The organism is Flavobacterium pectinovorum, assembly GCF_022802975.1.
Lineage (GTDB): Bacteria > Bacteroidota > Bacteroidia > Flavobacteriales > Flavobacteriaceae > Flavobacterium > Flavobacterium pectinovorum_B.
Genome location: NZ_JAFEVZ010000007.1, coordinates 1 through 57671, shown reverse-complemented (window position 1 = coordinate 57671; position 57671 = coordinate 1). Strand labels below are relative to the sequence as shown.

Genomic DNA, 57671 nt, shown 5'->3' with positions numbered 1-57671 from the left:
TATATATTAATTAATTGAAAATCAATTAATTTTTTAAAAATTAACACGACAATAATTACTTTTTTTTAATATAAAGAATCAAAACTTCATAATTGACAAATAACAGGAGTTTACGGATTTTTAATTTTATCAATTAAGAGCCTGTTTAAAATTTATTATTAAAGGATTTTTGTGCGAAATGAGGTAGATTTTTATAGATTAGCAGCGTTATTGTATAAAAAATAACGAGGTTGCAGCTGAAAATTATCATAAGAAAGCCAACAAATAAATTTAAAACAGGTTTTAAGTTTATAAAACTATTTTTTTTAGTTTTCTCTTCTTTCATTTAAATCTTTTTCAATCTCAATTTCCATATTTTTATCTATGATATAAAAACACAATAAAACGGCACTTATTATGAATATAAAGCCAGGGTAAATACTTACTGATAGTTTAATTCCTTCTGCCGTTGTGAATACCTGATTAACTTCTTCAGCGACATAACCATATTTAGACAAAAAAGCAGCACCTAATGCACCGCCAATACTGATTCCTAATTTTATTCCAAAAATCATTGCTGAAAAAACAGTAGCAGTTGCTCTTCGATTGTTTTTCCATTCGCTGTAATCAGCTACATCAGCAATCATGGCCCATAATAGAGGAATTGTTACTCCGTAAATAAAACCATGAATCAATTGGGTCAGGAAAACCATCGTAATAGCTGTTCTGCTAAAAAAATTAAAAAACAATAAGCTTATAGCTGATAAAAAGATGAAAGCGATGTAGATGTTTCTTTTGCCAAAGGAATTTGCCAGCGATTTCGAAAACAGAATTCCCAAAATCATAAACAGAATTCCTCCTGCGTTAAAAAGACTAAATGCAGAAGTAGGAATATCCTTTGGCCACTGAAGATCTGTTAATCCTATTGCCGTTAAAGTAGTATTCAGCCAGCTGATAAATGAAGAAAAACCAATATCGTTCAAAAAAACAGTTTGCGCTGCCGGATCTAAATAATATTTGAAGTAAAAAATATACATGCCGCCTTTTAAGGATAAGGTTATAAATACCAAAATAGTAACCAGCAGCATAACAAGCCAGGGACCGTTTTTAGACAAATCTATGAAATCCTGTCTGACTGAAGATTCCTGATTTTTTGAAGGAATGATTCTTTCTTTGGTAGTAAAAAAAGTAATCAGCAAACAAATTACTCCTACAATAGCAAATGATAGCATTGTATTTTTAAAACCAACAGCTTTGTCACCATGTCCCAAAATTAAAACTAATGGCAATAAAAGGGATTGAACTATAAACTGTGCTATCATTACAGCTACAAAACGATAGGAGGAAAGACTGTTTCTTTCTTTCATGTCTCCTGTTAAGACACCGCTTAAAGCTACATAAGGCAAATTGTTTGCGGCATAAAGCAGTACCAAAAAAATGTAAGTTAGTAATGTGTAGGTTATCTTGCCTCTTAATCCAAAATCAGGAGTCAGGAAAGATAGAACGGTGGCAAATCCAAAAGGTAAAGCGGTCCATAATATCCAGGGTCTGAATTTCCCCCATCGGGTTTGAGTACGATCAGCAATAACTCCCATAAGAATATTAAAAAAAGCACCGATAAAACCACCAATAAAAATAATAATACTTGCTGTTCCTGCTGGAATTTTATAAACATCTGTGTAAAAGAAAGCTAAAAAGGTTAGCAAAGTCTGAAAAATCAGATTTGCTGCAAAATCGCCTAAACCATATCCTATTTTTTCTAGTACAGAAAGCTTTTGTGATACATTACTCATAAATATACTGGTTGTTTTTTCTTTCATTAGTCATCTTACTGATTTTAAAATTATTTAAGATCGATTTTTATCAGAAAATGAACATTTCTTTTTATTGGTTTAATAAAAAGCTAAAGTAAAAATAGTTTGAAAGCTGAAATAAGATTGTCACTTTTGAAGCGTTTAATAGCATTTTTGAAGCATAATTTTGTTGTGGTCAAGATTATATAAAATGCTGTTTTAGTTTTTAGTTAAAAAATATGCGCTATGATATTACTTCTATAATAAAACGCTTCACTGAAGAATATAACCTGCCTTATACTTCTTATCCGTTTTATCATGCGATGCACTCTCATTTTTGAATGCTTATGAATAAAGGGTAAAAGAAAATATTATGATGACCGGTGAGGTATAGAAAATGGTTTTGTTTATATTTACCTAAACACAGTCAATCTTATTATGAAAGTAAAATCACAGGTAATTTCATCTTCAATATTTTTAATTTCTTTTTTTTGGATAACTTTATCAAGTGCTCAAAATGAGGTATATACATCAGATACTATTCTTGCAGATACTACTTTTGTAAATCTAAAAGATTATAGTAAAGATTTTATTTATGATATGAAATACGCTACTGAAGATAATTTTTTAAAAGCAAAAGTGTATGATTGTGCCGAATGCTTTTTGCGTTTAAAAACGGTCAAAGCTTTGTTAGAAGCCAATAAAGATTTTATGAAGAAAGGTTATAGAATAAAATTGTACGACTGTTACAGGCCTTTATCTATTCAGAAAAAAATGTGGGAAATAGTATCAAATCCGGAGTATGTGGCAGACCCAAAAAAAGGCTCCATCCATAACAGAGGAGGAGCCGTTGATATTTCGATAGTCGATGCCAAAGGTAAAGAAGCTGATATGGGAACTCCTTTTGATTTTTTCGGAATTCAGGCCAGTCATAATTATACCAAACTTTCTAAAGAGGTAATTTCGAATAGAAAATTTCTTAAAAAAGTAATGGTTAAAAATGGTTTCAATTTTTTTGATTCAGAATGGTGGCATTATAATTTAAAAACCGGTTTAAAAGATAAGGTCTCCAATCAAAAATGGAATTGCGAATGATTATTCAACACACCTGATGTTCTCCATAAAATAAGTAGCAGGCTGGTATGTTTTTCCGTTCATTTCAGATACAATTTCACCTCGTATTATATGGTCTTCAACATCAGTTAAATATTTAATTCGCATAATGGTTACGGGAGATTTTTTTAGTTCTTCAAAATTATCTTTCATAAACATGAAAATTCCGGAATTGATTCGGTTATTGAATTCTTTTTCACGAAGAAGCGTTCCGCAATTTTCCTGATTGATATGCAGTAAAGTAACAACTTTACCATTTTGTAATTGTAAAAACACTTTTGAGTTTTTGTCAAAACAGTTTGCTTTTATAAAATCTTTGCTTTTTTGAATTAATTGTAAATTTAAAGTTGGCATACCATCTGTTTGTGCCAAAGAAAAAAAGATATAATTAGAGGTATTTCCAAAGTTTTTTTCACTGATTAAATATTCATTGGTAACTTTATACGTACCAATCGAGTCGGTTATATTAGTGGTATATTGACAATCCTTCTGAGCAAAAGAGGTAAAGGTTAATAGAAAAAAAGTGAATGTAATTAGTTGTTTCATTTTTAAGTTATTTTTCTGCAAATTAAAACTATTTTGTTATCATTTTTATCTGTTGTAAAAAAACAATATAAATTTCCTCCATTTTTTATTTTCCACTTTTTTCGAATGTTTTCCACAGTTTCCGGAAAATTTCGGGTGGTAACATTTGCCTGTTGATTTAAAAGCTCCGTTTTCATGTCAGTTTTACTATATGAAATTACTTTTTCAATTTCAAAACTTCTTCCCGGAAAATCAATCAGCTCGTCCGAAGTGTACAAATGTGAATTTTGGTGGAGTTTGTCTATTTTAAAAGTAGTACTAACTTCATCAAAACCGCCTGATTTCATAATTGCCGAATTGGGTTCGTAGAGGAATTTTAGAGGTAAATGATACGATGGATTTTCAGATTCACCCAAAACAAATTCGAAAGTTTCTGTTTTGTCTTTTAAAATATTGGCTGTCTTTATTGTTATTTTGCCAGAATAATGATTATGGATTTCAAAAAGTAATTCTTTTACCTCGTTTTCCAAAGCAATAATGTGTATGTTTTTCACGAATTTCAATTCAGATAATCCTGCAGAAATATCTAATAAAGGAGCAGTTTTAATTAAAATGGAATCGGTTTTTTCAAAGTAAAAATCTAATGATTCTGGAACGTTTGGCAAGCAGTCTTTTAGCATGAAAACTTTGCCTTTTGCATCATTCCTGCGGGAAGGATCGATGTAAATCCAATCCCATTTAGAGCCAGGTTCAGATTCGTTTAAGATATTGGCAGAATCATTGGCATAACAAAAACAATTTTTCACTTCTAATTGTTCAAAATTATGTTTTACGATTGCTGATAAATCTTCGTTGATTTCGCAATGTGAAACGACTTTAAAATTTTTAGAAAAATAATAATCATCAACGCCAAAACCTCCCGTTAGGTCAATTAAAGTATTTCCTGAAATTAAAGAAGCTTTATAAGCTGCTGTTTTTTCAGAAGAGGTTTGTTCTACAGAAATTTTACTCGGATAAATAATGTTTTCTGTAGAAAACCAGGTTGGTAATTTGTCTTTGGCTTTTGTTTTGGCTTCAATTTGATTTAGAATCAAAATCCAGTCAACCTCCGGAAATGGATTTTTCTGAAGTGCCAATTTTGTAATCGAAGCACCGCTATTTTGAGATATAAAGTCCTGAATTTTTTTGTTTAAAATAGTAGTGTTCAATGCTAAATTCTTTCGGTTAATACGGAGACAATTTTGTTGTCAGGAAAAAATTCTTTCAAAATTACTTTCAGCATCGTAAAAGCCGGAATTGCGATAATCATTCCAACAATTCCAAAAGTAATTCCACTAATTAAAGTAATCAGGAATATTTCCAGCGGGTGCGAATTTACACTTTTTGATGAAATTATTGGCTGACTGATATTGTTGTCAATTGCCTGTACCAGTAAAAATCCTATCACGACATATATTGTTGTGGGTAAAATCTCCGATTGAAAATCACTGCCAATCAGACTTATCATTGTTAAGATTCCTGCTAATATAGTCCCGATAATTGGACCGATATACGGAATGATATTTAAAATAGCACATAAAAAAGCAATCACAAAAGCATTTTTATTTCCAAAAATCATTAAAACGATTAAATATAAAATGAATACAACGGTTAATTGCAGTAATAATCCAATAAAATACCGGGTTAACAAATGATTTATTTTTGTGATCGAATTTAAAATTTTGTCTTCATTTGTATCAGGAAGAATCTTTTGGGCAGTTGTTTTAAAATCTTCCTGATCTTTCATAAAAAAGAATGTAATAAAGAAAACGGATACAAATCCCATTCCTAAATCAGCCATAAAGTTCATAATTGAGTTTAGAAATCCGGTAAAATAACTAAAGTCCAGTTTAGAAGTTATTTTCGAATCCTTGAGTACCTTATTCAAATCAACATGCTGAATATTAAAATAAGATTCTATACTGCGCTCCCATGCTACAAACTGAGTTTGCAGATTATCAGTGTCGAGTAATGATAAATTATTTGCCTGCGAGATTATTAACGGAACAAATAATAATATAAAACCTATAATTGCCAGTATAAAAAGAATAAGTGCTGTTGTTGCGGCAAGTGAATTACTGAATTTTAATTTGTTTTTTAAAAACTGAACTAACGGATTAGCAATCAAACACAGAATTAAAGAAATGACCAAATAAACGATTACAGTTTTTATTTCATAGATAAAATATAAAATAGCACCAATAACTAAAATTGTTGTTAAAGCCCTTAAAATTCCGTTTGAAATAGTTTTAGAAGTTACCATATTTAGATTTTAGATTATAAATATAGCAAAAAGGGTTTAATGTTTTAAAGCTATTTTAAAACTTAAAAAAAGACAAAAAGAATTCAGGATGTTATTTCGTATAAAGCAATACTTGCAGCCTGTACTACGTTCATGCTGCTGTTTTTTCCAAACATGTTAATATGAACAATTTGATTGGATATTTTTAAAAGTTCATTGGAGATTCCGTCAATTTCACTTCCTATCAACAGGGCAATTTTTTTATTGTCCGGAATGATAACTTCTCTTAGAGGTTTGCTGTTATCAGTAATTTCTAAAGCAATAGTTTCAAAGTTATTTTCAATTAAATAATCAATTAATTCAGCCGTTTCTTCAATAACCGTATATGGTACATGAAGATGAGTGCTTCTTGACGTTTTGTTTATTTTTCTGGGAGTTAATGGAATGTCTTTACCTGAAAATATAATTTTTTCGACGCCAAAAGCTTCACTAATCCTGAAAAGAGAGCCAATATTTTGCTGAAAGTAGATATGATCGCAAATCAGGGTTATCGGAAATGTTTTTCTTTCAAATTGATTTTCTTCGTGAGTAAGCTGCACAGTCTGGAAATTAGTTGGTAAAAATATAATTGATGATGTTAGCTCCCATTTTTAAAGCTTTTTGGCGTACTTCTGCCGGGTCATTATTTACTTCGGGATCTTCCCAGCCATCACCAAGATCACATTCGTAAGTATAAAGTAAGACAAGTTTATTTTCTACAAAAATTCCAAAAGCCTGTGGTCTTTTAGCATCGTGCTCGTGAATTTTTGGCAATCCGTTCGGAAAAGGAAAAGGTTTTTGAAAAATAGGATGATTAGCCGGAATTTCGACTAAATTGTTATTTGGGAATATTTTTTTAATTTCTTTTCGAATGTATTGATCCATTCCGTAATTATCATCAATATGAAGGAATCCGCCTCCGTTTAGATAGTTTCTAAGATTTGTTATATCAGCATCGCTAAAAACAACATTTCCATGTCCGGTCATGTGCACAAAAGGATACGAAAGCAAATCAGGATTTCCAGGTTCAACGGTTGATGGCTTTGTTTTTATTTGGGTCTGAATATTCGAATTACAAAACCGGATTAAATTGGGCAATGAAGTAGGATTTGCATACCAATCGCCGCCACCGCTGTATTTAAGTAAAGCAATTTCCTGTGAAAAGGAAGAGATGGAAACGAATAGAAATAAGAAAAATATTTTTTTCATACTATTTATATTTTTTGTCATTTCGACGAAGGAGAAATCACACTAGAAACTCCGCATTTATAATCTTCAATCTTTGTCGAATATTGGATGTGATTTCTCCTTCGTCGAAATGATAAAACTAACTTAATTATTGAATACTTTCATTAAAAAAAACAACACTATGACAGGCAACAACTGCAGCAGTTTCAGTTCGTAATCGGGTATTTCCTAAAGTAACCGGCTGAAAATTATTTTCCAGTGCCAATGTAATTTCTTTTTCAGAAAAATCACCTTCGGGACCAATCAATAAGGTTACATTTTCGTTTGGTTTCAAAACTTCTTTCAATGATTTTTTATCCGTTTCTTCGCAATGTGCGATTAATTGTAAACCGGTATTTTTTTGTTTGATGAATTCTTTAAATGAAATGGCATCGTTTAATTTTGGTAAAAACGTTTCATTAGATTGTTTCATTGCAGATAAAATAATCTTTTCAAAACGGTCTTTATTAACCACTTTTCTTTCAGATCGATCGCAAAAGACGGGTGTAATTTCCTGAATGCCAATTTCGGTTGCTTTTTCTAAAAACCATTCAAAACGATCATTCATTTTAGTTGGCGCAACGGCTAAATGCAAATGAAATTTTGGTTCCGGCGATTTTTTTATCGAAAGCACTTCAACAATGCATTTATTATCTGAAGCAAGCGTAATTTTGGTTTCAAACAATAATCCCAAGCCATTTGTAACGTGTAGGATATCTGAATCTTTTTTTCGTAAAACCTTTATGATATGACGGCTTTCTTCTTTGTCAAAAGAAAACGATTCTGTGGTTTCATCGATATTTGGATTGTAAAATAACTGCATAATTAAAATTGAATTCGTGCTTTTGAAACTACAGAAGCATCTTCAAAACGATTTGATAAATATTTTTGATAACCTACAATTCCTATCATTGCAGCATTGTCTGTTGTGTATTCAAATTTAGGGATAAAAGTTTTCCAGCCGTATCTGCCTTCGCTTTCTTTCAATCGGGTCCTGATTCCTGAATTTGCCGAAACTCCTCCGCCTATGGCAATTTGTGTAATTCCGGTTTCTTTTACGGCTAATTTTAATTTGTCCATTAAAATTTCGATAATCGTATATTGTATAGACGCACAAATATCATTTAGATTTTCTTCGATGAAATTTGGGTTTTTAAGTTTTTCCTTTTGGATAAAATATAAAATAGCGGTTTTTAATCCGGAGAAACTAAAATCTAATCCCGGTACTTTTGGTTTTGTAAATGCAAAAGCTTTTGGGTTTCCTTCTTTGGCATATTTATCAATTAAAGGCCCTCCCGGATAAGGAAGTCCGAGGATTTTAGCACTCTTGTCAAAAGCTTCTCCAACAGCATCGTCAGTGGTTTCGCCAATGATTTCCATGTTGAAAAAACCGTTTACTTTTACAATTTGTGTATGGCCGCCACTTATGGTTAAAGCTAAAAACGGAAATTCAGGCTTATCAAAACCTTCTTCATCTATAAAATGAGCCAAAATGTGGGCATGCATGTGATTTACTGCAATAAGCGGAATTTTTAAAGCCAATGACAATGATTTGCTAAAAGAACTTCCAACAAGTAATGAACCCATTAGCCCTGGACCCTGGGTAAATGCAATAGCTGTTAATTGCTTCTTTTGCACATTTGCTTTGCGCAATGCAGCATCAATAACCGGTACAATATTTTGTTGATGTGCTCTTGAAGCCAATTCTGGAACAACACCGCCATATTGGTTGTGAATTAACTGATTTGCTACAACATTTGAGAGTACTTTGTCGTTATGTAAAACCGCGGCGGCAGTATCATCGCAGGAACTTTCGATGGCAAGAATAAAAACCTCTGAATTTTGCATATAAAGGCACAAATTTTGAATTATATTTGACAAATCAAATTTTTAACTTTCTTTGATTGTAAAAGAGGAGCCAAAATTAAAGAATTTTTATCAAAAACAGTCGTTCTTTGACTGTTCAAAATAAATTTAAAAGTAAACTAAAATAAAAGCAGCTATCAAAAAAGTAAAGAAAATAGTATCCAGAACCCTAATGGGGTTAATTTTACTTGTTCTGGTATTTGCTATTACTTTGTCTTTACCTGTGGTGCAAACCAAAATAGCACATTATATCGCTGAGACACTTAATACCGATTTTAAAACCAATATAAGTATTGATAAGGTTGCCATAAATATTTTTGGAGGTGTCAAACTTAAAAAAGTACTGATTCTTGACCATCACAAGAAAACTTTAATTTATTCAGAAATTATTACAACTGATATTTTAAGTGTAACAAGATTGATTGATGGGGATTTGATTTTTGGAGATGTTCGTTTGACAGGTTTGATTTTTAATTTGAAAACATATAAAAATGAAGATGAGAATAATATCAATGTTTTTATACGATTATTTGAATCAGGGAAACCAACCAAATCAAAAAAACATTTCTTATTAACGGCAAAAAATGCCTATATATCTCAGGGTGCGTTTTCTGCAATTGACGAAAATAAAAAAACTCCAAAGATTATAGATTTTAAAAAACTGAATACCTACATCAGCGAATTTAAAATATATGGTTCTGAAATAAACACTAATATCCATAGATTTTCTTTTTTAGACCACAGAGGGTTATATGTGTCAAATTTGAGTGGTAAATTTAGTTATACCAAAAAACAGATAAAACTTGAAAATTTAGCGATAACAACCAAAAGATCTAATATTTACGGTAAAGCAATTTTAAAGTATGAAGTAAAAGATTTTTTAGAATTCACAGACAAAGTACGTTTTGATGTAGCATTAGATTCGGCTTCATTGGCTTCAAACGATATACGTTATTTTTATGACGGATTAGGTAAAAATCAGCATTTTAAAATTAAAACTAAAATAGAAGGCCCACTAAATAATCTTAATGTAAAAGGCCTGAGATTGAGTGATACAAATGGGTCAAGAATTATTGGAAACATTAATTTCAGAAATCTTTTAGGAAGTAAAACTCAAAAATTTTCTATGAGTGGCAAATTTGACAAACTGATCTCGAGTTATGATAATTTAGTGGTTTTATTGCCGAATGTTTTAGGAAAAAAACTTCCTAAAGAACTCCAGAGAATTGGCAAATTCAACATTGTGGGTACGACAAAAGTTTCGACTACTGACTTAGAATCCAAATTTAAAATAGCTACCGATTTAGGGAATGGTCAGGCCGAATTGAATATGAATAACATCGATTTTATTGATAAGGCTTCCTATTCAGGAAATATTGTTTTGGATAATTTTAATATCGGTGCCTTATTAAAGAGAAAAGATATAGGAAAAACAACTTTAAACTTAGATGTAGACGGAGTTGGTTTTTCTGAGAAATATCTAAACACCATTATAAAAGGTGATATTGCAAAACTGGATTATAACAAATACACTTATAATAATATTGTTGTAAATGGTAATTTTAAACTGCCTTATTACAAAGGACAGGTTGCTATTAATGACCCTAATTTAAATTTGACCTTTGACGGTTTGGTTGATTTAAGCAAACGTGAAAATAAGTATGACTTTCATATTAACGTAGAAAATTCAGATTTACGAAAATTGAAATTTGTAAAGGATTCAATTTCCAGTTTTACAGGTGATGCAGTTGTTCAGGTTACCGGAAACTCTATTCAAAATTTACAGGGGAATATTTATGTAAAAGATGCTGTTTACCAAAATCCCCAATCCACTTATGTTTTTGATGAAGTAACTGTAAATTCAAGTTTTGATTCGGATAAATTACGTACAATAACCGTTAATTCCACAGACGTTGTAAACGGTAAAATTGTAGGTAAATTTCAATTTGACCAGTTAGATAAATTGGTAATGAATTCTGTTGGAAGTCTTTATACGAATTACAAACCTCATAAAGTTAAAAAAGGGCAGTTTTTGCGTTTCAATTTCCATGTTTACAATAAAGTAGTTGAAATGTTGTATCCGGATATTAAAATTGATTCGAGTACAGTGCTGCGTGGTAAGATAGATTCTGATAAACAGGAGTTTAAGTTTAGGTTTAATTCGCAAAAAATAACGGCTTCAAAAAACACATTCGATAATATCCGAATTAATATTGATAATAAAAATCCGCTGTATAATGCTTTCATTGAATTGGATAGCATCAAAACCCCATATTACAAGATTCGTGATTTTAATTTGGTTAATGTGACATCAAAAGACACATTATTTGTTCGTTCTGAATTTAAAGGTGGAAATAAAGGAGAAGATTATTTTAATCTGAATTTATATCATACAATAGATAAGAATAAAAATAATATAGTTGGAATTCATAAATCTGAAATGAAATTTAAAGACTATTTATGGTATTTAAATGAAGATGAAGAAGATGATAATCAGGTAGTTTTTGATAAGAATTTTAAAAACTTTACGATTGATAACATCATCTTATCCCATGAAAACCAAAAGATTGATTTGAATGGAGTTATAAAAGGAACGGATTATAAAGATATAGTTCTGAATTTTGAAGATGTTGATATCAATAAGATTACACCTTTAAATGAAAAATTTGTTGTTAATGGTAATTTGAATGGTAACATAAATTTTAAACAGAATAAAAATGTCTATCAGCCAACAGCGTCGATCGAAATTGATCGTTTAAATTTAAATAAAATTGATTTAGGAACTTTAAAGTTTGATATTTCCGGTGATGAAACGTTTAAAAAGTTTACCATTAATTCATCTATTGAAAATAATTTTACCGAATCTTTCAAAGCAGAAGGAAGTTTCGCTATTCAGAATAAAGAAACACTTTTAGATTTAAAATTAAAACTCGCAGGTTTTAATCTGGCTACTTTGGGTACGGTAGGAGGGAGTGTTTTGTCAAACATTAGAGGAAGCGTTTCCGGAAATGCTGCTATAGCCGGAAATCTTAAAAATCCTGATATTAACGGAAGACTTTATGTTGAAAAAGCTGGAATGACTGTTACGTATCTTAATACGGATTATGAATTAAACAATCGGACTGTTGTAGATTTAACAAACGAAAAATTCTTGTTTAGAAACAATCAGTTGACAGATACTAAATTCGGAACAAAAGGTTTGTTGAACGGTAGTATCGAACATAAAAATTTTGGAGACTGGAAATTAGATTTAACAATAACTTCAAAACGATTACTGGCATTAGATACAAAAGATAGTGATGATGCAGCTTATTTTGGAACAGCTTTTATAAATGGAACCGCGAGTATAAAAGGTCCAACCGAAGCACTTTTTATTAAAGTAGATGCAAAATCAGAGAAAGGAACCGAGATAAAAATACCAATTAGTAATGTGCAGAGTGTTGGGGAGAATAGTTTTATTCATTTTGTGACACCTAAAGAAAAATATAATTTAGCCAATGGTATTGTTGAAAGAACAAAAAATTATAATGGTCTCGAATTAGAGTTTGATTTCGATATTACACCCGATGCGGAAGTTGAAGTGATTCTGGACAGGGATTCAGGTCATGGTATGAAAGGAAAAGGGCACGGATCGTTATTGTTTAAAATTAATACACTGGGTAAGTTTAATATGTGGGGGGATTTTCAGGCCTATGAAGGAACTTATAATTTTAAATACGGTGGATTAATAGATAAAAAATTTGCTGTTCGAAAAGGAGGATCTATTATTTGGGAAGGAAACCCAATGAAGGCACAATTAAATCTCGAAGCTGTGTACAGAACGATAGCAAATCCTGCTGTTTTGTTAGAGAATTCTTCATTTAATAAAAAGGTTCCGGTTGAAGTTGTTATTGGTTTAAGAGGAGATTTAACAAGTCCTGAACCCAATTTCGATATTCAGTTTCCTTCGGTAAGCAGTGTTTTAAAGTCTGAAATTCAATACAAACTGGATGATAAAGATATTCGTCAAACTCAGGCTTTGTATTTATTGTCTACAGGTTCTTTTATGAGTACAGATGGCTTTAGTCAGGGAGATTTATCGGGAACATTTGCTGAGACGGCTTCAAGTCTGTTAGGTGATATCATAAAATCGGATAATGATAAAATTAATGTTGGTTTTAATTATGTTTCTGCAGACAGACGTATAGGACAAGAGGCTGATGGGCAGGTTGTGGCAACAGTATCATCGCAAATTAATGAACGAATTACTATTAACGGAAAAGTTGGGGTACCGGTAGGAGGTATAAACGAATCGGCAATTGTAGGTGATATTGAAGTACAATATCGTATTAACGAAGACGGAACAGCAAATTTGCGTTTGTTTAATAAAGAAAATGATATCAGTTACGTAGGTCAGGGAATTGGTTATACGCAAGGCGTAGGTATTAGTTATGAAGTAGATTTTGATACTTTTAGTGAATTAGTTAATAAAATTTTCAAGAATCACAAATTAGAAAAAGCAATCAAAAATCCTAATGATTTGCAGGATTCTAATTTGAATCCGGATTACATAAATTTTACAAACGCTAAAAAAGAAGCTGAAAAAGAAAAAAAGAAGTCCGATAAAAAAGAAGAAGATAAAAAGCCTCAGCAAAAAAATAACAATGAAGGTGTGATACCTGATGATAATGATTTTTAAAAAGTATAATTTTATCTCGAAAATAATCCGAACTGACAAAAAAATATCATTAAATACTAATTACATCAAACAGGTTAATCATTTAGTATTTTAATTTATATTTAAAATTCAAAATTTTATAACACTTCATTTATGGATTGTTAATTTTACATTTTTAATTAAAAAAGGATACTTTTATTATTTTAAATGAATTTTTTGGTGTAGAAAAACTTATTAACCGAAAACGTTTGAATTTAATAGTTGCTACTAAATTATAATAATCATCTACTAAAAAGTGGTGAATGTTTGCTAATTTTACACTTTAATACTTAAATAATGCCAAAAACAATAAAAAAAGTAGGTGTTCTTACTTCAGGAGGAGATTCACCAGGAATGAATGCCGCAATACGATCAGTTGTTCGAACATGCGCTTATCATAACATAGAATGTTTGGGAATTTATAGAGGTTATCAGGGAATGATTGAAGGAGACTTCAAAGATATGGGACCTCGAAGTGTAAATAATATTGTAAACAAAGGAGGGACGATTTTAAAATCGGCACGTTCTGCTGAATTCAGAACACCCGAAGGTAGAAAAAAAGCTCATGAAAACCTTATCAAACATGGAGTAGATGCTCTTGTTGTTATTGGTGGTGATGGTAGTTTTACCGGAGGTTTAATTTTTAACGCAGAATTTGGGTTTCCTGTAATGGGAATTCCGGGAACAATTGATAACGATATTTTTGGAACTAGTTTTACCTTAGGATATGACACAGCTCTAAATACAGTTGTAGATTGTATCGATAAAATCAGAGATACTGCAAGTTCACATAACCGATTATTTTTTGTAGAGGTTATGGGTAGAGATGCAGGTCATATTGCTCTTAATGCCGGTATTGGGGCAGGAGCCGAAGAAATTCTTATTCCTGAAGAAGATTTAGGTCTTGAAAGACTTTTAGATTCTCTTCAAAAAAGTAAAGCTTCAGGAAAATCATCAAGTATAGTAGTAATTGCGGAAGGTGATAAAATTGGTAAAAACGTATTCGAATTAAAAGATTATGTTGAAGCTAATTTGCCAGAATACGATGTACGTGTTTCAGTTCTTGGACACATGCAGCGCGGTGGTTCTCCTTCATGTTTTGACCGTGTTTTAGCAAGCCGTTTAGGTGTAAAAGCAGTAGAGTCATTGATAGATGGTAAATCAAATTATATGGTTGGTTTGCAACAGGATAAGGTAACCCTGACTCCGTTAGAACAAGCAATTAAAGGCAAGTCAGAAATTGATAGAGAATTATTGAGGGTATCTGATATTATGTCAACATAAAAAAGAAACGAAGTTTAGTTAGAATGCTAAATTTTAAATATGTTAAATAAAAACAAAAACAAAATCGAGTAAAATGTCAAAAGTAAAATTAGGAATAAACGGATTTGGACGTATTGGAAGAATCGTTTTTAGAGAGTCATTCAATAGAGATAATGTAGAAGTAGTAGCTATCAACGATTTATTAGATGTAGATCACTTAGCTTATTTGTTGAAATATGATTCAGTTCACGGTCGTTTCGATGGAACTGTAGAAGTAAAAGAAGGAAAATTGTATGTAAACGGAAGAAACATCCGTATTACTGCAGAAAGAAATCCAGCCGACTTAAAATGGAACGAAGTTGATGTTGATGTAGTTGCTGAGTGTACTGGTATCTTCACAACTATCGAAACTGCAAATGAACACATTAAAGGTGGTGCTAAAAAAGTAATTATTTCTGCTCCGTCTGCAGATGCTCCAATGTTTGTAATGGGTGTGAACCACGAAACTGCAAAAGCTTCTGATTTAGTTGTTTCTAACGCTTCTTGTACTACAAACTGTTTAGCTCCTTTAGCTAAAGTTATTCACGATAATTTCGGAATTGTTGAGGCTTTAATGACTACTGTTCATGCTACAACTTCAACTCAAATGACTGCTGATGGCCCTTCTAGAAAAGACTGGAGAGGTGGACGTGCTGCAAGCATCAACATTATCCCATCTTCTACAGGAGCTGCTAAAGCGGTTGGAAAAGTTATTCCAGAATTGAATGGAAAACTAACTGGTATGGCTTTCCGTGTTCCTACTGCTGACGTTTCTACAGTAGATTTAACTGTAAAAGTGGCTAAAGAAACTTCTTATGAAGAAATTATGGCTGTATTGAAAAATGCTTCTGAAACTTCATTAAAAGGAATTTTAGGATATACTGAGGATGCAGTTGTTTCTCAGGATTTTATCTCTGACAAAAGAACTTCAATCATTGATGCTACGGCAGGAATTGGATTGAATTCAACTTTCTTCAAATTAGTATCCTGGTATGATAATGAGTACGGATACTCTAGTAAATTAATTGATTTATCTGTGCATATCGCAGGTTTAAAATAATTTTTTATTAAGTGAGAAAATCCCGTTATTTCCAAATAACGGGATTTCTTATTTTGTTACGTCCTTAATTAATGTAAAAAACACACTTTTAATTAGGGGGTAAACTAACTAAAAAAAACTAAACTAAAATGAAATTAATAGTTGATAGTGGATCTACTAAAGCTGATTGGATTGCAATTGATGATAGTGGTAAAGTATTGTTCACAACACAGACTTTAGGGTTAAATCCTGAAATTCTTGAAGGTCCTGAGATTATCGAAAGAGTAAATGATCGTTTTGATATTTCGCAAAATAGAAAAGAAGCTACACATTTGTTCTTTTACGGGGCGGGTTGTGGTACAGACAGAATGAAACAATCTTTATCTCAGGAATTTCAAAAGTATTTTGAGAATGCTATTGTAGAGGTTCATGAAGATACTTATGCAGCAGTATATGCCACTACTCCAAAAGGAGAAGAGGCAATTGTTAGTATTTTAGGAACAGGTTCTAATTGTAGTTATTTTGATGGAAAAGTTTTGCATCAAAAAGTGCAATCATTAGGTTATATTGCAATGGATGATTGCAGTGGAAATGTTTTTGGAAAAGAATTAATCAGAAAATATTATTTCAATAAAATGCCTAAAGAACTGGCTGTTGAATTTGAAAAGGAATATAATCTGGATGCTGACTACATCAAAAATAAATTGTATAAAGAACCAAATCCAAATGCCTATCTGGCAACTTTTGCGAAGTTTTTAATCCAGCATAAAGATTCTGATTTTTGCAGAAAAATTATCTTTAAAGGGATGAAATCTTTCGTTAAAAACTATATTAAACAATATGATAACTGTCAGGAGATTCCTGTTCATTTTGTAGGTTCTATAGCTTTTTATTTAAAAGATGAGTTACAGGAAATATTTGATAAGTATGAACTAAAATTAGGTAATGTTTTAAGACGTCCAATTGATGGTCTGATAGCTTATCATGTTGCTAATAAATAAAAAATTTAGAATGGAAATTGCAATTATTGCGCATGACGGAAAAAAAGCAGATTTAATTAATTTTTTAATTAAAAATACAACTGTTCTGCAAAATGAAAGTGTTAGTCTTATTGGTACTGGTACTACCGGTGGAAAAGCTGAGGCAGCAGGTTTTAAAACAAGACGAATGCTCTCAGGTCCTTTAGGTGGTGATGCTCAAATAGCAGGAAGAGTAGCAGAGGGTTTGACTCAAATGGTTTTCTTTTTTAAAGACCCTTTGTCGAGTCATCCGCACGAAGCAGATATTAATATGTTAATTAGAGTGTGTGATGTTCATAATGTGCCGCTGGCAACTAATGAGGCAACGGCACAATTACTATTAGATGCTATTGCACAGCAATTATAGAAATCTCAACATTTACATTTTTTGGCAAACAAGCCACCTGAACCGTTTCACGTGCTGGAGCGGTTTTTTCGTTAAAATAAGATCCGTAAACAGTATTTATTGCTGCGAAATTATTCATGTCCATGATGAAAATAGAAGCTTTTACAACATTTTCAAAAGTCATGTCAGCAGCTTCTAAAATTGAAGCAATATTTTGCATTACCTGATGTGTTTCATCATTGATGTTTGCTGTAACAAGTTCTCCTGTTGATGGATTTATAGCTATTTGTCCCGAAGCATAAAGTGTGTTTCCTGATAAAATAGCTTGGTTATATGGCCCGATAGGAGCTGGTGCTTTTTCTGTGAAGATTACTTTTTTCATATTCAAAGTATTTAAAATTTGTATTAAGGAGTGTGTCTATCTGTTTGGGCTGTTTCGTTTATCCCATTTGATGTCGCTAAGCATTCCTGATTTTATTCCGATAAAGAAATTCCAGTTAGCATATGTACCAAGAGGTGTCCAGTTAAAAGACATTCTCCAGCTTAATAAGTCTCTTTCAAAACGAAGTTGGGTAAAGGTAACCCCCTTTTGTACAAAATCGTAACCAGTGGAGATTCCGCCTTTCCATTTTGGAGTGATATCCATATTGGCAGAAACCATGATAGAATTTCCTGTAATTTTATTTTCTCTATTTGTATTTGAATAGGTTAATGAATAAGCCATTGTCATATCCCAGGGAAGTTTTGAATTAAAGAATTCGGTAATTACATTCTCAGATTCTTCTTCTGCAAATTGGCTTTTTCGTGTATCATTCATGTCGGTGTTGGTGCCGAATAAATCGTCACTACGGCCTCCGTTTCGCTCGCTTTGTTTGTTTTCACCCTTTTTGTCGTTTTTGTTTGAAAACGAATAATTAAGGGTCATATTGGCGCTTGTCATTCTAAATAGACTTCCTCCGTTATTAATATTGAAAACATTAATTTGCTGCCCAGAGTTATCAATTGCATAAGGATTTAAAGTCGCGGCAAAATTTACATTCATTTTATTCTCAAATAATTGAGTTCCACCACTGACACGAACAGGTTCAAGTGCGAATGTTGTTTTGCCGTCGGCATTAAAATTATAACTGGTGCTGAAATTTAAATTATTTAGCAGCATCATTTTTTTAGGTTCGGTTTTAGTACTGTCTTTGTCGGTTACTTTTGCTTCAAATGTATTGCTCAAATCAAAACCGATGATGTTTGAATTTGATTTACCGGGTTGTCCGTAAACACCATTTTCGAATCGGGTATAGTCTTTGTAGCTTGTGCCAATCGCATCTATTGCATAAGTGTCATAATATCGCTCAAAACTTGGGGTGTAAGAGTAAGATACAGAAGGTCGCATAACATGACGTATAGCTTGTATTTTTTTTGTGTCACCAAATTTAAAAGTTCCATAAATGGTAGTTCCTAAACTTGAACTAAAATTATAAGTTCTAAAAGCATCAAACCCATTAACTGTTTTGTCTACAACAGAATTTGAAGTGTTGTCATAAGATCTGTTAATTGTTTTGGTAACCCAGGTTTCCTGATAGTTTGTAGAGGCACTGGCACTAAAATATTTGAATATTTTAAAGTTGGTACTTATGGGGATACTGTGCTGCATTCCTATTTGTGCATTCTCAAACATTTGAGGTTTAAAAAATAAAGAATCAGTTGTAGTAAAACTATTTTTACCACTCAGGTTGTATTGTAAATTGATATTTTTGATTAATCCTTTTTTTACACCGTCTTTTCCAACAAAAGGATATATACGATCAATACTTCCCTGAAGAGAAGGAAGGGTCATGCTAATTTGTTCAGTTTGCGTGTTTTGAGAATGTGTTGCAGTTAATGCTATTCTGGCTTGCGGAATTGTATTAAAAGTTTTATTCCAGGAAATGGAAGAACTAAGCGTATTATTTAAACTGGAGCCAATATTAGCCTGATTAATGGATTGTTTAAAATATTTACTACTACCCATATTAACAGAGGCAGAAAAACTCGAATTAGGATTAGACTTAGAATCTTTTGAGTGTGACCACTGAATGTTGTAAATATTTTGTTTTGAATAATCGGGATAACCTCTTTCGCTGGATATTAAATTCTCAAATCGAAAATTAACATTACCTCTGTACTTATACCTTTTTGCATAAGAAGATTCAAAACGCATGGCATAACTTCCGTTAGTATAATAATCTCCTAAAACTGTAAGGTCGTAATTATCGCTTAAAGCAAAATAATATCCTCCGTTTTGTAATGAAAACCCTCGGGTGTTAGAGTCATTATAACTTGGTATAATGATACCCGAAATACTTTTTTCCTGACTCATTGGGAAATAGGCGTAAGGTAATGCAATAGGTGTAGGAACGTCGGCAATAACCATGTTAGTTAAACCCACAACTACTTTTTTTCCGGGAACAAATTTTACTTTACTGGTTCTGAAGTAATACTCTGGGTTGTCAACATCTGTAGAGGTAGTAAAACGTGCTCCTTTTAAATAGTAAACAGAGTCGTTTTCTTTCTTGGTAACTTCTGCTTTTATTTTAAATTCTCCCTGTTGAGTTCTTGAGTTGTAAATTAAAGCTTTTTTGGTTTTAAAATTAAAACGAATTGAATCCGGCTGTACCTCATTAGATCCCTGTTTAAAATTCGGATATTGTATTAAAACTCCGGAAGAATCTTTTATTCTTCCGGCATATACTTCGTCTTTATCGTAATTAAGGACAATGATTCCGGATTTTAGTTCTATATCCTTATAATACAATTCTGCTTCATCATAAAGCGTAAGCGTTTTGTTTTTTTGGTCAATTTTCTGATAACCTTTTGCTGTACGTTTTACTATTCCGTCAAGAAAAGCTTTCTTGGGTTTGATACTGTCAGTTTTGATTGTATCTGTTGCCGTTTTTGTAGTGTCTGTAGAAACCTTTTTGGCCTTATCAGTTTGTCTTGCAGCAGGTATTGGATTTTTTTTAGGTTTTGTTTCTTGTGAATATAAATTACCACATCCTATAGTTAGGAAAAATGATAATAAAACGATATTAAATAAGTTTGTGTGCAAAGGTTTAAATGCTATTTTTGTAAAAGTATGGCTTGTTTTTTGACATGTCAAACTTACATATAATTTTTTGGCAAAAATAATCAATTGTAAAAATTATAGCTTTGCATTTTATTAAAATTAACTTTTAGATTTATGAACATTTTTAACAAAACTAAACTAATATTTATTTTTTTTCTAACTATAACCTCTTTTTGTGCTTACTCTCAGTCTAATGTGTTCAAGGTAACTCTTGATGCAGGACATGGTGATCATGATTTTGGGGCCGTTTATAGTGGGCGTATTGAAAAAAATATTGCTTTAGCGATTGTTTTGAAAGTTGGAAAAATATTGGAACTTAATCCAAATGTACAGGTTATTTATACAAGAAAGACAGATGTATTTATTGATTTAAAAGAAAGGGCAAATATTGCAAACAGAGCTAATTCTAATATCTTCGTTTCAATACATTGTAATGCAAATAAAAATACGGCTGCAGACGGAACAGAAACTTATGTGATGGGATTGAGTAAGGTGGCTTCTAATCTTGAGGCAGCAAAAAAGGAAAACTCGGTTATTACTTTAGAAAAAGATTATAAGCGTAAATACGAAGGTTTTGATCCTAATTCGCCTGAATCAATGATTGGGATGACATTAATGCAGGAGGAATATTTAGATAACAGCATTTCATTGGCAAGTAAAATTGAAGATAATTTTGGAAAACTTGGAAAAAAAATAAGAGGGGAAGGTGTAAAACAAGCTCCTTTTATGGTACTTCATAAGGCTTATATGCCAAGGGTGTTAGTAGAAACAGGATTTGTATCCAACCCGGCAGAAGGTGATATTTTAAATTCAGAAGCTGGTCAGGATGATATAGCTGAAGCAATTGCACAGGCTATTTTAAGTTATAAAAGAGAGTATTTTGGAACAGGTACCCCTGAAATTAATGAAGTGAAACCTGCAAAAGACACTTCTATTCCTGCCAAACCTAAAACGATTGAAACTGCTCCCAAAGTAGTTAAGGATGCTCCCAAAGGAACTTTTTTTAAGGTACAGCTTATTGCAAGCATCAAAAAAACGCCGTTAGAGCCTAAAAATTTTAAAGGCTTAAAAAGCATAACGATGGTTTATGAAAATAATATTTATAAATATTTCTATCAGGAAACTTCAGATTACGAAATTGCTAAAAAATATTTGCAAGAAGCTAAAAGTAAAGGATATGGCGCTTCTTTTTTAGTAGCAACTAAAAACGGTGAAAAAATCAGTATTCAGGATGCTATCAAATAATACTGGTAAGTTCGGATATTTATATTAATTTTGTACAAACACTTACAATTTTGAAACTAACAAGAGAAATTAAAACGGCTATTTTAGTCATTGCGTCAATTCTATTATTTATTTGGGGGTATAGTTTTTTAAAAGGAAAAGACCTTTTTACGAATTACAAAACATTATATGTAGAATATGACAATGTTGAGGATTTAGCATCTTCAGCTCCTGTAACATTAAACGGACTTGGTATTGGTAAAGTAAATAAAATTACAATCAACGAAACAACCGGTAAATTATTAGTAGAACTTCAGTTGAAAACTGACTTTCCAATTTCTAAAACGAGTAAAGCATCCTTGTATTCGCCAAGTTTAATTGGAGGAAAACAAATTAAAATTATTCCAAATATGGCAGATAAAGATCTGGCTGTGGATGGACAAACTCTGGAATCAGCTGTTCAATTAGGATTGACAGAATCCTTGGGCGGTAAAATTGAGCCAATTCAGCAAAAATTAGATCTAATGCTTGCTAACATTAATACACTGGTTTCCGGATTAAACAATGTTTTAGATAAAAAAGGTCAGGAAGATTTAAAGAAATCTTTATCAGAATTAAGTAAGACTATGGAGCAGTTTCATAAAGCTTCAGGAAGTCTTAATTCTATTCTGGATACAAATAAAGGTCAGATTAACGGAGTTGTGACCAATTTTAATAAAATGTCAAGCAACTTTAATAAAATCTCAGATTCTTTAAACAAGGCCGATTTAGGAAAAACAGTTAGAAACCTAAATCAGACATTGGCTAAGGTTGATGGTTTGATGAGTAATTTAAACTCAGGAAAAGGTACCGCGGGGAAATTGCTAAATGACGATGCCTTGTATAATAATTTATCTAAAACTTCTAAAGAACTAGAATTATTATTGCAGGATGTACGTCTTCATCCAACACGTTACGTAAATGTTTCTGTTTTCGGAAAGAAAAATAAACCTTACGTAGCTCCAACAGAAGAGGAGAATCCGACGACTAAAAAATAAGAGGAATGAGCTATCTAGATAATATTTTATTCGCTATAGTTCTGATAGCCGGTTTTGGTTTTTTTGCTTTAAGCGTAAAAAAAATCATTCGGAATATCAATTTGGGTGTCGATGTAGACAGGAAAGATAATCCTAAAGCGCGTTGGGCAAACATGGCTATGATAGCACTTGGACAGTCAAAAATGGTTAAGCGTCCGGTGGCCGGAATACTTCATATTTTTGTGTATGTAGGTTTTGTCATTATCAATATCGAATTACTTGAAATTATCATAGATGGTTTATTTGGGACTCATCGAATTTTTGCGCCTTATTTAGGAGGAGTTTATGATGTTTTAATAGCTTCTTTTGAAATATTAGCGATACTGGTAATTTTTGCAGTAACTGTTTTCTGGATTAGAAGAAATCTTGTTAGACTGAATCGTTTTATACATTCAGACTTAACTGGTTTTCCTAAAAGTGATGCTAATTATATTCTGTATTTTGAAACCGTTCTGATGATATTGTTTTTATTGATGAATGCTTCTGACCTGCATTTGCAAAATGTTCCGGGAGGAGTTTTTCATAAAGCAGGCAGTTTTCCAATTAGTCAGTTTATAGCACCTGTTTTTAACGGAATGTCAAATGAATTGGTTGTGTTGTTGTTTGAAGCGTTCTGGTGGTTGCATATTGTGGGTATTTTGATTTTCATGAACTATTTGTATTTTTCAAAACATTTGCATATTCTTTTAGCCTTTCCTAATACGTATTTTGCCAATTTAAAACCTGAAGGGCAATTTGATAATTTAGCTTCAGTTACCAAAGAGGTAAAATTGATGATGGATCCCAATGCAGATCCGTTTGCAGCAGCTCCGGCAGATGAAAATGCTGTTCCTGCAAAATTTGGAGCAAGCGATGTTCAGGATTTAAACTGGGTACAATTATTAAATGCTTACACCTGCACAGAATGTGGACGCTGTACATCATCTTGTCCGGCAAATCAAACCGGTAAAAAATTGTCTCCCCGTAAAATTATGATGGATACAAGAGACCGTTTGCAGGAAGTAGGGAAAAACATCGATGCCAATAAAGGAGTTTTTGTTCCGGACAATAAAACGTTATTGAACGATTACATAACGCCTGAAGAATTATGGGCCTGTACGTCTTGCAATGCCTGCGTTGAAGAATGTCCTGTAAATATCAGTCCGTTGTCTATTATTATGGATATGCGCCGTTATTTAGTAATGGAGCAAAGTGCCGCACCAATGTCGCTAAATGCAATGATGACGAATATCGAAAACAATGGAGCGCCTTGGCAATACAGTCAGCAAGACCGATTGAATTGGAAAAATGAAAATTAGATAAGTTTAATTGGTTATTTGCTTAACAATTTAATCGATTAAATAAAATAATTTCGGTTTTAGTTTTTGTTCTTCGCTGATAAGGCGATTAAACAAATTAACGATTAACCGATTTAACAAAAGAATAAGATGTCAGAAAGTTTAGTAGTACCAACAATGGCAGAAATGCTGGCCGAAGGGAAACAGCCTGAAGTGTTGTTTTGGGTTGGTTGTGCAGGAAGTTTTGATGATAGGGCAAAAAAAATAACAAAAGCTTTTGTTCGAATTTTAAATCGTACAAACGTTTCTTTTGCTGTTCTTGGCGCAGAGGAAAGCTGTACCGGTGACCCTGCAAAAAGAGCCGGAAATGAGTTTTTGTTTCAGATGCAGGCTATGATGAATATCGAGGTTTTAAATGCCTATGAAGCTAAAAAGATAGTCACGGCTTGTCCGCATTGTTTTAATACTTTAAAAAATGAATACCCTGAATTAGGGGGGAATTATGAAGTTATTCATCATACAGAATTTCTAAAATTATTAATTGATGATGGAAGACTTGCTGTTGAAGGCGGGCAGTTTAAAGGAAAGAAAATCACTTTTCACGATCCTTGCTATTTAGGTAGAGCCAATAAAGTGTACGAAGCACCAAGAGATTTGATTCAAAAACTGGATGTTGAATTAGTCGAAATGAAACGTTCTAAGGCAAACGGATTGTGTTGTGGTGCCGGTGGTGCGCAAATGTTTAAAGATGCCGAGCCTGGAAATAAAGAAGTGAATATCGAAAGAACAGAAGATGCGCTTGAAACCCAGCCGGATATTATCGCAGCCGGTTGCCCGTTTTGTAATACGATGTTAACAGATGGTATCAAAAACAAAGAAAAAGAAGGGCAGGTAAAAGTTATGGATATTGCGGAATTAATTGCGAATGCACAGGATCTGTAAATTAAGTTGCTAAGATTCTAAGTTTTTAACTTGAAACTTTAAACTTGAAACAAGTTAAATTAAAAGAAAAAATAAAATGTATATACCTTTTGAAAATTTACCTGGTGAGTCCAGAGTTTGGATTTATCAATCGAACAGAAAATTTTCTGAGGAAGAATTTTCTGAAATCGAAACTGATTTAAAAGCTTTTGTAGAAGAATGGGCTGCACACGGCACAAGTCTTGAAGCTTCATTTTTGCTGAAATATAATCGTTTTATCATCTTAGCAGTCAACCAGGATGTTCAGGCTGCTACAGGTTGTTCAATTGATAGTTCGGTTGAATTTATCCAAAGCTTGGAGAAAAAGTACAATGTTGATTTATTAGATAAAATGAATGTTACTTTTAAACTTGGAGAACACATAGCGCACAAACCATTGATTGATTTTAAAAAGATGGTTAAAGATAAATCGGTTTCTGAAAATACGATTGTGTTTAATAATTTGGTAAACAACATCGAAGAATTTAATGATTCATGGGAAGTTCCTGCTGCAGATAGCTGGCATAGCCGTTTCTTTTAAATTTTTTTAGAGTTTCTTTTTTATATTTCAAAAAAAAATAACATGAGATTCAAAGGATTGAAGTTTTTTATTGTCAAGTTTATTTTAATTACTTTTTTATACTCATGCAGTGATTCAGAAAAGGCAGAAGACGATGTTGTTAATAATCCAGCAAAGCCTGTTAATGTTTATATTGGAGGAATTGATGGTAATTCAGGGGTTGTATGGATAAATAACAAAAAAACAATTGTTTCAAACTCGTCACCGGTTTTCAATAAAACAGTTGTAAATGACATTTATGTTGAAAATGATGATGTGTATGTTTCCGGTTATGAATTTACTGCCAATAACAATTTTGTAGGCAGAATATGGAAAAATGGACTTAATTTTTTCGTTTACAATCATACTACAACAGTGGGGAATTATGCTTATTCTCCTTTTTTTGTCAAAAATGGAGATGCTTATTATATTTATGAAGATAACCACAGAAGTTATTCAACATTATTTAAGAATTATACGGAACAGGCACTTTTAGATGATGAAATTTTGTTATCAGGCTACTGTACTTCCATTTATGAAAATAATAATAAGACTTACGCATTAGTTAATGGTATAGGCACTTCTAAATATATAGCTGGTCATAAAACAGATCTTTATCTTTGGGAAAATGGAACTTTAAAGTTAGTAGCAGGAGGTCAACAATTGTCAATAGGTTTTGATGTTTTTGTTAAAAATAATGATGTGTATATAGCAGGTCATGAAGATGGAGAAGGTGAAAATTGGAGAGATAAAGCGATGATATGGAAAAATGGAATTCCTATTGCATTAACAAATGGAAGCCTTAAGGAAGGTTATGGTTATGCTAAAAAAGTTTTTGTAGATAATAACGATGTTATTCATGTTATCGGTGAGCAAATTCCTAAAACTAATAATTTTCATAGACACAGATACTGGAAAAATGGTGTAGAATTAAATTTTGTAGCACCAGGAAGTGAAGTAACTTTCAAATCTATAAAAGGGATTAATAACGATATTTATATCGTTGGTTCTGAAAAGAATGAAAAAGGAATTACTGTTGCTATGGTCTGGAAAAACGGTGTAGGAACTGCATTGACAGATGGTACAGCCGATGCAGTGGCTACTTCAGTATATGTAAAATGATAAAACATTTCATTCAATTAGATAATGGTTATAGTCGTTTTTAGGAGCATATATAATCCAGAATGGTTCTGCTGTCGAGAGCTGGCGCAGCCTTTTCTTTTAAATTATTAAAAAACAAATTCAGTCCGACAGAATAAAGATTAGACAGCGATTAAAATTTATATTGATATTTGTGAAAACGGTTTCTACGTCTGTTTAGAAACCATTTTTTTTGGCAAAATATTAATAAAAGACGCCTTAAATTTTCTTAATTTCGTCTCACTAAAAACAATAGTTATCAGCATATGAGAATAGCAATAGTTTGTTATCCTACGTTTGGCGGAAGTGGCGTCGTTGCTACAGAATTAGGATTAGAACTAGCTCGCCGCGGACACGAAATACATTTTATTACCTACAGCCAGCCTGTACGATTGGCACTTTTAAATCCAAATGTTCATTATCACGAAGTAAACGTTCCTGAATATCCTTTGTTTCATTATCAGCCTTACGAACTGGCTTTGTCAAGCAAATTGGTTGATATGGTGAAACTTTATAAAATTGAGCTGTTGCATGTGCATTATGCTATTCCTCATGCCTATGCGGGTTATATGGCTAAGCAAATGTTGAAGAATGAAGGAATTAATCTTCCGATGATTACGACGCTTCACGGAACAGACATTACATTGGTTGGAAATCATCCTTTTTATAAACCGGCTGTAACTTTCAGTATTAATAAATCAGATTATGTGACTTCGGTTTCACAAAGTTTGAAGGATGATACACTGAAATTATTTAAGATTAAAAATAAAATTAAGGTGATTCCAAACTTTATCGAGTTGGATAAAGTCAAAAAAGATCCGTTGGCACCTTGTCACCGTTCTGTGATGGCGAAAGAAGACGAACGTATTATTACACATATCAGTAATTTTAGAAAGGTAAAACGTATTCCGGATATTATTAAGATTTTCTATAATATTCAGAAAGAAATGCCAGCCAAATTAATGATGGTAGGTGACGGTCCTGAAAAAGAAAAAGCAGAAAATTTATGTCAGGAGTTAGGGATTCTGGATAAGGTGATTTTTTTTGGGAACAGTAATGAAATCGATAAAATTTTACTTTTGACTGATTTATTTTTACTTCCGTCAGAAACAGAAAGTTTTGGTTTGGCAGCTTTAGAAGCGATGGCATGCGGAGTTCCGGTAATTTCAAGTAATTCAGGTGGTTTGCCGGAAGTGAATTTTGATGGCGTTTCCGGATATTTAAGCGATGTAGGAAATATTGAAGAAATGGCTTCAAATGCAATAAAAATCCTTAAAGACGACAAAGTTTTACATGAGTTTAAAAATAATGCTTTGGAAGTTGCAAAAAAATTCGACATCAAAAACATATTACCTATCTATGAAGCGTTATATCAAAGAGCTATAGATGATTATAAAGATTAGATTTTAACCTATAAATAAGCGGTAAATGAAAAAAGTAATTTCGGTTTTAACAGTTTTTGTTTTGATTTCCTGTGGAGCAAAAAAAGGATCAGAGTCAAGTACAGCCTTGTATGAAGTTTTAACGGAACAAACTGACGGTGGAGGAAATATCAGGTTTTTTGAAATTTTGACTGAGCCAAATGAAATTTTAATGCTTCAGAATGATCCGCTTTTAAAGGATAAAATGAAACAGGATGATATTAATAATTCTAATTATGTAATTCTTAATATGGGCGAGAAAAATACCGGAGGCTATTCAATAGGTGTAGAAAAGGTAGAAGAAACCGATAAAAATATTATTATTACTGTAAAAGAAAATACTCCTGCTCAAGATGCTATGGTGATGCAGGTAATTACTTATCCTTATACGGTTTTGAAAATACATTCTAAAAAAGAAATAATTATTAAATAAAAAAAAACCTGTCGCTTTAAAAACGACAGGTTTTTTTATAAAGTAAGATGTTTTTATTTAGAATCTGAATCTTGCTCCTAACCCTACATCAAATCCAAAGTTGTCATCATCATAATAGCCTGATCCAATTTCAGGTCTGGCATCTAATGATAAAGTAAGAGGAAATTCTTTAAATCTGTATTCGATACCGATATCTCCGGCAGCAAAAACATATGTTCCGCTTTTGTCAAAATCTCCAGGTCCGTCATAATCGTAATCCCAAGTTGCAATACCACCACCAACACCAGCGTACCAGTTGAAACCTCCTTCAATATTCCATACCCATTGATAAAGAGCTACACCTTTTATGGCATCAACATGTCTATCGTCTCTCCATCCTAAATCAAATTCAAGTCTGTTTTTTTGGCTTAATCCTAATTGGTATGATATTTCTCCTCCAAATCCGTTATTGTCTCCCAGACGTAATCCTAATGCGTGTTTAGAAATTTCTTGTGATTGCGCAGAAAACGCTATTCCTAATAGCGTAATGGCAGATAAAATGATTTTTTTCATAAAAAATGGTTATTAATTTTAGTTCAAAATTATAATTACTGTTTTATACAAACGTATAGAATTTTGTAAAATTGTTATGTAATTCCCATGTTTTTCAAAAAAAAGATTTAAGTATTTTAAATAATCAATAAGTCGCTATAAATTAAAATGTTATTTCTGTTTTATAATTGAAGTAATTAATTGTGAAGTTAAAATGTCTTCCATTTCAAAAAGGTTTTCTTCGGATTCAGCAAAATTTGCGTTAGAATAGGAGAATAATTTCCATCTTTTTTTATGATATTCCAAAGCGGTTAAGTTTTCAATCCAGTCTCCTGAGTTTAAATATAAAGTTGAACCATATTTGTTTTCTTTTTCAATAATTTTAGGTTCATGAATATGTCCGCAGATAACATAGTCGTATTTTTTTTCAATTGCCAGATCAGTAGCTGTTGTTTCAAAATCAGAAATAAATTTTACTGCTTTTTTTACACTGGCTTTTATTTTTTTAGAAAATGAATAAGGTTCTCGTCCTAATTTGGCTAAACACCAATTTGCAAATCGATTGCACAGGATAAGATAGTCATAGCCTAAACCGCCCAGTTTTGCTATCCATTTTGAGTGCTGTACCGATGCATCAAAAACGTCGCCGTGAAAAATCCATGCTTTTTTATCGTCTAATTCTAAAACTAATTTATCTACCAAAGAAAAATTTCCCATATTCATATCACTAAATTTTCTCAGGATTTCATCATGGTTTCCAGTAATATAATACACTTTTGTGCCTTTTGAAGCCATTCCAATTATACGCTGAATAACTTTTAAATGTGATTTTGGGAAGTATGATTTTCTAAATTGCCAAGCATCAATAATATCACCGTTTAAAACTAATGTTTTTGGTTTAATGCTTGAAAGGTAGTTGTTTAGCTCTTTGGCGTGACTGCCGTAAGTTCCTAAATGCACATCGGAAATGATGACTAATTCGACATTTCTTTTTTTCAATTTTTCGTAATTTGAAGTTTAACAAATTAAGTAAATCAAAATAGGTTTTGTTTTATCAAAAGGTTATCAATTTGGCTTCAATTTTAATAAATTATGATTTTTGAAGGTGGTAATCAAAGGCAATACTAATTTTAAATTTTTTAATTTAATTCATAAAACTTACATTTGCTCAAAACTAATTATAATGGCAGGAAATAGCTACGGCACACTATATAAAGTTACCACATTTGGAGAGTCTCATGGGGAAGCTTTAGGCGGAATCATAGATGGTTGTCCATCAGGAATTGAGCTTGATTTTGAAGCAATTGAATTGGATATGGCCCGAAGAAAACCAGGACAGTCCGCAATTGTTACACAAAGAAAAGAACCGGATGCAGTTCAGTTTTTATCCGGTATTTTTGAAGGAAAAACTACAGGTACACCAATCGGATTTATTATTCCGAATACCAATCAAAAATCGGATGATTATTCACATATAAAAGACAACTACAGACCAAGTCATGCAGATTATGTGTACGATCAAAAATATGGTTTCAGAGATTATCGCGGAGGCGGAAGAAGTTCTGCACGTGAAACAGCCAGCAGAGTAGTAGCAGGGGCAATTGCGAAACAAATGCTGCCTGAAATTAAGATTAATGCCTATGTTTCATCGGTAGGTCCAATTCATTTAGATACACCTTATCAGGAATTGGATTTCTCTAAAATAGAAAGTAATCCTGTACGTTGTCCTGATGAAAAATCAGCAGCAATTATGGAAGAATACATTCGTGATATCCGTAAACAGGGAGATACTGTTGGAGGAGTAGTTTCGTGCGTGATTCAAAATGTTCCTGTTGGTTTAGGTGAGCCTGTTTTTGATAAATTGCATGCAGAACTTGGAAAAGCAATGCTTTCTATAAATGCCGTAAAAGGTTTTGAATACGGAAGCGGTTTCTCAGGTTCTGAAATGAAAGGAAGCGAGCATAACGATTTATACAATCCTGACGGAACTACAAAAACAAATCTTTCAGGAGGAATTCAGGGAGGAATCAGCAACGGAATGGATATTTATTTCAGAGTAGCTTTTAAACCTGTTGCGACTATCATGCAGACTCAGGATTCATTAGATAATAAAGGAAATATTACACCAATGACCGGAAAAGGGCGTCATGATCCATGTGTAGTACCAAGAGCGGTGCCTATTGTTGAGGCTATGGCAGCTATTGTTTTGGCTGATTTTTATTTAATCAACAAAACCTATTAATTTAAAAGCAGGCAGTGAGGGTCTTTTTTTAATTATAAATTTAAATACATGGATACAATCCAAAACCAAAAAAAATCTTTTTTTTCAGGACTGACAGGTCAAATTTTAATAGCGATGATTTTAGGCGCTATTTTAGGAATTATATTGCATAATTCGATTTCGCCTGAAGCAGCACAATCATTTAGCAATAAAATAAAAATGTTAGCAACTATTTTTATTCGATTGGTTCAAATGATTATTTCGCCTTTGGTTTTTACGACTTTGGTAGTCGGAATAGCAAAATTGGGTGATATTAAAGCCGTTGGGAGAATTGGCGGAAAAGCACTTGGCTGGTTTTTTACAGCTTCTTTTATTTCGCTTTTAATAGGATTGTTTTATGTAAATATTTTAGAGCCGGGAGTAGGTTTAAAGTTAGGACATGTTGATTTGGCTACTGCTTCAGAGGTTACGGCAAAAACACAATCTATTTCCTTTGAAAACTTTGTAGAACACATTGTTCCTAAAAGTTTATTTGAAGCAATGGCGACCAACGAAATTTTACAAATCGTAATTTTCTCAATCTTTTTTGGATTGGCAGCAGCTTCGTTAGGAGATACTGTAAAGCCGGTAATTAATGCTCTTGATAAAACATCGCATATTGTTTTAAAAATGGTAAATTATGTGATGAACTTCGCTCCAATTGGAGTTTTTGGAGCCATCGCAGGTGTGTTTGCGGTTAGGGATTTTCAGGAATTAGCGATTACGTATTTCAAATTTTTTGGATCATTTTTAATTGGAATCAGCTCATTGTGGGTTATTTTGATTGCAATAGGTTATATTTTCCTTAAAAAGAGAATGAACGAATTGCTAAAACGAATTGTAGGCCCATTAGTGATTGCATTTGGAACAACAAGCAGTGAAGCTGTTTTTCCTAAATTAACAGAACAGTTGGAAGAATTTGGGGTAAAAGACAGAATTGTTTCTTTTATGCTGCCTTTAGGGTATTCATTTAACCTTGACGGAAGTATGATGTACATGACTTTTGCCAGTATTTTTATTGCACAGGCTTATGGAGTACATCTTGATGTTGGAACCCAAATGGTAATGCTTTTGGTTTTAATGTTGACCAGTAAAGGAATTGCAGGTGTACCAAGAGCTAGTTTAGTGGTAGTTGCGGCAACCTGTGGTATGTTTGATATTCCGGTTGAAGGAATTGCTTTAATTTTGCCAATTGACCATTTTTGCGATATGTTCAGAAGTGCGACAAATGTTTTAGGAAATGCTTTGGCAACTTCAGTAGTTGGACAATGGGAAGCAGATAAAGAGTCAGTATCAGAAATTAATATTTAGGTTTTATTCTAAATGATTAATGATAAACCCGTTGGTTGAAATTGATTAAAAAGATTGATTTGATTATAAAAAGTATAAAAATTGGGAGTGAAACATCATTTATAACTTAAGGAATTGATGTCATCCTGAGCGGAGTCGAAGGCTTTTGAACACGAAAGGGCTTCGACTAAGTTTATCCTGAGCGAAAACGAATGGACTCAGTCTGACACTCATTTTTAATTTCATCCAATAGGTTAATGATAATAAACAAAAAACGCTGGTTAGTACCAGCGTTTTTTGTTTTGTTTAGAAGCATTAGACTTTCTCGATTTATGAGCACCACCGCTTCTGTTAGAATTTTTAGGTTTTTCAGCAGTTGCGTCAGGGCTTCCGGCATGCCATTGATAGGGATGATCGCTGATTGTTTTTACATCTACTTTGATTAATTTTTGAATGTCTTTCCAATATGGATGTTCGTCCTTACCGCAAAAAGATATTGCAATTCCGCCATTTCCTGCACGACCTGTACGTCCAATTCTATGTACGTAAGTTTCTGGAATGTTAGGCAAGTCAAAATTAATTACAAACGGCAGCTGATCAATATCAATTCCTCTTGCAGCAATATCAGTTGCAACCAATACACCAACTTCTTTATTTTTAAAAGCATCCAGAACACGTTGTCTTGCGTTTTGTGATTTGTCTCCGTGAATGGCTTCAGCCGGAATATCTTTTTTACGCAGTGCTTTAACAACATTGTCTGCTCCGTGTTTGGTTCTAGCAAAAACCAATACGTTTGATAATCCTTCAGTTTTTATTAAATGATATAGTAAATTTCTTTTTTCGGTTTTGTCTACAAAATAGATGCGTTGTTCTACATTTTCAGCAGTTGAAGAAACCGGAGATACTGTTACTGTTTCAGGATCTGTCAGAAACATTTCCGCCAGTTCACGAATTGCAATTGGCATAGTTGCCGAAAAGAATAATGTTTGTCTGTTTTTAGGAGTTAATTTCACGATTTTTTTTACATCGTTAACGAATCCCATATCCAGCATTTGATCTGCTTCGTCAAGAACTAAAACGTGCAAATGATCTAAATCAAGAAATCCTTGTTTTTGTAAATCTAAAAGCCTTCCCGGTGTGGCGACCAAAATATCTACGCCTTTTTTTAAGGTATCTACTTGCGGATTTTGTGAAACGCCTCCAAAAATAGTCAGCTGAGTCAAATTGGTGTATTTGGCGTAAGTATCAAAACTTTGTCCAATCTGAACAGCCAATTCGCGTGTTGGTGTAACTATAAGGGCACGAATTTGTTTTGCTTTTTTCGATGAGCCTACAATTCGGTGTAACTGATGTATAATCGGAATCGCAAATGCAGCTGTTTTTCCCGTACCGGTTTGTGCGCAGCCAATTAAATCCCTGCCAGCCAAAACAATAGGAATAGCCTGTTCCTGAATAGGGGTAGGATTTAGATAGCCTTCTTCAAATACGGCTTTTTGTATACTTTTTGAAAGTGATAAATCTTCGAATAACATATCTTAGGTATTAAGATTTTAGTTTTAAGTACTAAAATTCTGTGCAAAGATAGTTTTATTCGGTTAATCGTTTAATCGAATCTTGGTTTATTTGATAAATCTGCAATGGTAAGTTTTAAAATAGCTAAGAAATTATACTTTTTTCATTATTTGCTTTAATGAAATCAGTTATCAGATAGCCAATAAGTTTACCAATCAAATGATTATTTGGAGAGTTGTCCAGATCCGGTGCTCCTTCGCAAATATGCAGATAAGCCGCATTTTTATGTTGGCCGAAATAGGAAATGAACTGTCGCAATTGTTCAATTGAAAAACCGCTGATTGTCATGGCACTGCTGGCGATATTTGGAATGGCATCCAGATCAATTTCGATACCAAAAGAATCTGTTTTTATGAATTCAAGGGCAGAAATCATTTCGTTGTTAAAATCCTTTTCTTCACGTATGTTTATACTATCATACGTGTTATATCGCACACGGTCTTCAAGTTTTTTGATGATATCCAAAACACTTTTTGAAGTGTAATTTTCATGTAAACCAAAAATGAAATATTTTTTAAGAAAACCTTCTTCATAGGCATAAGAAAAACCGTTTCCGCTATGGCGCCCTTCCAAAATTCTAAAATCTGAATGCGCATCAAAGTTGATTGCATTTATAGGTTTTCCTTTGGCTAAAGCCGAACCTTTAATATTTCCGTACGCATTATTATGTCCTCCGCCAATTATGATAGGCGTTTTTCCGGCTTTAATGATATTAAAAATAATATGAGAAACTTCCTTGTCAATTTTTTCAACCAGCTGGCTTAGTTTTGAGCGGTCATCAATATCGTTGAAATCAAGGTTTTCAACTTCACGCATTTCTTGGGATACATTAATATTGCCTAAAACAATAATCTGGCTCCCTTTACAAAAACGATTATGCTGGATGTTTGCTATAGCTTTTAAAGCACTTTCCCATGCCGATGCAGCACCAGGACGTCCGTAATTTGCGCGTACCCCAATGTCTTCAGGAATGCCCAAAAGCACGTATTTAGCATCACTTTCTTTTAAAAAATCAAGTATGTCGATTCCTTTCGGAATAATGATCATTTTTTCTCCAAATTTTATTTCACCACTTCGGTGATTCGTGACTTTAGCTAAATCAGTAACAGTAAAAGGGATTAATTTATCCATAAAAAAAAATATTATCCAAAAATAATATAATTGTGGTAACTTACGTTATTAGCTTATATTAATTATTTAAATTTGTTTTTAAGAAAATTATTAAATATGGAAAACCCAAACAAAAACAATTCAAGTCTAAAGGCGGTAATCGCCGTTTTAGCAGTCCTACTAATTGGTAGTTTAGTATACATTTTTAAACTTTCGTCTGATTCAGATGTTGTGAAAACGGAACTTACCACAACATTAACAGAAAAAGAATCTGTAATGAAAGATCTTCAGGAACTGAAAGCGACTTACGATGCTGCTATTGCTGAAAATACTTCTATGTCAGATGAATTAATCCAGGAGAGAGACAAAGTTGTAGCTTTGATGGATGACTTAAATAAATCAAAAGGAGATGTTTCTAAATACAGATCACAAGTTCAGGGATTACAGACTAAAATGAAAACTTTGGTAGCTGAAAATGATGAATTAAAAAAACAAAATGGTGTTTTAACCGTTCAAAGAGACAGTACAATTGTTGTATTAGGAGAGTCTAAAAAATTCAATGAGGTTTTAGTTGGTCAAAACGAAGCTTTATCTAAAACAGTTGAAAAAGGGTCTAAATTATCTGTTTTAAATACAAAAACAGCAGCTTATAAATTGAGAAGTTCAGGTAAACAAATTGAAACAGATAAAGCAAGCCGTGCTGATGTTTTAAAAGTAAGTTTTACTATTGCTGAAAATCAAATTGCAAAGTCTGGAGACAAAACCTATTATGTACAGGTTATCGATAGCAAAAACAATGTACTAGGGGATAAAAAAACAGAAAGTTTTGGTGATAAGTCATTAACTTACAGTTTTAAAACGACGGTACAGTACGAAAATAAAACGGTAAATGTTTCTGAGGATTTACCAGGTAAAAATTTCGAAAAAGGAACTTACTTTATTAATGTTTTTGATAATGATGAGTTGGTTTCTAAAACTAGTTTTTCTTTAAGATAAAAAAATAAGAGAATAATAAAAAGAGGAGTTCAAAACTCCTCTTTTTTTATGCTAAAATTTTACCTTCAATAATTACACTTTCGATTAAGTTGCTTCCAAAAGCGTACGGGATCTGGTAATAAGAAGAAACGGGTTTGGTAATAATCAGATTGGCTTTTTTTCCTTTTGTAATGCTTCCGTGGGTTTCTGAAACTCCCATTGCATACGCACCGTTTATGGTGGCTGCGTTTATGGCTTCTTCGGGGGTCATTTTCATTTTGATGCAAGCTGTTGCTACAACAAAATTCATATTTCCGGAAGGAGTAGAACCAGGGTTGAAATCTGTTGCTAATGCTAACGGAAGTCCGGCTTTTATCATTTCTCTTGCCGGTGTGTAAGGAATGCTTAAAAAATAAGAACATGATGGTAAAGCAACCGGCATCGTTTCGGTATTTTTTAAAGCTTCAATGTCTTCCGGATTCATAATTTCAAGATGATCGACAGAAAGTGCTTTAAATTTGATTCCGGCCTGAATTCCGCCAATAGAGTTAAATTGATTCACATGGATTTTTGGCTTTAAGCTGTATTGAATTCCGGCTTCCATAATTTTTTCGGTTTCTTCCACAGAAAAATAACCGGTTTCGCAAAAAACATCGATATAATCTGCTAGTTTATTTTGGGCTATTTGAGGAAGCATTTTGGTTATGATTTCGTCAATGTAGCCTGCTTTGTTTTCTTTGTAATGGGTTGGAAAAGCATGAGCACCTAAAAAAGTTGCTTTTATCGAAATTGGATAATTTTCTGCCAGTTTTTTAATAACACGAAGCATTTTCAGTTCGCCATCAATTGTTAATCCGTAACCGGATTTTATTTCGACAGCTCCGGTTCCTAAATGCATTATTTCTTCAAGACGAAGTTTAGATTGCTCGTAGATTTCTTCTTCTGAGGTTTCGTTTATTTTTTTTGCAGAATTTAAGATTCCGCCGCCACGATTTGCGATTTCTTCATAAGTAAATCCGTTAATTCGGTCTACAAATTCCTGTTCGCGATTTCCTGCATACACGATATGTGTATGACTGTCACACCAGGTAGGTAAAACAATTTTTCCATTTGCGTCAATAATTTTGTCGGCCTTAATTTCAGGAAGATTTTCCATCAAACCAAAATCTTCAATAAGATTGTCTTTTAGAATTAAAAAAGCATTTTTTAGAGTAGGTAGAATGGCCATTTCGGCTCCTGAAACTTTTGATACATGAGTTTCGCGAACTTGCAACAGTTCTTTTATATTGGTGATAAGAGTAATCATTTTTATGAGTGTTATATAAAAACAAATTTGCTTCGCCTATTGCCTACAGTCGAGTCACAAATTATCACGGAATAATTCGTGATAATTTGTGAAATTCGTGTTTTGGATTATTTTGGGAGTGATTTATTCTGAAACGGTTATCTCGAACATTTTATCCCAGTTTTTGCCTGTTACAAAAATAGTTTTAGTTTTAGGATTGTAAGCAATTCCATTAAGAACGTCGTCTGTTGTTGTTCCGGTAGTTAATTTTCTAAGACCGGACAGATCAAGAATTCCTTCTACAGCGCCAGATTCTGGATTTACAACTGCAATAGCGTCTTTAAACCAAACGTTAGTATAGATTTTTCCGTTAATCCATTCCAGTTCATTAACAGCTTTAATTTTAGAAGTTCCTGAATATACATTTATATAATCTATCATTTTTTGAGTTGATGGGTCAACTTTCCAGATTTTTTCAGTACCATCAGTTTGATAGATGTGTTTTCCATCGTTTGTCATTCCCCAGCCTTCAATTTGTTTCTCGTAATCAAAAGTTTTTTCAAGCTTTAATGTTTTGGCATCATAAATAAACCCTTTTTTGTTTTTATAAGTTAACTGAAATAATTTACCGTTTATGAATGTAATGCCTTCTCCAAAATATTTTGAATCCAAATCAATTTTTTTGAAAACTTTACCTGTTTTATAATCGTATTTTTTGATAAATGAAGCTCCTTCCTGGCCCGTACTTTCATATAAAGTATCATTGTAGAACTCCAATCCTTCTGTAAAATCTTTTTTGTCATGAGGAAAAGTATTTACGATTTTATACTTCAATAATTTAGGATTAATGTTTGAAACCAATTCAACTCTTTTTGTAGCATCAGATGAATCTCCTCCAAAGTAAACAGTTGCTTTTAGGTATTGATACCCTAATTTTTGATCTTTTAATTCAAATTTGAATTTTTCAGAACCTTTCGTACTTCCCACTTTTTTGTCGTTTACAAAGTAGGCAATGCTGTCGATTTCTTTTGATTTTGGATTTAAAACAGCGATAGAAATGGCTTCCTGAGGCAGAAAATGTGCCGGAAAAGCGGCATCATCAATATTAAATAAAGAATTTTCACCTTTATTTTTATCTCCACATCCAATTAATGTGATTCCTAATAAAATGGCAGTTAGGAAGTTATGTTTTTTCATAGTTTAAAATTTGAATAGTCCAATATACAACGATATTTTTATAGCAACAAAGCTCTTGCAAAAATATAAAAAGATTGTATATTTGCACCGGCAAGTCCTACACGACCAGCTCCTGCAGACTCCCCCAGGATGGGAACATAGCAAGGGTACGTGGTTGAGCGGTGCGATGTAGGTCGCTTGCCATTTTTTATTTTTAGAATTTATACAAAAGTAGTCTTCCTTCGGGAGGATTTTTTTATTTTTGGACCTTTCGTATTGTTAGAAGTTAAATGTTAGAAGTAAAAAGATTTCACTACATCAAACTCATAACTCATAATTTATAACTCAAAACTCAAAATGAACAAAGTCATTTTAATTACCGGAGGATCCTCAGGGATTGGAAAATCAATTGGAGAATTTTTACATCAAAAAGGTTTCGTGGTTTATGGAACAAGCCGAAATCCTGAGAAAGTTGTAAACTCTATTTTTCCGCTTGTGGCTCTGGATGTTCGAAATGCTGAATCTATCCAGGCTGCTGTTGCCAAAATTATTGAAATTTCGGGACGATTGGATGTCGTAATTAATAATGCTGGTGTTGGAATTACAGGACCTTTAGAAGAAATTCCGATGGAGGAAATCAAGAATAATTTTGAAACTAATTTTTTTGGGCCAATTGAAGTGATGAAAGCAGTTTTACCACAAATGCGTGAACAAAAATCAGGTTTAATTATCAATATTACGTCGATAGCAGCTTATATGGGATTGCCATATCGCAGTGTTTATTCAGCATCAAAAGGAGCTTTGGAGCTGATTACAGAAGCCTTGCGAATGGAAGTAAAACAATTTGGAATTGAGATTACCAATGTTGCACCGGGTGATTTTGCTACCAATATTGCTTCGGGACGTTATCATGCCCCGGTTGTAAAAGGTTCGGCTTATGAAAAAGTTTATGGCGATACACTTGCAACAATGAATGAACATGTTGATGCCGGAAGCAATCCGAATGAAATGGCTGAAGCGGTTTATAAAATTATGCAGGAAAAGAGCCCAAAAGTGCATTATAAAGTGGGCGTTTTTATGCAGAAGTTTTCTATTGTTCTAAAACGGGCACTTCCGGATAAAGTTTATGAAAAGATGTTGATGAATCATTACAAATTGTAAAAAATATTAAACCCCAAAATGAAATACCTTTTACTACTTGCTACTATTGCTTTTTGTTCCTGTTCTCCAAAAATAAGAACTTCTGTTTCTGAAAAACATGAAAAATTAAATGAAACTGACAAAGTTGTTGTTTTCAATGACAAATCTGAACTTCCCTCAAGCTATAGTAAAATTGGGAGTACTAAAATTGGAGACACTGGTTTTACTGTCAATTGTGATTTAGTAACTGTACTTGAAAAGGCAAAAATTGAAGCTCAAAAAAGTGGTGCGAATGCATTATTAATTACAGAACATTTATATCCAAGTGTTTTTGGCAGTTCTTGTCATCGAATTACTGCAGATTTGTTGCGAATTGAAAATACGACAAATTATATTCAACCTGAAATTGCAAAAGATTCTGTTAAATCAACTAACAATTCGAAAGTAGTTTCAAATAATGCTGTAGTATATGGTCCGGTTTATTATGGTAATTCTAAAACTTCAAAATTTCTATTATTGGCAAATGTGGCACAAAGTTTCCGGGTTGCTTCCTCTCCTGATGGATTAAATTCAGAACAAAAAGAGTATTTGAAAAAATTGAAATCGGGATTGAGTTACGATATAAGTGCTTATTATCTTAAGGATGAGAGGACTGGTTTTGGTTTAAAATATAATGCTTATAAATCTTCTGGAATTCTTAGAAATCAGCAGGTTACTTTGGATGATGGAACCATATATCAAGGAGATTTTAGTGATGATATAACAATTTCATTTATTGGTGCTTCGTTTATATTGACAGAAGGTCAGAATTCAAGAACAGGTGAGGCTAATCTTGAACTAGCACTTGGGTATATGGCGTATCAAAATAAATCTACTATAATTGGGAGTCCATTAAAAATAACGGGTGGCAATTTGGGTATGATTGGTGGAATGGGGTATCATTTTAGAATAACGCCTCGCTTTTTAGTAGGTCCACAGGTTAATTTTGCGGGAGGTGTTTTAAAAAAATTAAAGTATAAATATGCCGATGGCAATACCGAAACGATTAAGCTTGATAAAGAAGAATTTGAAAATTTATGGAGAATTGATTTGGCTATTGGTGCTAAATTTAGATTCTAAGTTGTAATTTTGTGCCGAATTTGCGTGAGGGGGTGAAGCGGCATCCTTTTTGTTTTTTCTTTAAAAACAAAAAGATACAGCGGAACACCCGACCCTTGGGGCACGCTCAAATTATGAACACAATTAAATAAATATAATTATGAAATTTTTTATTGATACAGCTAATTTAGCTCAGATTAAAGAAGCACAGGCATTAGGTGTTTTGGATGGTGTAACAACAAATCCGTCTTTGATGGCAAAAGAGGGTATTACAGGAAAGAACAACATTTTGAAACATTATGTTGATATCTGTAATCTTGTTGATGGAGATGTAAGTGCTGAAGTAAATGCGCTGGATTTTGAAGGAATGGTGAAAGAAGGTGAAGAATTAGCTGATTTACATGAGCAAATTGTAGTGAAATTGCCAATGACTAAAGAAGGAGTTATGGCTGCAAAATATTTCTCTGATAAAGGAATTAAAACTAACGTAACACTTGTTTTTTCTGCAGGTCAGGCTTTATTGGCTGCCAAAGCGGGAGCAACTTATGTTTCGCCTTTTATTGGACGTTTGGATGATGTTTCTACAGATGGTCTGAACTTGATTCAGGAAATTAGAGAAATCTATGATAACTATGGGTATGAGACACAAATTTTAGCGGCTTCTGTTCGTCATACGATGCATATTGTAAACTGTGCTAAAATTGGTGCAGATGTTATGACAGGACCTCTTTCTGCCATTTATGGTTTGTTGAAACATCCTTTAACAGATATCGGATTGGCTCAGTTTGTAGCTGATTTTGAGAAAGGTAATAAATAAACGATAGACCGTTTAAACTTTTATAATAGAAAAGTCCCGTATTGCAAATGTAATACGGGACTTTCTTTATATGGGGTGATGGTTTAGTGACCTCCGCCACCGCCTTCTACGTGATTAATACCTTGTCTTTTTAATATTTTAGGGCAGTAGTAGCCGTAAAAACCTAAGTAGGCAAAACCTAAAAGCGGTACAATGTAAGAGAAATGTGTCCATGAAATTCCGAATATTCCTCCTGGATTTGTAACATCAAAGTCACAGATACTTCCCTGAATTAATGGGATAACTCCTCCTCCAAGAATCATCATAATCAGGAATGAAGATGCTTTACCAGTGTTTTTGCCTAAACCTGCAATCGCCAAATCGAAAATAGAAGGCCACATAATAGATAAAAACAGACCTCCGGAGATAAAGAAAAATTTAGCAATTTGCGGATCTGGCCAAACCAATCCTGCCAACATCATTAATACACCTGATATTCCGAAAAGCATTAATGTTTTTCCTGCATTTTTACCTCCCACAAAACATACCGCTATAAATAATAAAATCCAGATTGGGTAAATGTAGAATGAAGAAACATCATGGGCTGCAAAAATATTAGCTCCAATGATTACTCCAAATGCTATAGCCGGAACAATAAATTTAAGAGCCGTGTTTACCAGATTTGATGTGTTGAAAACGTTTACTCCTCCGTTCCAGCGTCCAATCATCAAACTTCCCCAATAAAGCGCAATAAATGGAGCAATGGCATCTTCTAAAACATTTCCAAATTCTGCGGTATGTAATAAAGCCGGTAAATTACTAATGATGGTTACCTCCGTTCCAACATAAATAAAGATACCTAACATTCCTAAGTATAACTGCGGATAGTCTAAAATATTGAATTTTTCATGAGCGTGTTTAATTACTGCTTCTTCCTCTTTTACAGGATCTTCAATTTTAGAAAAGTTCATAAAAATGGCCACAACAATAAAAGCAAGTCCTAAGATGATAAAAGGCAATTTAATGTCCTCTAATGAAAGGGATGTTTTTTTGTTATCTCCCATTCCAAATAAAGCTATTCCTAATAAGATTGCCCCAATAGTGGTTCCGAAAGAATTGATTCCTCCTGCCAATGTTAGACGGTGTGCTCCGGTTGCCGGACTTCCCATTTTAATTGCTAACGGATTGGCAACAATTTGTTGAATAGAAAATCCTAAACCAACAGTAAATAAAGCGGTTAGAAAAAAAGTAAAACTTTGCATTGTAGCTGCAGGAACAAATAAAAATGAACCAACAGCTGAAAGAATTAAACCGGCTGAAAGTGTTTTTTTGTATCCAAATTTCTGTAAAACATCTAATTTGAGAGATACCAAAAAGAAGATTATTGATCCCACAAAATAAGCGGCATAAAATGCCCAGGCAACTAATTGTGACTGAACCTGTGATAAAGTGAATACTTTTTTGAATACCGGGATCAGGATGTCATTGGCGGAGCCAACAAAACCCCAAAAGAAGAAGACAATTATCAACGAAATAAATTGCCCCCACTTGGTTTGTACATTTTCTGAATTCATAGTGTAATAAAGTTTTTTTAGTTTTTTTTAAAGTAGTTTAAGCCGTAAATATATTTGTTACGATTATCAAAAAAAAATAAAAAAGCATAAAAAAAGCAGAAATTATACAAACAACACAATTTATTCAACAATGTGTTATTATTTTAAGAATTACTATATCGATTTAGTGATTATTCCAAAATTTTATTTTTCACATCTTTGCTGTAGTTTCTTCCTATTGGAATCGTGTAAGATAGGATTTGAATTCTGTTTCCTTCAAGTGATTTAACCTTATTAAGTGCAATTACATACGATTTATGAATGCGGAGAAATTTATCACCGGGCAGCTCCTCAGATAAAGAAGTAAGTGATTTGTGAGTAATGTAAGTTTTATCTGGAGTAACGACTTTGATGTACTCTTTCATTCCTTCAACAAATAAAATTTCTTCAATATTAATTTTCATCATTTTTTTATCAACTTTAATAAAAATATGTGCATCTCCTTTGGAGACTTCAGCTTTAATATTGTTTTTTAAATTGTATTCTGTTGTAATTTTATTAATACACTTAATGAATCTTGGCAGCGGAATTGGTTTCACCAGATAATCTAAAACATCAAGATCATAGCTTTCGGCGGCAAATTCCCTAAAAGCGGTTGTAATGATGACTTTTGTTTTGTTTTCGATTAAACTGATTAATTCAAAACCAGTCATCATAGGCATGTTGATGTCTAAAAAAACGGCATCGACAGGTGTACTGTTTATAAAATCTAGTGCTTCTAAAGAATTATTGAACGTGCCTATAACCTCAAAGTCGGGAAAATTGGTAAAGTAATTTTGTAAAACTTTAATAGCTAAAGGTTCATCGTCGATTAATAAGCATTTAATCTTCATTATGAATAGGTATTTGCAAACTTATTATATAGTAATTTAGCTTTGTTTTATATTCAAGGCTAAAATTATTTTTGTAAATTAATTTTAATCTTTTCTTGGTATTCACTAAACCGATACCGCCTTTAGGATTATTTTTTTGTGAAATTACAAAATTATTAAGGATTTCAAAATGCAGCATTTTATGGTCAATAATTTTGCAGTTTATTTTTATCTTCAGATTTTGATTGTTTAATCCTCCGTGTTTAAAGGCATTTTCAACCAACGAAATAAAAATTAAAGGCGGCACTTTAATATCTTCAATATTGGATTCCAGGTTAATGGCAACTTCAACGTTTTGAAAACGAAGTTTTTCAATTTCGATATAATTCTGGATATAATCAATTTCTTTTATCAAAGGTACATGCTTGGTTCCTTTTACATCATACAAAACATATTCCATCAGGTTTGATAATTTAATGATTACATCCGGAACTTTATCGGAAGACTCCAGGGATAATGCATATAAATTATTTAATGTATTAAAGAAAAAGTGAGGCTGTATCTGATTTTCGAGATATTTAAGTTTTATTTTAAATTGATTTTCCCTCAATGATCTGTTTCTTTCTCTTTCTCGCAGCCATGTTAATGTAAGGTAAACAGATGATGCCATTGCCAGAACATACAATTCGCCAATACATACTGCAAGGATGTGATTGACGTCAAAAGGGTGATATTCACGATTTGCCTCCGGCCAGATATTTTCGGAAATAATATAATAGGTCAGCGCTGTTTTGAGTAAATAGACAGCAAAAAGACTAATTAATAAGGCAATAGTATACTTAATGTATTGCTGTTTTAGTACATAGCGGCGAACTAAAATAAAAAGATTGAAATAGACTAAAGGTATATGAAGCGAAAATTCAATCAGATTTGATTTAAACGAATAATCATAATCATTAAAGTAGGCTCCCCATCTTAAAAAATTCAGGGTAAAATAACTTCCCCAAAACCAGATATGATTTCGAAGTTTAATGTCAAAGTTTAATTTTTGAATTTCACTCAATTTAACAATGTATTAGGGATATTGTGACTGTTTAAATTATAATGCAACTTTAAACAATTACTTGGTGAAACACAATTTTTTTGAATAAAATTTTATATAATTAGGTAAACAATGTATAATTTTATTAAAATAACGTTTTCGTAAAACGGATTATTGATTGTTTTATGTCGTTGGTTTAAAGTTTGAAGCAGTTGGTATAAATTATTTTTTTTAACAATACCTTAAGAATAAATTTACCCCATAACTAACAAAATAAGTAAACATGAAAAAATTTTTATTAATCTTTATGATTGTTTTTACAGCGCAGGTTTCGCTTGCTCAGGTAAAAAATGTCAAGGGTTTGATTACAGATTCTGATGGGATGCCGTTACCAGGAGCATCTGTTGCTGTGCAGGGAGGACAAAAAGGTGCTACTACCGATTTTGACGGTTTGTACACTATTGAAGCACAAAACGGACAAACATTAGTTTTTAGCTATGTAGGTCTTGAAACACAAAAAATTGTTGTTGGTGATGCTGCTGCAATTAATGTGAAAATGAAATTAGCGGCTTCAAATGCCTTAAATGAAGTAGTTGTTACGGCATTAGGTATTAAAAGACAAAAGAAAGAACTAGGGTATGCAGTTCAGGATCTTAAAGGGGATCAATTAAACAAAGTTATTACTACAAACGTAGCTACTGCACTTTCCGGAAAGGTTGCCGGTGTTGATGTTTCGATTCCGGCCACAGGAGTAGGTGGATCAACAAGAGTCGTTATTAGAGGTATTTCGAGTATTGGCGAAAGCAATCAGCCGCTGTACATTGTAGATGGGGTTCCTATTGATAACTCTGGTTTGAATAATGATACGGCTGCTAACAGTAAATGGTTTGACGGAAGAGATAACGGTGACGGGATTTCAAGTATTAATCCAAACAATATTGAAAGCTTAACTGTACTTAAAGGAGCTGCTGCTGCTGCATTATACGGATCTCGAGCTTTAAATGGTGTTATTTTGATTACAACTAAAAAAGGGAGCAAAGGTAAATTGCAGGTTGAACTTACAAGCGGTGTAAGTTTTGATAGGGTAGATGCTAAGTATGCTGACTATCAGAATGAATATGGTTCCGGAACAAATGGGACTTTACCGGATCCAACAAAAGGTCCTAATGAAATATATAATTATACTACTAGTGCATGGGGACCTAAGTTCTCAGAAAGTGTGGGACAGCAGATAAAAATATTTGATGGTTCTATGAAGCCTTATGCCAGAGTAGATAATAATATTCAGGATTTTTTCAAAACAGGAGTAACGCTTACAAACGGAATCTCATTATCAGCAGGAAGCGACAATGCTTTTGTTCGTTTTGGATATAACAACCTGACCAATGATGATGTTATTCCGGAATCCGGTTTAGAAAGAAACGATGCAAGTTTAAATGGAACTATAAAATCAGATAAATTTACTTTGGCAGCAAACGTAAATTATATGGTTGAAAATACACAGAACAGACCGGGATTGGGAGATTCACCAAATAATGTTGGTTATTCATTGAGTTCATTAGCGCCAAGTTTCGATCAGGCATGGTTAAAAAATTATAAAAATGATGAAACAGGTCAAATTTATCCATGGAATACTAATGTCTATCAATTAAACCCATATTTTACTACACAGGAAAATCATAACTCATCTGTAAAAAACCGTTTTATAGGAAATGTTACCGGAACTTATAAAATAAAAAACTGGGTAGGATTGACTTTTAGAACTGGTTTGGATAGCTATGCTTTCAGTTCTAAAGATTTTATGGAAGCAGGAAGTACATGGCCGGGAAGAGACGAAGGATATTTAGGATTGGAGAATATAAATGTTTCAGAGATGAACACTGATATTATTGCTACTTTCAGCGATATAAAATTAGCTACTGACCTTACTTTTTCAGGAATTTTAGGTACTGGAAGAAGAGATTTTAAAAGAGAACAAAATTCAAGATTTGGTACTAAAATTATTGAGCCGGGTACAGAATATATCAGTAATTTTGTGAACCAGACTGAAAATGCTCCTGTCGTAACCAGAACCAGAACAAACTCGGTTTACGGTTCTGCAAAATTTGATTACAAAGGATATTTATATGCTGAGTTTACAGGAAGAAATGACTGGTTTAGTGTTATTAACAAAGATGCTTTTTATCCTGCAGCTTCGTTAGGTTTTATATTTTCTGATGCTTTTGGTATTCAAAACGATGCATTCAGCTATGGTAAATTCAGAGCTTCATGGGCTCAGGTTTCAAATGCTCCGGGAGCGTATAAAAATGCACTAAATTATACTACTTTTTCATCTTATGACGGACAGAGTGTTGTTAATATTAAAAACTCTGCAGCGCCAAATGCTAATTTGACTTATCAGTCTAAAACAGGAGTTGAGTTTGGTGTTGAAACTGCATTCTTTAAAAACAGATTAAAAGCTGATATTACAGTTTATCGTGAAGATACTGCTGACCAAACACTTGACTTAGCTTCATCTGCTACATCCGGATACGAATTTCTATCAGTAAATGCCGGACAATTAAGAAATGAAGGTATAGAGATTTTCTTATCAGGTACTCCAATTAAAACAAATAATTTTGAATGGGGAATTGATTTGAACTTCGCAAAAAACAAAAACTCAATTATATCTTTACATCCGGATATTAATACGTATGCTATTTCTGAAGCTCGTTGGGCAGGAGCCGCTATCGTAGCTCAGGTTGGAGGTCAGTATGGAACTATCATCGGAAAAGATTTTCTAAGAACTCCTTCAGGAGAGAAAATTGTAGACGCAAACGGTATGCCTTTGTTTACAGATTCTAAAGTAAATTTAGGAAAAGGACTTCCTGACTGGTCTGCCGGTTTAACCAACAGATTTTCTTATAAAGGTATAACGCTTCAGTTTTTAATTGATATGAAATTTGGAATGGATGTGTATTCTATGACAAATTCATTAGCAGCACAAAAAGGACTTTTAGATGTAACTACAGAGGGTAGAGATGCTTATAACGCAGCAAGAGCAGATGCTGTAACAAATGATCCTGCTTTTAATGAAGCAACATGGATTCCTACGGCTGGTTATATAGCACAAGGTGTTGTAAATACAGGAACTGCAGCTAATCCTGTATACGTGCAAAATACTAAACCTGTAAATCCTCAGGATTATTGGACTACGGTTTTCAATAATACACCAGCACCATTTATTTATGATGCTTCTTACGTGAAATTAAGAGAAGTAAGTTTAGGCTATACGATACCAAAAAGCGTTTTTAGCGGAGCAAAAATTAGCTCAATTTATGTATCTGCATTCGCAAGAAACTTATTGACTTTTAATAAAGATTTACCAAACGTTGACCCGGAATCTATGTACACTTCTGGAAATGGTCAAGGATTTGAATATGGTTCATTACCATTCAGACAATCGTATGGTTTTAATATTAAAGTTGCATTCTAAAAAAAAAGAAATTATGAAATTTAAACAAATAATACTAGCCATAGCCATATTGTTAACCACAGTTGGCTGTACCGAAAATTTTGATGAACTGGAGAAAGACCCGGTAGCCTTGTCTGCAAATCCTGCAGGTCAGCTTACCTTTACCCAATTGTGTATGTCTGGTGACGGATACTATCAATGGAGAACTAACTTAATTTATTCAGGCGGATTTGTACAGCATTATTCAGGTGCGTGGAATCAAACAGAATATGGTAACAAATTCAAGAAACAGGATGACTATGCAACAGCAATCTGGAGAAACGGTTATGCTAATGAGTTGAAAAATGTTGTGGATATTTTGGATAAAACCAGTGGTAATCCGGCTATGGTAAACATGAATGCTGTAGCAAAAATCATGAAAGTAATGGTAGCTCATCGTTTGACAGATCTTTATGGAGATATTCCTTATTCTCAAGCGGGATTAGGATTTTCACAAGGAATTGTAACACCAAAATATGATACACAAGAAGAAGTCTACATGGCCTTTTTCAGTCAGTTAGATGAAGCTTACAACCAGTTAAATGCCGGTGGTGGTATTGTTAAGGGAGATTTGTTTTACAATGGTGATATTTCAAAATGGAAAAAACTGGCTAATACGCTAAGGCTACGTTTAGGAATGAGACTTTCTGAAGTAAAACCTGCAGAAGCAGAAAAGCAGGTAAAAGCAGCTTTACAAAATGGTGTTTTTGAAAGTAACCTTGACAATTGTGTGATGAAACACTTAGATGCTACTTTTAACGATAATCCTGCTTCTATTGATTTTAGAGGAAATGGTTTAGCTTATGCAATGGTAGGTAATGAACACGGAGATCATTTCAGTTCATTAGTAATAGATTATTTGAGAGATAATGGAGATCCTAGACTAACGATGCTCGCAACTCCTAAAGCAACATCTGCATTACCCGGAAAAGGTGGACAGCCTGTTCAGTCAGGAGAAAAATTATATGAAGGAGTTAGACCAGGACTTTTTCAATATCAGGCTCCAGGAGGGGCAACTGCAACTTCAGGAATTCAGTCTTATTTTAAGCAAAAAACAACACCTTATCTGCATGTAAGTTATTCGGAAACACAATTATTATTGGCAGAAGCTGCTCACAGAGGATGGGTAACAGGAACTTCTGCTGCTGAATATTACAAAAAAGGAGTTGAAGCTGGTATCAAACAATTGGCAATTTATAACGCACCTCTACCATCTCAGACTGATATTGATGCTTATTTAAATGCTAAGCCATTGGTTGCAGGAACAGAAAAAGAGCAAATTGGGACTCAGCTTTGGATTACATACATATTCAACAGTATAGAAGCTTACTCAAACCAGAGAAGATCAGGATTTCCTCAATTGCTTCCAATAACAAATCCAGATTCTGAAACAGGTGGTGTTATGCCAAAACGTTTGTATTATCCAAATGATGAGATGCAGAAAAATGAAGCAAATTATTTGGAGGCATTATCAAGAATGGGAGGAACAAATGACTGGCTGAATAAAGTTTGGTGGGATGCAAACTAAAAAATAATTCCAAAGTTATGCCTAATAAGGTGTTATTTTCATTCTAATTAAATTAAAAAACAATTTTAAATTAAAAATAATGATAAAAAATAAAGCCTTATTAGGCATCCTTTTTTTTATTGGTTCACTTTTTTCCTCTTACAGCTGCTCTAAGGGCAACGATGCAGAAATTGATAATTCAAAAACTAAAACGGCCAGGGTTGTAGGATATTTGTCAATAGATAATTTTGGTAAAATCAGCTCCATACAATTTTGTAAGCTGACGCATCTTAATCTGTCATTTGCAAATCCGGATAACACGGGTAATTTAATTTTTGATGGTGATATTGATGCGGTAATTAAACATGTAAGAGCTATAAATCCCAATATTAAAATATGTGTATCTATTGCCGGTGGAGTTATCTCGGCAGAACAGGCTGCTAATTGGTCGTTGCTTATTGATAAGCCGGAAAACAGACCTGCTTTTATAAAAAAAATAATAGATTTTGTTGAAGTTCATAAACTGGATGGTGTTGATGTAGATCTGGAATGGGATGCGGTAACTATAGGTTACAGTGGTTTTGTTATTGAACTAAAAAATGCCATAAAAAGCAAAAACAAACTCATAACGGCAGCTTTACCAAATAACACCCGTTTTGTAAATATAAACAATGAAGCTCTCAATGCTTTTGATTTTATCAATATCATGGCGTATGACATGACAGGACCATGGGCACCTAATAAGCCGGGTCAGCATAGTTCTTTTAATGATGCTAAACTAGGAATCGAATTTTGGAATGAAATGCAAAATGTCCCAAAAGAAAAACTGACACTTGGAGTTCCTTTTTATGGTTATAATTTTACAGATCCTGTTGCTACCAGTGCAACTTACGCACAAATTATTGCAGTAGGCAGTCAATTTGCAGAGCTGGATGAATTGGGTAAAATTTATTATAACGGAAGACCAACTATTGAGCAAAAAGTGCAACTGGCTTCAGAAACGACTGGCGGAATAATGATTTGGGAAATTGCCCAGGATTCATTTGATCAGTATTCCTTATTGGATGTCATTCATAAAAAATATACAAAACTGGGGTTTGTCACTTCTGATTTATGTGGTAACTAAAAGTATTGTAAAACAGGTGAATTTTTAAGGGCTAGAAGTTCCTTTTATTGTACAAAAACGTGTTATTGACTGAATAGTGCTGTTCGTTTAAAAGTTTGAGCAGTTTGTATAAATAATTTTTTTGAGGAGTCCTTTAAAAATAAATTTGCAGAAAAGAATATAAGTTGGGATTAGTAATTTTTTAAGTTTTTGTAAATTAATTAATTACATGTAAGTCTTGCTTTTATATATAATATTATCAAAAAAGAAAAAAAATGAAAAGTGCTTTAGAAATAAAACCTGATATCAGCTATAAAAGTGCAGGAAAATTTGAAGAAACCAGATTTGAGAAAATCCACAATGAAATCTTCAAAAGTTCAGCAGAAGCTTCATTAATTGTAGCGCAGGAAATCGCTCAGTTAATTAGATCTAAACAAGAAAAAAATAAATCTTGTGTTTTAGGTCTGGCAACAGGTTCTTCTCCTATAAAAGTATATGAGGAATTAGTGAGAATGCACAGAGAAGAAGGATTAAGTTTTAGAAATGTAATCACTTTTAATCTGGATGAATATTATCCAATGTCAAAGGAGAATAATCAGAGCTATCACTATTTCATGCATCAGCATCTTTTTAATCATATTGATATCGATCCGGAGAATGTTAATATTCCTGATGGTACCGTTGCAATTGATGAGTTGAATCAATATTGTATCGACTATGAAATGAATATCAAACAAGCCGGAGGCCTTGATTTTCAATTATTAGGTATCGGACGTACAGGTCACGTGGGCTTCAATGAACCGGGATCGCACATTAACTCCGGAACCAGAATTATTACACTGGATCATATTACAAGGGTAGATGCTTCATCTGACTTTAATGGTATAGACAACGTTCCAAAAAGAGCAATTACCATGGGAGTTTCGACCATTATGAGATCGAAGAGAATTGTACTAATGGCCTGGGGACAAAACAAAGCAGATATCATCAAGAGAACCATTCAGGGTGATATCAGTTCTGAAGTTCCTGCCACATTTTTACAAAATCATCCTAATGCAACTTTCGTTTTAGATCAGTCTGCAGCGGTAGAATTGACGCGTTTCAAAACGCCTTGGTTAGTTGGAGAATGTATCTGGACACAGGAATTAAAAAGCAAAGCGATTGTTTGGTTGTGCCAAAAAACAAAACAGTCGATTTTAAAATTAACAGACCGTGATTACAACAACAACGGAATGTCTGATCTTCTCGCACAGGAAGGTTCTGCGTACGATTTGAATATTAACATGTTCAACGTATTGCAGCATACTATTACAGGATGGCCTGGAGGAAAACCTAATACAGATGATTCTCATCGTCCGGAAAGAGCCAATCCTGCAAAAAAACGAGTGATTCTTTTTAGTCCGCATCCTGATGATGATGTGATTTCTATGGGAGGAACTTTTTCAAAATTAATCAAACAGGGGCATGATGTACACGTTGTATATCAAACCTCAGGAAATATAGCGGTTACAGACGATGAAGCACTAAAATTTGCTGAAGTATGTAACGATTTTGTTGGAGATATTGATGCTAAAATTAATTTCAAATCAGTTATTAAATTTTTGAACAACAAATCTGAAGATCAGGTAGATTCACTGGAAGTTCGAAAATTAAAAGGACTGATTCGCAGAAGGGAATCGTATGCTGCAACAAGATACATCGGACTAAAAGATGAAAACACCCACTTTTTAGATCTTCCCTTTTATGAAACCGGACAGGTAAAGAAAAACCCGCTGGGTCCTGAAGATATTGCTATTGTAAAGGATATTATTGCCAAAATAAAACCGCATCAGGTATTTGCTGCAGGAGATTTGGCAGATCCGCACGGAACACATGAGGTTTGTCTGAATGCCATATTTGCAGCTTTAAAGCAATTAAAATCAGAACCCTATATGGATGACTGCTGGTTATGGCTGTACAGAGGTGCCTGGCACGAATGGGACATTCACGAAATTGACATGGCCGTTCCGCTTTCTCCATCTGAAGTATTATTGAAGCGTCATGCGATTTTATATCACCAGTCTCAAAAAGACAGGGTGATGTTCCAGGGAAATGACTCCAGAGAATTTTGGGTTAGGGCAGAAGACCGAAATAAAAATACTGCCATTCTGTACGATGAATTAGGTTTGGCAGAATACGAAGCTATTGAGGCTTTCAAACGTTTTGATTACTAAGATTATTTTTAGGATTTGATTTATAGCGAATCAAATTACCAAATTCAGATTGATTTCATACTGATAGTGAGGATCAATAGAGAGATCATTCTGGATTTTTTATCTATTTATTAATGTTGTCTCAGGATAACCATTTTTCAAGCGCCATAAAATGAAATATATACTAGTCCTACTATTAGCAGGTTTAACTTCTAGTGCTCAGATTAAAAAAGAGCAGCTAAATCTTATGCCCTGGCCGCAAAACATTGTTTTAAATGATGGAAGTTTTACTTTGAGTAAAAATTTTAAAGTAAATATTACCGGCAATCCAAATCCGAGAATTTTTGGAGGGGTAACTCGTTTTTTACGCCGTTTAGATGGCAGAACAGGTCTTTTTTTCGGACAGGATTTTGTTACAAAACTAAACGAAGTTCCAACAGCAGAACTTCAGATAAACTGTACTAAAAGCGGAAAAATTGGTTTGTATGAAGACGAAAGTTACCATTTAGATATCAAACAAAACAAAATTACAATAGAAGCAACTAGCGATCTGGGAGCTTTACATGGTCTTGAAACGTTATTGCAGCTGTTGCAGAATGATAGTAAATCATTTTATTTTCCGAAAGCACAAATTTCAGATTTTCCAAGATTTACATGGAGAGGTCTGATGATTGATGCTGCAAGACATTTTCAGCCGGTAGACGTAATCAAAAGAAATCTTGACGGATTAGCGGCTATGAAAATGAATGTTTTTCACTGGCATTTAGTAGATGATCAGGGCTGGAGAATCGAAATGAAGAAACATCCAAAACTAATTGAACTGGCTTCGGATGGAATGTATTACACGCAGGAAGAAATTAGAAATATCGTAAAATATGCTGATGAACGCGGTATTTTGATCGTTCCGGAAATTGATGTTCCGGGTCACGGAACCGCGATATTGACAGCTTATCCTGAAATAGGAAGTAAAGTGATCGCATTAAAAGGCGGAGCAGAAAAAAACATTCAGGGCACAGCAATTGTAACCTATACTGTCGAAAGAAATGCGGGTATTTTTACACCTACATTAGATCCTACAAATCCTAAGACATATCAATTATTAAGCGAAATCTTTGATGAGGTTTGCCCATTGTTTCCCGGGGATTATTTTCACATTGGAGGAGATGAAAATGAAGGGAAAGACTGGGATGCAAACCCTAAAATTCAGGAATTTAAAAAGAAAAATAAGTTAGCCACCAACCACGAACTGCAGACTTATTTTACCATGCAATTGGTTCCGATGCTTAAAAAACACGGAAAACAATTAATGGGCTGGGAAGAAATTTTAACCAAAAACCTTTCGAAAGAAGCAATCGTTCATTCGTGGAGAGGACCAAATGAAGGTGTTCTGCCGGGCCAGTCTTTAGCAGAAGCAGTAAAAAAAGGATACAAAACAGTATTGTCAAACGGATATTATATCGATTTGATGTATCCAATTGAAAGCCATTATTTAACTGACCCAATGCCGAAAGGAGTTGAATTTACAACTGAAGAAAAAGCAAGGATTTTAGGAGGAGAAGCCCCGATGTGGACAGAGTTGGCGACACCGGAAACAATAGATTCCAGAATTTGGCCAAGAACGGCAGCAATTGCAGAAAGGCTTTGGTCAGCCGAAAATATTACAGATGTTGCCGATATGCGCAGACGCCTTGAAACCGTTTCGTTCCGATTAGAAGAATTGGGTTTAACGCACATTCGTAACAAAGATGTGATTTTAAGAAATATTGCAAACAACCAAAATGTAAAATCTCTTAGCGAATTCTCAAATGTTTGCGAACCGCTAAAAGGATATACACGAAACAAAGACGGAACCGAATATCAAACGTATTCACCGTTTACACTTTTTGCAGATGCCTGCACGCCGGATGCAAAAGATGCATTGGCATTTGATGATGCCGTAAAACAATATTTGGCAAGTAAAACACCTGAAAACAAAGCAAAAGTTACCACATTTTTAAACAAATGGATTGCCGTATATAAAGAATTAAATGACTTAAGTGCCAACGCACCTTTAGTACAGCCAATTCTGCCTTTGGCTAAAAAATTAAGCGATGTGTCACAAGAATTGTTATTGGTTTTAGATAATAAATCAACTTTAAAATCAGCAGATTTAAAAAGTTTAATCGAGCAATGCAATACAAAAGATCATGCCGATGTTGAGCTGGCAGTCTATGCAAGCCTTAAAAAATTAATATAAAGTTTGAGTTAGTAAAGTAGTTTAAGTGAAGTTGTGTTAATTGGTACTAAATCTCTGCCGGCAACAAATCCGGTAGAGATACTTTTAGACCAGTTAATAAGTTGAATGTTTTAAAAGTAAGGAAATAAAAAATTGGGTAGGTTAAAATTGAGTTTGGTTATTTATTTTTTAATCTGATTTTCATTTCCAAAATGTATCGATTTTAGGTAATTTGTTATTTGGTTTTTGCTTAGAGGAGAGCATTCTAAACCTGGCAAGTAATTGTCAGGTTTTTTTTGTTTAAGTTTTTAGGAGCTGTTTACTTCGTCAGTTCGCTATCGCTCGTGTCCTGCTCTCCGCTTAATCTTTTATGGCTCCCGATAGCTATCGGGATCGCCATAAAAGGATACCGCTTCGATCAGGGCTAGGGCTTTAGGTTTCATAACAATCATTTACAAAGATTTAAATAATCTTGTCATTTCGACGAAGGAGAAATCACTGAGGGAGAGCAACCAACTTTTGTCGAGCTGCTAGCGTGATTTCTCCTTCGTCGAAATGACAAAAATGAGAAGGACTTAATTTTACGACTTTTGAGTTTTTTTGAAATTAACTTCTAATTCAAAAATCACAATAAAAAATCTGTCTAAATCTCCAAAATCTGCGTAAAAAACTAATTTTTAAGTACTTTTGACTCCTAAATTATTTAATAAAATCCATGAAGAAATTCATCAGTCTGTTGCCACTTCTTTTTATTTTTTCTCTAAGTTTCTCCCAAAATAAATTTGGAACTCCTGAAGTCGATCCTGTTCAAATTCAGAAAACGTTTAGTGATTGGTCGGCTTATAACAAAAAGATAATCTTATCCGAAGATTTTACCGCTCTGGATTCTCAATCAAAAGAAATCTCAAAAAAAGCATTTTTGAATGCCCTGACAAACGAAAATTTTATACCAATCCGATTAAAATCAGCTGATTCGGTTTATTATTACAAGCTGTTTAAAATCCTTCCAAAATCAGATACCAGTATCAAAGCAACCATTAATCAGGAAGCTTTTGATGCCTTAAAAAATTACGAGATGGAAGGAAAGCCTTTTCCCGAATTCACTTTTAATGATTTAGAAGGAAATACAGTTACAAATGAATCCATGAAAGGCAAAATCATCGTAATCAAATGCTGGTACATTCATTGCGCAGCCTGTATCAAAGAATTCCCCCAGGTCAACGCATTAGTCTCCAAATACAAAGACCGAAAAGACATCGTTTTTATAAGTCTTGCCGAAGATACACCGGAACAATTGAAAACATTTTTAGCAAGGAAACCGCTTTCGTATTCGGTTGTTCCAAACATGAAAGGTTATATGAATGAAAAACTGGATTTGAATGCTTTTCCAACACATTTTATTTTGGATAAAGAAGGGTTAATCAAAAAAGTAGTTTCTAATTTCGAAAGCTTAGAAGTTGCGTTGGAGAAAGAAAGTAAATTGTGAAATTTTAAACCATATAAGCTCATATAAGAGATTATAAGTTTCGTTTGATGAAGTTGCAGATTGCTGATTTTGCGTAATTTTTAGAACTTTAAAATTATAAGTTTCGTTTTTAAATGAACTTATATTACTTAGTATGGAGGGAAAAATCATTTTAAACCATATAGGCTCATATTAAGAGATTATAAGTTTCGTTTGATGAAGTTGCAGATTGCTGATTTTGCGTAATTTTTAGAACTTTAAAATTATAAGTTTCGTTTTTAAATGAACTTATATTACTTATATGTAGGGAAAAATCATTTTAAACTATATAGGCTCATATTATGAGATTATAAGTTTCGTTTGATGAAGTTGCAGATTGCTGATTTTGCGTAATTTTTAGAACTTTAAAATTATAAGCTCTGTTTTAAATGAACTTATATTACTTATATGGTGGAAAAATCATTTTAAACCATATAGGCTCATATTAAGAGATTATAAGTTTCGTTTGATGAAGTTGCAGATTGCTGATTTTGCGTAATTTTTAGAACTTTAAAATTATAAGTTTCGTTTTTAAATGAA

General features: G+C 33.2%; 45 protein-coding genes and 1 other RNA gene. 27 read left to right on the top strand and 19 right to left on the bottom strand.

Annotated elements, in window-relative coordinates; genetic code table 11:
- Positions 1-305 precede the first annotated feature (305 nt).
- On the bottom strand, positions 306-1799 hold the full coding sequence (locus tag FLV_RS11765; protein WP_317235668.1) for a glycoside-pentoside-hexuronide (GPH):cation symporter: 1494 nt from the start codon (positions 1797-1799) through the stop codon (positions 306-308).
- Positions 1800-2210: 411 nt separating this feature from the next.
- Between FLV_RS11765 and FLV_RS11760 the strand changes: the two genes are divergently transcribed.
- On the top strand, positions 2211-2867 hold the full coding sequence (locus FLV_RS11760; protein ID WP_243234039.1) for a M15 family metallopeptidase: 657 nt from the start codon (positions 2211-2213) through the stop codon (positions 2865-2867).
- Here the strand turns inward: FLV_RS11760 and FLV_RS11755 are convergent, their stop codons facing one another.
- The 7 genes from FLV_RS11755 to tsaD all read right to left on the bottom strand — a co-directional run bounded on the left by FLV_RS11755 (position 2868) and on the right by tsaD (position 8805).
- Complete coding sequence (locus FLV_RS11755; RefSeq protein WP_243234038.1) at positions 2868-3431, bottom strand: hypothetical protein; 564 nt, start codon at positions 3429-3431, stop codon at positions 2868-2870. It abuts the gene before it with no gap.
- Between the two features lie 2 nt (positions 3432-3433).
- On the bottom strand, positions 3434-4618 hold the full coding sequence (locus FLV_RS11750) for a THUMP-like domain-containing protein (protein ID WP_243234037.1): 1185 nt from the start codon (positions 4616-4618) through the stop codon (positions 3434-3436).
- A 2-nt stretch (positions 4619-4620) separates the two neighbouring features.
- Entirely contained in the window at positions 4621-5712 is a 1092-nt protein-coding gene (locus FLV_RS11745; RefSeq protein ID WP_243234036.1) for an AI-2E family transporter, read from the bottom strand.
- 83 nt (positions 5713-5795) lie between these two features.
- Entirely contained in the window at positions 5796-6290 is a 495-nt protein-coding gene (locus FLV_RS11740) for a TrmH family RNA methyltransferase (RefSeq protein WP_243234035.1), read from the bottom strand.
- Positions 6291-6300: 10 nt separating this feature from the next.
- Positions 6301-6939 (bottom strand): DUF4159 domain-containing protein, encoded by a 639-nt coding sequence (locus FLV_RS11735; protein WP_243234034.1) that lies wholly within the window; start codon positions 6937-6939, stop codon positions 6301-6303.
- A gap of 127 nt (positions 6940-7066) precedes the next feature.
- Positions 7067-7780: a 16S rRNA (uracil(1498)-N(3))-methyltransferase gene (locus FLV_RS11730; RefSeq protein WP_243234033.1), complete on the bottom strand. Its 714-nt coding sequence runs from the start codon at positions 7778-7780 to the stop codon at positions 7067-7069.
- A 2-nt stretch (positions 7781-7782) separates the two neighbouring features.
- A complete protein-coding gene (gene tsaD / locus FLV_RS11725; protein WP_243234032.1) occupies positions 7783-8805 on the bottom strand; it encodes a tRNA (adenosine(37)-N6)-threonylcarbamoyltransferase complex transferase subunit TsaD in 1023 nt (340 codons plus the stop codon).
- Positions 8806-8995: 190 nt separating this feature from the next.
- Between tsaD and FLV_RS11720 the strand changes: the two genes are divergently transcribed.
- From FLV_RS11720 to FLV_RS11700, 5 genes are all read left to right on the top strand, one after another.
- Positions 8996-13501: a translocation/assembly module TamB domain-containing protein gene (locus FLV_RS11720; protein ID WP_243234031.1), complete on the top strand. Its 4506-nt coding sequence runs from the start codon at positions 8996-8998 to the stop codon at positions 13499-13501.
- 315 nt (positions 13502-13816) lie between these two features.
- Positions 13817-14803 (top strand): 6-phosphofructokinase, encoded by a 987-nt coding sequence (gene pfkA, locus FLV_RS11715; protein WP_243234030.1) that lies wholly within the window; start codon positions 13817-13819, stop codon positions 14801-14803.
- Positions 14804-14876: 73 nt separating this feature from the next.
- The gene (gene gap / locus FLV_RS11710) at positions 14877-15881 is read left to right on the top strand and encodes a type I glyceraldehyde-3-phosphate dehydrogenase (RefSeq protein WP_243234029.1); all 1005 of its coding nucleotides are present in this window, start codon (positions 14877-14879) and stop codon (positions 15879-15881) included.
- Between the two features lie 128 nt (positions 15882-16009).
- The gene (locus FLV_RS11705) at positions 16010-16861 is read left to right on the top strand and encodes an N-acetylglucosamine kinase (RefSeq protein WP_243234028.1); all 852 of its coding nucleotides are present in this window, start codon (positions 16010-16012) and stop codon (positions 16859-16861) included.
- Between the two features lie 10 nt (positions 16862-16871).
- Positions 16872-17246 (top strand): methylglyoxal synthase, encoded by a 375-nt coding sequence (locus FLV_RS11700; protein ID WP_243234027.1) that lies wholly within the window; start codon positions 16872-16874, stop codon positions 17244-17246.
- On the opposite strand, the gene FLV_RS11695 is transcribed toward FLV_RS11700, so the two are convergent.
- Positions 17227-17607, bottom strand: a complete 381-nt coding sequence (locus FLV_RS11695) for a RidA family protein (RefSeq protein ID WP_243234026.1) — start codon at positions 17605-17607, stop codon at positions 17227-17229. The two genes, FLV_RS11700 and FLV_RS11695, sit on opposite strands and share 20 nt — an antisense overlap.
- A gap of 36 nt (positions 17608-17643) precedes the next feature.
- Entirely contained in the window at positions 17644-20358 is a 2715-nt protein-coding gene (locus tag FLV_RS11690) for a putative LPS assembly protein LptD (protein ID WP_243234025.1), read from the bottom strand.
- A gap of 81 nt (positions 20359-20439) precedes the next feature.
- Between FLV_RS11690 and FLV_RS11685 the strand changes: the two genes are divergently transcribed.
- The 8 genes from FLV_RS11685 to FLV_RS11650 all read left to right on the top strand — a co-directional run bounded on the left by FLV_RS11685 (position 20440) and on the right by FLV_RS11650 (position 28415).
- Entirely contained in the window at positions 20440-21570 is a 1131-nt protein-coding gene (locus FLV_RS11685; protein ID WP_243234024.1) for an N-acetylmuramoyl-L-alanine amidase, read from the top strand.
- A 50-nt stretch (positions 21571-21620) separates the two neighbouring features.
- The gene (locus FLV_RS11680; protein WP_243234023.1) at positions 21621-22586 is read left to right on the top strand and encodes an MlaD family protein; all 966 of its coding nucleotides are present in this window, start codon (positions 21621-21623) and stop codon (positions 22584-22586) included.
- Between the two features lie 5 nt (positions 22587-22591).
- Entirely contained in the window at positions 22592-23923 is a 1332-nt protein-coding gene (locus tag FLV_RS11675) for a (Fe-S)-binding protein (protein WP_243234022.1), read from the top strand.
- A 129-nt stretch (positions 23924-24052) separates the two neighbouring features.
- Positions 24053-24844: a (Fe-S)-binding protein gene (locus FLV_RS11670; RefSeq protein ID WP_243234021.1), complete on the top strand. Its 792-nt coding sequence runs from the start codon at positions 24053-24055 to the stop codon at positions 24842-24844.
- A gap of 76 nt (positions 24845-24920) precedes the next feature.
- Positions 24921-25403 carry an ABC transporter ATPase gene (locus tag FLV_RS11665; protein ID WP_243234020.1) on the top strand — a complete coding sequence of 161 codons (483 nt, stop codon included), beginning with the start codon at positions 24921-24923 and terminating at the stop codon, positions 25401-25403.
- A 42-nt stretch (positions 25404-25445) separates the two neighbouring features.
- Positions 25446-26543 (top strand): hypothetical protein, encoded by a 1098-nt coding sequence (locus FLV_RS11660; RefSeq protein ID WP_243234019.1) that lies wholly within the window; start codon positions 25446-25448, stop codon positions 26541-26543.
- 284 nt (positions 26544-26827) lie between these two features.
- Positions 26828-27964: an N-acetyl-alpha-D-glucosaminyl L-malate synthase BshA gene (bshA, locus tag FLV_RS11655; protein WP_243234018.1), complete on the top strand. Its 1137-nt coding sequence runs from the start codon at positions 26828-26830 to the stop codon at positions 27962-27964.
- Positions 27965-27989: 25 nt separating this feature from the next.
- Positions 27990-28415, top strand: a complete 426-nt coding sequence (locus FLV_RS11650; RefSeq protein WP_243234017.1) for a protease complex subunit PrcB family protein — start codon at positions 27990-27992, stop codon at positions 28413-28415.
- A gap of 57 nt (positions 28416-28472) precedes the next feature.
- Here the strand turns inward: FLV_RS11650 and FLV_RS11645 are convergent, their stop codons facing one another.
- Positions 28473-28967, bottom strand: a complete 495-nt coding sequence (locus FLV_RS11645) for a porin family protein (RefSeq protein ID WP_243234016.1) — start codon at positions 28965-28967, stop codon at positions 28473-28475.
- A 150-nt stretch (positions 28968-29117) separates the two neighbouring features.
- On the bottom strand, positions 29118-29945 hold the full coding sequence (locus FLV_RS11640) for a UDP-2,3-diacylglucosamine diphosphatase (protein WP_243234015.1): 828 nt from the start codon (positions 29943-29945) through the stop codon (positions 29118-29120).
- A gap of 184 nt (positions 29946-30129) precedes the next feature.
- Here FLV_RS11640 and aroC point away from each other — a divergent pair, with 184 nt between their 5' ends.
- Both aroC and FLV_RS11630 read left to right on the top strand, forming a co-directional pair.
- Positions 30130-31188, top strand: a complete 1059-nt coding sequence (aroC, locus tag FLV_RS11635; RefSeq protein ID WP_243234014.1) for a chorismate synthase — start codon at positions 30130-30132, stop codon at positions 31186-31188.
- 48 nt (positions 31189-31236) lie between these two features.
- Positions 31237-32517 carry a dicarboxylate/amino acid:cation symporter gene (locus FLV_RS11630; protein ID WP_243234013.1) on the top strand — a complete coding sequence of 427 codons (1281 nt, stop codon included), beginning with the start codon at positions 31237-31239 and terminating at the stop codon, positions 32515-32517.
- Between the two features lie 260 nt (positions 32518-32777).
- Here the strand turns inward: FLV_RS11630 and FLV_RS11625 are convergent, their stop codons facing one another.
- Complete coding sequence (locus tag FLV_RS11625; RefSeq protein ID WP_243234012.1) at positions 32778-34028, bottom strand: DEAD/DEAH box helicase; 1251 nt, start codon at positions 34026-34028, stop codon at positions 32778-32780.
- A 124-nt stretch (positions 34029-34152) separates the two neighbouring features.
- Positions 34153-35199 carry a formimidoylglutamase gene (locus tag FLV_RS11620; RefSeq protein ID WP_243234011.1) on the bottom strand — a complete coding sequence of 349 codons (1047 nt, stop codon included), beginning with the start codon at positions 35197-35199 and terminating at the stop codon, positions 34153-34155.
- A gap of 96 nt (positions 35200-35295) precedes the next feature.
- Here FLV_RS11620 and FLV_RS11615 point away from each other — a divergent pair, with 96 nt between their 5' ends.
- Positions 35296-36174 (top strand): hypothetical protein, encoded by an 879-nt coding sequence (locus tag FLV_RS11615; RefSeq protein WP_243234010.1) that lies wholly within the window; start codon positions 35296-35298, stop codon positions 36172-36174.
- A gap of 46 nt (positions 36175-36220) precedes the next feature.
- Here FLV_RS11615 and hutI read toward each other — a convergent pair whose 3' ends face one another.
- Both hutI and FLV_RS11605 read right to left on the bottom strand, forming a co-directional pair.
- Complete coding sequence (gene hutI, locus FLV_RS11610) at positions 36221-37459, bottom strand: imidazolonepropionase (protein ID WP_243234009.1); 1239 nt, start codon at positions 37457-37459, stop codon at positions 36221-36223.
- Between the two features lie 123 nt (positions 37460-37582).
- Positions 37583-38635, bottom strand: coding sequence for a glutaminyl-peptide cyclotransferase (locus FLV_RS11605; protein ID WP_243234008.1), 1053 nt, complete (start codon positions 38633-38635; stop codon positions 37583-37585).
- Positions 38636-38723: 88 nt separating this feature from the next.
- Here FLV_RS11605 and ffs point away from each other — a divergent pair.
- The 4 genes from ffs (at position 38724) to fsa (ending at position 41669) form a co-directional block, all read left to right on the top strand.
- An RNA gene (gene ffs, locus FLV_RS11600) (signal recognition particle sRNA small type) lies at positions 38724-38821 on the top strand.
- Between the two features lie 150 nt (positions 38822-38971).
- Entirely contained in the window at positions 38972-39775 is an 804-nt protein-coding gene (locus tag FLV_RS11595) for an SDR family oxidoreductase (RefSeq protein WP_243234007.1), read from the top strand.
- 18 nt (positions 39776-39793) lie between these two features.
- Positions 39794-40873 (top strand): hypothetical protein, encoded by a 1080-nt coding sequence (locus FLV_RS11590; protein ID WP_243234006.1) that lies wholly within the window; start codon positions 39794-39796, stop codon positions 40871-40873.
- Positions 40874-41012: 139 nt separating this feature from the next.
- Positions 41013-41669, top strand: a complete 657-nt coding sequence (fsa, locus tag FLV_RS11585) for a fructose-6-phosphate aldolase (protein WP_031457487.1) — start codon at positions 41013-41015, stop codon at positions 41667-41669.
- A gap of 83 nt (positions 41670-41752) precedes the next feature.
- Here the strand turns inward: fsa and FLV_RS11580 are convergent, their stop codons facing one another.
- From FLV_RS11580 to FLV_RS11570, 3 genes are all read right to left on the bottom strand, one after another.
- The gene (locus tag FLV_RS11580) at positions 41753-43222 is read right to left on the bottom strand and encodes an MFS transporter (protein ID WP_243234005.1); all 1470 of its coding nucleotides are present in this window, start codon (positions 43220-43222) and stop codon (positions 41753-41755) included.
- 170 nt (positions 43223-43392) lie between these two features.
- Entirely contained in the window at positions 43393-44094 is a 702-nt protein-coding gene (locus FLV_RS11575) for a LytR/AlgR family response regulator transcription factor (protein WP_243234004.1), read from the bottom strand.
- Positions 44084-45136, bottom strand: coding sequence for a sensor histidine kinase (locus FLV_RS11570; RefSeq protein WP_243234003.1), 1053 nt, complete (start codon positions 45134-45136; stop codon positions 44084-44086). The genes FLV_RS11575 and FLV_RS11570 overlap by 11 nt, the downstream gene beginning before the upstream one ends.
- A 262-nt stretch (positions 45137-45398) precedes the next feature.
- Between FLV_RS11570 and FLV_RS11565 the strand changes: the two genes are divergently transcribed.
- The 6 genes from FLV_RS11565 (at position 45399) to FLV_RS11540 (ending at position 57113) form a co-directional block, all read left to right on the top strand.
- Positions 45399-48590, top strand: coding sequence for a SusC/RagA family TonB-linked outer membrane protein (locus tag FLV_RS11565; RefSeq protein WP_243234002.1), 3192 nt, complete (start codon positions 45399-45401; stop codon positions 48588-48590).
- Between the two features lie 13 nt (positions 48591-48603).
- On the top strand, positions 48604-50136 hold the full coding sequence (locus FLV_RS11560) for a SusD/RagB family nutrient-binding outer membrane lipoprotein (RefSeq protein ID WP_243234001.1): 1533 nt from the start codon (positions 48604-48606) through the stop codon (positions 50134-50136).
- A 79-nt stretch (positions 50137-50215) separates the two neighbouring features.
- Positions 50216-51241 (top strand): glycosyl hydrolase family 18 protein, encoded by a 1026-nt coding sequence (locus FLV_RS11555; protein WP_243234000.1) that lies wholly within the window; start codon positions 50216-50218, stop codon positions 51239-51241.
- 254 nt (positions 51242-51495) lie between these two features.
- A complete protein-coding gene (gene nagB / locus FLV_RS11550; RefSeq protein ID WP_243233999.1) occupies positions 51496-53433 on the top strand; it encodes a glucosamine-6-phosphate deaminase in 1938 nt (645 codons plus the stop codon).
- Positions 53434-53584: 151 nt separating this feature from the next.
- Positions 53585-55648 (top strand): beta-N-acetylhexosaminidase, encoded by a 2064-nt coding sequence (locus FLV_RS11545; RefSeq protein ID WP_243233998.1) that lies wholly within the window; start codon positions 53585-53587, stop codon positions 55646-55648.
- Positions 55649-56342: 694 nt separating this feature from the next.
- Entirely contained in the window at positions 56343-57113 is a 771-nt protein-coding gene (locus tag FLV_RS11540) for a TlpA family protein disulfide reductase (RefSeq protein ID WP_243233997.1), read from the top strand.
- Positions 57114-57671: the final 558 nt, after the last annotated feature.

Bases quoted from the DNA above. Each gene is read 5' to 3' on its own strand.
- FLV_RS11765 (WP_317235668.1), bottom strand. From the start codon at position 1,799: ATGAAAGAAAAAACAACCAGTATATTTATGAGTAATGTATCACAAAAG.
- FLV_RS11760 (WP_243234039.1), top strand. From the start codon at position 2,211: ATGAAAGTAAAATCACAGGTAATTTCATCTTCAATATTTTTAATTTCT.
- FLV_RS11755 (WP_243234038.1), bottom strand. From the start codon at position 3,431: ATGAAACAACTAATTACATTCACTTTTTTTCTATTAACCTTTACCTCT.
- FLV_RS11745 (WP_243234036.1), bottom strand. From the start codon at position 5,712: ATGGTAACTTCTAAAACTATTTCAAACGGAATTTTAAGGGCTTTAACA.
- FLV_RS11735 (WP_243234034.1), bottom strand. From the start codon at position 6,939: ATGAAAAAAATATTTTTCTTATTTCTATTCGTTTCCATCTCTTCCTTT.
- FLV_RS11730 (WP_243234033.1), bottom strand. From the start codon at position 7,780: ATGCAGTTATTTTACAATCCAAATATCGATGAAACCACAGAATCGTTT.
- tsaD (WP_243234032.1), bottom strand. From the start codon at position 8,805: ATGCAAAATTCAGAGGTTTTTATTCTTGCCATCGAAAGTTCCTGCGAT.
- FLV_RS11720 (WP_243234031.1), top strand. From the start codon at position 8,996: ATGGGGTTAATTTTACTTGTTCTGGTATTTGCTATTACTTTGTCTTTA.
- pfkA (WP_243234030.1), top strand. From the start codon at position 13,817: ATGCCAAAAACAATAAAAAAAGTAGGTGTTCTTACTTCAGGAGGAGAT.
- gap (WP_243234029.1), top strand. From the start codon at position 14,877: ATGTCAAAAGTAAAATTAGGAATAAACGGATTTGGACGTATTGGAAGA.
- FLV_RS11705 (WP_243234028.1), top strand. From the start codon at position 16,010: ATGAAATTAATAGTTGATAGTGGATCTACTAAAGCTGATTGGATTGCA.
- FLV_RS11700 (WP_243234027.1), top strand. From the start codon at position 16,872: ATGGAAATTGCAATTATTGCGCATGACGGAAAAAAAGCAGATTTAATT.
- FLV_RS11695 (WP_243234026.1), bottom strand. From the start codon at position 17,607: ATGAAAAAAGTAATCTTCACAGAAAAAGCACCAGCTCCTATCGGGCCA.
- FLV_RS11685 (WP_243234024.1), top strand. From the start codon at position 20,440: ATGAACATTTTTAACAAAACTAAACTAATATTTATTTTTTTTCTAACT.
- FLV_RS11675 (WP_243234022.1), top strand. From the start codon at position 22,592: ATGAGCTATCTAGATAATATTTTATTCGCTATAGTTCTGATAGCCGGT.
- FLV_RS11670 (WP_243234021.1), top strand. From the start codon at position 24,053: ATGTCAGAAAGTTTAGTAGTACCAACAATGGCAGAAATGCTGGCCGAA.
- FLV_RS11665 (WP_243234020.1), top strand. From the start codon at position 24,921: ATGTATATACCTTTTGAAAATTTACCTGGTGAGTCCAGAGTTTGGATT.
- FLV_RS11660 (WP_243234019.1), top strand. From the start codon at position 25,446: ATGAGATTCAAAGGATTGAAGTTTTTTATTGTCAAGTTTATTTTAATT.
- bshA (WP_243234018.1), top strand. From the start codon at position 26,828: ATGAGAATAGCAATAGTTTGTTATCCTACGTTTGGCGGAAGTGGCGTC.
- FLV_RS11650 (WP_243234017.1), top strand. From the start codon at position 27,990: ATGAAAAAAGTAATTTCGGTTTTAACAGTTTTTGTTTTGATTTCCTGT.
- FLV_RS11645 (WP_243234016.1), bottom strand. From the start codon at position 28,967: ATGAAAAAAATCATTTTATCTGCCATTACGCTATTAGGAATAGCGTTT.
- aroC (WP_243234014.1), top strand. From the start codon at position 30,130: ATGGCAGGAAATAGCTACGGCACACTATATAAAGTTACCACATTTGGA.
- FLV_RS11630 (WP_243234013.1), top strand. From the start codon at position 31,237: ATGGATACAATCCAAAACCAAAAAAAATCTTTTTTTTCAGGACTGACA.
- FLV_RS11625 (WP_243234012.1), bottom strand. From the start codon at position 34,028: ATGTTATTCGAAGATTTATCACTTTCAAAAAGTATACAAAAAGCCGTA.
- FLV_RS11620 (WP_243234011.1), bottom strand. From the start codon at position 35,199: ATGGATAAATTAATCCCTTTTACTGTTACTGATTTAGCTAAAGTCACG.
- FLV_RS11615 (WP_243234010.1), top strand. From the start codon at position 35,296: ATGGAAAACCCAAACAAAAACAATTCAAGTCTAAAGGCGGTAATCGCC.
- hutI (WP_243234009.1), bottom strand. From the start codon at position 37,459: ATGATTACTCTTATCACCAATATAAAAGAACTGTTGCAAGTTCGCGAA.
- FLV_RS11605 (WP_243234008.1), bottom strand. From the start codon at position 38,635: ATGAAAAAACATAACTTCCTAACTGCCATTTTATTAGGAATCACATTA.
- FLV_RS11595 (WP_243234007.1), top strand. From the start codon at position 38,972: ATGAACAAAGTCATTTTAATTACCGGAGGATCCTCAGGGATTGGAAAA.
- FLV_RS11590 (WP_243234006.1), top strand. From the start codon at position 39,794: ATGAAATACCTTTTACTACTTGCTACTATTGCTTTTTGTTCCTGTTCT.
- fsa (WP_031457487.1), top strand. From the start codon at position 41,013: ATGAAATTTTTTATTGATACAGCTAATTTAGCTCAGATTAAAGAAGCA.
- FLV_RS11580 (WP_243234005.1), bottom strand. From the start codon at position 43,222: ATGAATTCAGAAAATGTACAAACCAAGTGGGGGCAATTTATTTCGTTG.
- FLV_RS11575 (WP_243234004.1), bottom strand. From the start codon at position 44,094: ATGAAGATTAAATGCTTATTAATCGACGATGAACCTTTAGCTATTAAA.
- FLV_RS11565 (WP_243234002.1), top strand. From the start codon at position 45,399: ATGAAAAAATTTTTATTAATCTTTATGATTGTTTTTACAGCGCAGGTT.
- FLV_RS11560 (WP_243234001.1), top strand. From the start codon at position 48,604: ATGAAATTTAAACAAATAATACTAGCCATAGCCATATTGTTAACCACA.
- FLV_RS11555 (WP_243234000.1), top strand. From the start codon at position 50,216: ATGATAAAAAATAAAGCCTTATTAGGCATCCTTTTTTTTATTGGTTCA.
- nagB (WP_243233999.1), top strand. From the start codon at position 51,496: ATGAAAAGTGCTTTAGAAATAAAACCTGATATCAGCTATAAAAGTGCA.
- FLV_RS11545 (WP_243233998.1), top strand. From the start codon at position 53,585: ATGAAATATATACTAGTCCTACTATTAGCAGGTTTAACTTCTAGTGCT.
- FLV_RS11540 (WP_243233997.1), top strand. From the start codon at position 56,343: ATGAAGAAATTCATCAGTCTGTTGCCACTTCTTTTTATTTTTTCTCTA.